The sequence below is a fragment of the Streptomyces sp. NPDC097107 genome (assembly GCF_044762405.1).
In the GTDB taxonomy this organism is placed as follows: Bacteria; Actinomycetota; Actinomycetes; order Streptomycetales; family Streptomycetaceae; genus Streptomyces; species Streptomyces thinghirensis.
The window spans coordinates 388,460-445,026 of record NZ_JBIWEF010000004.1 but is presented as its reverse complement, the minus strand read 5'-3'; the positions used below and the strand labels follow the sequence as shown (position 1 = coordinate 445,026).

At 70.6% G+C, this 56,567-nt stretch carries 50 protein-coding genes (2 of these 50 running past the window's edge); 30 read left to right on the top strand and 20 right to left on the bottom strand.

Translation table 11 applies throughout. The features are described 5' to 3' along the window. Positions 1–890: the 5' portion of a BREX system serine/threonine kinase PglW gene (pglW, locus tag ACIQ1J_RS12215; RefSeq protein ID WP_403556460.1), read on the bottom strand. It extends 3,739 nt beyond the left edge of the window; only the first 890 of its 4,629 coding nucleotides appear in the window; its start codon is at positions 888–890; its stop codon lies off the left edge, out of view. Between the two features lie 213 nt (positions 891–1,103). On the opposite strand from pglW, the gene ACIQ1J_RS12210 reads away from it, so the two are divergent. The 3 genes from ACIQ1J_RS12210 (at position 1,104) to ACIQ1J_RS12200 (ending at position 3,613) form a co-directional block, all read left to right on the top strand. Beyond that, positions 1,104–2,228, top strand: a complete 1,125-nt coding sequence (locus ACIQ1J_RS12210; RefSeq protein ID WP_403556458.1) for an AAA family ATPase — start codon at positions 1,104–1,106, stop codon at positions 2,226–2,228. Further along, positions 2,225–2,914, top strand: a complete 690-nt coding sequence (locus tag ACIQ1J_RS12205; protein WP_403556456.1) for a DUF4276 family protein — start codon at positions 2,225–2,227, stop codon at positions 2,912–2,914. Before ACIQ1J_RS12210 ends, ACIQ1J_RS12205 begins: the two co-directional genes overlap by 4 nt. Before the next feature lie 186 nt (positions 2,915–3,100). Further along, entirely contained in the window at positions 3,101–3,613 is a 513-nt protein-coding gene (locus ACIQ1J_RS12200) for a hypothetical protein (protein WP_403556454.1), read from the top strand. A gap of 157 nt (positions 3,614–3,770) precedes the next feature. Here the strand turns inward: ACIQ1J_RS12200 and ppc are convergent, their stop codons facing one another. After that, positions 3,771–6,506 carry a phosphoenolpyruvate carboxylase gene (gene ppc, locus ACIQ1J_RS12195; protein WP_403556452.1) on the bottom strand — a complete coding sequence of 912 codons (2,736 nt, stop codon included), beginning with the start codon at positions 6,504–6,506 and terminating at the stop codon, positions 3,771–3,773. A 288-nt stretch (positions 6,507–6,794) separates the two neighbouring features. Here ppc and ACIQ1J_RS12190 point away from each other — a divergent pair, with 288 nt between their 5' ends. From ACIQ1J_RS12190 to ACIQ1J_RS12180, 3 genes are all read left to right on the top strand, one after another. Then, positions 6,795–7,805 (top strand): acyl-CoA desaturase, encoded by a 1,011-nt coding sequence (locus tag ACIQ1J_RS12190; RefSeq protein ID WP_403556450.1) that lies wholly within the window; start codon positions 6,795–6,797, stop codon positions 7,803–7,805. After that, positions 7,802–8,479, top strand: a complete 678-nt coding sequence (locus tag ACIQ1J_RS12185; protein ID WP_210963414.1) for a TetR/AcrR family transcriptional regulator — start codon at positions 7,802–7,804, stop codon at positions 8,477–8,479. The genes ACIQ1J_RS12190 and ACIQ1J_RS12185 overlap by 4 nt, the downstream gene beginning before the upstream one ends. A gap of 66 nt (positions 8,480–8,545) precedes the next feature. After that, the gene (locus ACIQ1J_RS12180) at positions 8,546–9,721 is read left to right on the top strand and encodes a CaiB/BaiF CoA transferase family protein (protein ID WP_403556448.1); all 1,176 of its coding nucleotides are present in this window, start codon (positions 8,546–8,548) and stop codon (positions 9,719–9,721) included. A gap of 25 nt (positions 9,722–9,746) precedes the next feature. Here the strand turns inward: ACIQ1J_RS12180 and ACIQ1J_RS12175 are convergent, their stop codons facing one another. After that, the gene (locus ACIQ1J_RS12175) at positions 9,747–10,607 is read right to left on the bottom strand and encodes a trans-aconitate 2-methyltransferase (protein WP_403556446.1); all 861 of its coding nucleotides are present in this window, start codon (positions 10,605–10,607) and stop codon (positions 9,747–9,749) included. 129 nt (positions 10,608–10,736) lie between these two features. Here ACIQ1J_RS12175 and tamR point away from each other — a divergent pair, with 129 nt between their 5' ends. Then, the gene (tamR, locus tag ACIQ1J_RS12170) at positions 10,737–11,234 is read left to right on the top strand and encodes a MarR family transcriptional regulator TamR (RefSeq protein WP_403556444.1); all 498 of its coding nucleotides are present in this window, start codon (positions 10,737–10,739) and stop codon (positions 11,232–11,234) included. A 139-nt stretch (positions 11,235–11,373) separates the two neighbouring features. Here tamR and ACIQ1J_RS12165 read toward each other — a convergent pair whose 3' ends face one another. After that, the gene (locus tag ACIQ1J_RS12165; protein ID WP_403556442.1) at positions 11,374–12,147 is read right to left on the bottom strand and encodes a LuxR C-terminal-related transcriptional regulator; all 774 of its coding nucleotides are present in this window, start codon (positions 12,145–12,147) and stop codon (positions 11,374–11,376) included. 333 nt (positions 12,148–12,480) lie between these two features. Here ACIQ1J_RS12165 and ACIQ1J_RS12160 point away from each other — a divergent pair, with 333 nt between their 5' ends. Then, positions 12,481–12,936, top strand: a complete 456-nt coding sequence (locus tag ACIQ1J_RS12160) for a GNAT family N-acetyltransferase (protein ID WP_403556440.1) — start codon at positions 12,481–12,483, stop codon at positions 12,934–12,936. A 796-nt stretch (positions 12,937–13,732) separates the two neighbouring features. On the opposite strand, the gene ACIQ1J_RS12155 is transcribed toward ACIQ1J_RS12160, so the two are convergent. From ACIQ1J_RS12155 to galT, 4 genes are all read right to left on the bottom strand, one after another. Next, positions 13,733–14,566 carry a PIG-L family deacetylase gene (locus tag ACIQ1J_RS12155; protein ID WP_403556438.1) on the bottom strand — a complete coding sequence of 278 codons (834 nt, stop codon included), beginning with the start codon at positions 14,564–14,566 and terminating at the stop codon, positions 13,733–13,735. Positions 14,567–14,824: 258 nt separating this feature from the next. Further along, positions 14,825–15,988, bottom strand: coding sequence for a galactokinase (gene galK, locus ACIQ1J_RS12150; protein ID WP_403556436.1), 1,164 nt, complete (start codon positions 15,986–15,988; stop codon positions 14,825–14,827). Between the two features lie 27 nt (positions 15,989–16,015). After that, a complete protein-coding gene (gene galE, locus ACIQ1J_RS12145) occupies positions 16,016–16,978 on the bottom strand; it encodes a UDP-glucose 4-epimerase GalE (protein WP_403556434.1) in 963 nt (320 codons plus the stop codon). Then, on the bottom strand, positions 16,978–18,036 hold the full coding sequence (gene galT, locus ACIQ1J_RS12140) for a galactose-1-phosphate uridylyltransferase (protein ID WP_403556432.1): 1,059 nt from the start codon (positions 18,034–18,036) through the stop codon (positions 16,978–16,980). Before galT ends, galE begins: the two co-directional genes overlap by 1 nt. Positions 18,037–18,242: 206 nt before the next feature. Between galT and ACIQ1J_RS12135 the strand changes: the two genes are divergently transcribed. Together ACIQ1J_RS12135 and ACIQ1J_RS12130 are read left to right on the top strand one after the other, a co-directional pair. Then, the gene (locus ACIQ1J_RS12135) at positions 18,243–19,922 is read left to right on the top strand and encodes a sodium:solute symporter family protein (protein WP_403556430.1); all 1,680 of its coding nucleotides are present in this window, start codon (positions 18,243–18,245) and stop codon (positions 19,920–19,922) included. Positions 19,923–19,943: 21 nt separating this feature from the next. After that, the gene (locus ACIQ1J_RS12130) at positions 19,944–20,264 is read left to right on the top strand and encodes a hypothetical protein (protein ID WP_403556428.1); all 321 of its coding nucleotides are present in this window, start codon (positions 19,944–19,946) and stop codon (positions 20,262–20,264) included. A gap of 169 nt (positions 20,265–20,433) precedes the next feature. Here the strand turns inward: ACIQ1J_RS12130 and ACIQ1J_RS12125 are convergent, their stop codons facing one another. From ACIQ1J_RS12125 to ACIQ1J_RS12110, 4 genes are all read right to left on the bottom strand, one after another. Then, positions 20,434–21,108 carry a response regulator transcription factor gene (locus ACIQ1J_RS12125; RefSeq protein WP_210963401.1) on the bottom strand — a complete coding sequence of 225 codons (675 nt, stop codon included), beginning with the start codon at positions 21,106–21,108 and terminating at the stop codon, positions 20,434–20,436. 240 nt (positions 21,109–21,348) lie between these two features. Next, complete coding sequence (locus ACIQ1J_RS12120) at positions 21,349–23,286, bottom strand: PQQ-binding-like beta-propeller repeat protein (RefSeq protein WP_403556426.1); 1,938 nt, start codon at positions 23,284–23,286, stop codon at positions 21,349–21,351. Between the two features lie 115 nt (positions 23,287–23,401). Further along, a complete protein-coding gene (locus ACIQ1J_RS12115; protein WP_403556424.1) occupies positions 23,402–25,168 on the bottom strand; it encodes a PQQ-binding-like beta-propeller repeat protein in 1,767 nt (588 codons plus the stop codon). Between the two features lie 236 nt (positions 25,169–25,404). Beyond that, positions 25,405–27,219, bottom strand: coding sequence for an ABC-F family ATP-binding cassette domain-containing protein (locus tag ACIQ1J_RS12110; RefSeq protein ID WP_403556422.1), 1,815 nt, complete (start codon positions 27,217–27,219; stop codon positions 25,405–25,407). A 155-nt stretch (positions 27,220–27,374) separates the two neighbouring features. Here ACIQ1J_RS12110 and ACIQ1J_RS12105 point away from each other — a divergent pair, with 155 nt between their 5' ends. After that, on the top strand, positions 27,375–27,971 hold the full coding sequence (locus tag ACIQ1J_RS12105) for a Uma2 family endonuclease (RefSeq protein WP_403556653.1): 597 nt from the start codon (positions 27,375–27,377) through the stop codon (positions 27,969–27,971). An 11-nt stretch (positions 27,972–27,982) separates the two neighbouring features. Here ACIQ1J_RS12105 and ACIQ1J_RS12100 read toward each other — a convergent pair whose 3' ends face one another. The 5 genes from ACIQ1J_RS12100 to rsmI form a co-directional block, all read right to left on the bottom strand. Next, entirely contained in the window at positions 27,983–28,879 is an 897-nt protein-coding gene (locus ACIQ1J_RS12100) for a 4-(cytidine 5'-diphospho)-2-C-methyl-D-erythritol kinase (RefSeq protein ID WP_403556420.1), read from the bottom strand. A 7-nt stretch (positions 28,880–28,886) separates the two neighbouring features. Then, positions 28,887–29,747 carry a 16S rRNA (adenine(1518)-N(6)/adenine(1519)-N(6))-dimethyltransferase RsmA gene (gene rsmA, locus ACIQ1J_RS12095; protein WP_403556418.1) on the bottom strand — a complete coding sequence of 287 codons (861 nt, stop codon included), beginning with the start codon at positions 29,745–29,747 and terminating at the stop codon, positions 28,887–28,889. A gap of 80 nt (positions 29,748–29,827) precedes the next feature. Next, positions 29,828–31,138: a ubiquitin-like domain-containing protein gene (locus ACIQ1J_RS12090; RefSeq protein WP_403556416.1), complete on the bottom strand. Its 1,311-nt coding sequence runs from the start codon at positions 31,136–31,138 to the stop codon at positions 29,828–29,830. 100 nt (positions 31,139–31,238) lie between these two features. After that, positions 31,239–32,159, bottom strand: coding sequence for a TatD family hydrolase (locus tag ACIQ1J_RS12085; RefSeq protein WP_403556414.1), 921 nt, complete (start codon positions 32,157–32,159; stop codon positions 31,239–31,241). A 280-nt stretch (positions 32,160–32,439) separates the two neighbouring features. Beyond that, positions 32,440–33,297, bottom strand: coding sequence for a 16S rRNA (cytidine(1402)-2'-O)-methyltransferase (gene rsmI, locus ACIQ1J_RS12080; RefSeq protein WP_403556412.1), 858 nt, complete (start codon positions 33,295–33,297; stop codon positions 32,440–32,442). Positions 33,298–33,408: 111 nt separating this feature from the next. Between rsmI and ACIQ1J_RS12075 the strand changes: the two genes are divergently transcribed. The 4 genes from ACIQ1J_RS12075 to ACIQ1J_RS12060 all read left to right on the top strand — a co-directional run bounded on the left by ACIQ1J_RS12075 (position 33,409) and on the right by ACIQ1J_RS12060 (position 38,023). Further along, positions 33,409–35,154 (top strand): dolichyl-phosphate-mannose--protein mannosyltransferase, encoded by a 1,746-nt coding sequence (locus ACIQ1J_RS12075; RefSeq protein ID WP_403556410.1) that lies wholly within the window; start codon positions 33,409–33,411, stop codon positions 35,152–35,154. A 387-nt stretch (positions 35,155–35,541) separates the two neighbouring features. After that, positions 35,542–36,084, top strand: coding sequence for a DUF6932 family protein (locus ACIQ1J_RS12070; protein WP_403556408.1), 543 nt, complete (start codon positions 35,542–35,544; stop codon positions 36,082–36,084). A gap of 416 nt (positions 36,085–36,500) precedes the next feature. Further along, the gene (locus ACIQ1J_RS12065) at positions 36,501–37,067 is read left to right on the top strand and encodes a hypothetical protein (RefSeq protein WP_403556406.1); all 567 of its coding nucleotides are present in this window, start codon (positions 36,501–36,503) and stop codon (positions 37,065–37,067) included. 167 nt (positions 37,068–37,234) lie between these two features. Beyond that, entirely contained in the window at positions 37,235–38,023 is a 789-nt protein-coding gene (locus ACIQ1J_RS12060) for an NUDIX domain-containing protein (RefSeq protein WP_403556404.1), read from the top strand. Here ACIQ1J_RS12060 and ACIQ1J_RS12055 read toward each other — a convergent pair. After that, positions 38,007–39,014: an XRE family transcriptional regulator gene (locus ACIQ1J_RS12055; RefSeq protein ID WP_403556402.1), complete on the bottom strand. Its 1,008-nt coding sequence runs from the start codon at positions 39,012–39,014 to the stop codon at positions 38,007–38,009. The two genes, ACIQ1J_RS12060 and ACIQ1J_RS12055, sit on opposite strands and share 17 nt — an antisense overlap. A gap of 670 nt (positions 39,015–39,684) precedes the next feature. On the opposite strand from ACIQ1J_RS12055, the gene ACIQ1J_RS12050 reads away from it, so the two are divergent. From ACIQ1J_RS12050 to ACIQ1J_RS12015, 8 genes are all read left to right on the top strand, one after another. Further along, the gene (locus ACIQ1J_RS12050) at positions 39,685–39,954 is read left to right on the top strand and encodes a DUF6284 family protein (protein WP_403556400.1); all 270 of its coding nucleotides are present in this window, start codon (positions 39,685–39,687) and stop codon (positions 39,952–39,954) included. Beyond that, positions 39,951–40,985, top strand: coding sequence for a DUF2637 domain-containing protein (locus ACIQ1J_RS12045; RefSeq protein WP_403556398.1), 1,035 nt, complete (start codon positions 39,951–39,953; stop codon positions 40,983–40,985). The genes ACIQ1J_RS12050 and ACIQ1J_RS12045 overlap by 4 nt, the downstream gene beginning before the upstream one ends. After that, the gene (locus tag ACIQ1J_RS12040) at positions 40,982–41,632 is read left to right on the top strand and encodes a GGDEF domain-containing protein (protein WP_403556396.1); all 651 of its coding nucleotides are present in this window, start codon (positions 40,982–40,984) and stop codon (positions 41,630–41,632) included. Before ACIQ1J_RS12045 ends, ACIQ1J_RS12040 begins: the two co-directional genes overlap by 4 nt. Continuing rightward, entirely contained in the window at positions 41,629–42,846 is a 1,218-nt protein-coding gene (locus ACIQ1J_RS12035) for a DNA cytosine methyltransferase (RefSeq protein WP_403556394.1), read from the top strand. Before ACIQ1J_RS12040 ends, ACIQ1J_RS12035 begins: the two co-directional genes overlap by 4 nt. Positions 42,847–43,450: 604 nt before the next feature. After that, entirely contained in the window at positions 43,451–45,655 is a 2,205-nt protein-coding gene (locus tag ACIQ1J_RS12030) for a cell division protein FtsK (RefSeq protein ID WP_403556392.1), read from the top strand. Between the two features lie 140 nt (positions 45,656–45,795). Continuing rightward, positions 45,796–46,071 carry a hypothetical protein gene (locus ACIQ1J_RS12025; protein ID WP_403556390.1) on the top strand — a complete coding sequence of 92 codons (276 nt, stop codon included), beginning with the start codon at positions 45,796–45,798 and terminating at the stop codon, positions 46,069–46,071. Beyond that, a complete protein-coding gene (locus ACIQ1J_RS12020) occupies positions 46,068–46,262 on the top strand; it encodes a hypothetical protein (protein WP_061444264.1) in 195 nt (64 codons plus the stop codon). Before ACIQ1J_RS12025 ends, ACIQ1J_RS12020 begins: the two co-directional genes overlap by 4 nt. Before the next feature lie 11 nt (positions 46,263–46,273). Beyond that, a complete protein-coding gene (locus tag ACIQ1J_RS12015; protein WP_403556388.1) occupies positions 46,274–46,735 on the top strand; it encodes a hypothetical protein in 462 nt (153 codons plus the stop codon). Between the two features lie 4 nt (positions 46,736–46,739). Here the strand turns inward: ACIQ1J_RS12015 and ACIQ1J_RS12010 are convergent, their stop codons facing one another. Continuing rightward, positions 46,740–46,892: a hypothetical protein gene (locus ACIQ1J_RS12010; RefSeq protein WP_386622491.1), complete on the bottom strand. Its 153-nt coding sequence runs from the start codon at positions 46,890–46,892 to the stop codon at positions 46,740–46,742. Positions 46,893–47,022: 130 nt separating this feature from the next. Here ACIQ1J_RS12010 and ACIQ1J_RS12005 point away from each other — a divergent pair, with 130 nt between their 5' ends. From ACIQ1J_RS12005 to ACIQ1J_RS11975, 7 genes are all read left to right on the top strand, one after another. Continuing rightward, entirely contained in the window at positions 47,023–47,556 is a 534-nt protein-coding gene (locus tag ACIQ1J_RS12005; RefSeq protein ID WP_403556386.1) for a hypothetical protein, read from the top strand. Between the two features lie 184 nt (positions 47,557–47,740). Next, positions 47,741–48,619, top strand: coding sequence for a bifunctional DNA primase/polymerase (locus tag ACIQ1J_RS12000; RefSeq protein WP_403556384.1), 879 nt, complete (start codon positions 47,741–47,743; stop codon positions 48,617–48,619). Continuing rightward, positions 48,616–50,028 carry a phage/plasmid primase, P4 family gene (locus ACIQ1J_RS11995; protein WP_403556382.1) on the top strand — a complete coding sequence of 471 codons (1,413 nt, stop codon included), beginning with the start codon at positions 48,616–48,618 and terminating at the stop codon, positions 50,026–50,028. The genes ACIQ1J_RS12000 and ACIQ1J_RS11995 overlap by 4 nt, the downstream gene beginning before the upstream one ends. 62 nt (positions 50,029–50,090) lie before the next feature. Then, the gene (locus ACIQ1J_RS11990) at positions 50,091–50,363 is read left to right on the top strand and encodes a helix-turn-helix domain-containing protein (protein WP_403556380.1); all 273 of its coding nucleotides are present in this window, start codon (positions 50,091–50,093) and stop codon (positions 50,361–50,363) included. 79 nt (positions 50,364–50,442) lie between these two features. Continuing rightward, positions 50,443–51,690 (top strand): tyrosine-type recombinase/integrase, encoded by a 1,248-nt coding sequence (locus ACIQ1J_RS11985; RefSeq protein WP_403556378.1) that lies wholly within the window; start codon positions 50,443–50,445, stop codon positions 51,688–51,690. Positions 51,691–52,794: 1,104 nt separating this feature from the next. Further along, on the top strand, positions 52,795–54,426 hold the full coding sequence (locus ACIQ1J_RS11980; protein WP_403556376.1) for a penicillin-binding transpeptidase domain-containing protein: 1,632 nt from the start codon (positions 52,795–52,797) through the stop codon (positions 54,424–54,426). A 216-nt stretch (positions 54,427–54,642) separates the two neighbouring features. Continuing rightward, positions 54,643–56,265, top strand: coding sequence for a penicillin-binding transpeptidase domain-containing protein (locus ACIQ1J_RS11975; RefSeq protein WP_403556374.1), 1,623 nt, complete (start codon positions 54,643–54,645; stop codon positions 56,263–56,265). 30 nt (positions 56,266–56,295) lie between these two features. Here ACIQ1J_RS11975 and ACIQ1J_RS11970 read toward each other — a convergent pair whose 3' ends face one another. Next, positions 56,296–56,567 carry the 3' portion of an SsgA family sporulation/cell division regulator gene (locus tag ACIQ1J_RS11970; RefSeq protein WP_403556372.1) on the bottom strand. It continues 112 nt past the right edge of the window, so only the last 272 of its 384 coding nucleotides appear in the window; its start codon lies beyond the right edge, outside the window; it ends in the stop codon at positions 56,296–56,298.

Sequence of the window (56,567 nt, the reverse complement as noted above, 5' to 3'; positions counted from 1 at the left end):
AGCGTGCGCGGATGGTAGGCGTACAGGAGGGCGGGGCCGGCGCTGTGGCCGTTCTCGTCGAAGTTCTCCAGGGCGACCAGGCCCGGGTGCCTGAGGCCCTCCAGTGCGCGTGCCTCGCGTTCGGCGGTGTGGCTGATGGACTCGCGGGCCTGCCGGTCGGCTCCTCGTTCGCGCAGGTAGATGCGCACGCGGCGGGTCTTGCTCAGGGAGTCGTGGCGGCCGAGGTAGTCGGCCCAGTTCGGCCCGGTGTCGAAGGGGGTGCGGTCCAGCCGGTAGGTGCCGACGTGGAACTCGGCGTCGGAACGGCCGATGCCCACCTCGGCCAGGAGCTTGCCGAGCCCTCGGGAGAACTGGCGGTCTATGCCGGACTTGACGTCGCGGGCGGGGCGCTGGAGCTCGGCGAGGACGTCGTCGAGCCCGCTGTGGCCGGCCTTGCCGAAGACACCCGCCAGGTCGTTCGGCGCAAGGCGGATACGCAGTCCGGGGTCGGTGAAGAAGATCAGTTCCTGGATGTACGGGACGTGGCGCCGGGGATCGGTCCTCTGCAGGGCGTCCCTGAGCAGGCCCTTGAGCTCCTTCGCCTTCTGGTTGGCGAGGTGGCGGGGGTTGCGGTGGATACGGGTACGGCCGTCGGAGAGCGTCTGGACCCAGCTCGCTCCCGAGGAGCTGACCGTGCCCTGCCAGTTCTTCAGCTCGACCAGGAACAGGCCGGCCGGGGCGGCGACCAGCAGGTCGACCTCGCGGACATGGCCGCTGTGCGCGGTGAAGGTGAAATTCGACCAGGCCCGGTAGGGCTCGTTGTCCGGGAGCCACTCCTTGAGATACAGCAGCCCGTTGCGCTCGTGCTGGAACTGCGACTCGGTGACAGTGGTCCACCTGCCGTCTCGCATGACCGCGACGCCCCTTTCCGTATCTGGTCCGTATCTCGTCCGCGTCTCGCCGGTTTCCTGCCGATGGCCGGATTGCAGCAGGTGGTCCAGCCTATCGACCTGGTCCGACGGACCCGCACCGTGCACCGGCATCCTGTGGACAAGCGAACGCAACAGATCATCTGTTGGCGCTCTGCTCCCCCACGACCCGAAGCCCTGACCTAGGGTTGGGCCATGCCGTCGTACAAGCTCTCAGAGGTGACCGTCGAGGGGTACACCTCCATTCGATCCAGCACGCTGGAGCTGGGTGATGGCGTGACCGTCCTGGTGGGCGCCAACGGGGCGGGCAAGAGCAACGTCGTCGGCGCGCTCGAGCTGCTGGGGTGGATGGCGGACGGTGACCTGGCGCTCCAGGTGGGTATCCATGGTGGTGCCCAAGCCCTTCAGTTCGCAGGGCGCGGCACCGAGAAGGGTGTCCGGCTCAAGGTCGGCGCCCCCCCTTACCGCTATGAGGCGCATCTCGTTCCCGCAGCGAACGACAGTTTCGTCTTCGCCGAGGAGAAGGGGCATTTTCACGAGCCGGGCCCTGGTCTCCCGATGGAGGAAAGTTTCGGCCGCGGACACCGGGAATCGCTGCTGCGACAGAAGGAGGAGGAACAGCTCTCGCGTCTGGCGGGACCAGTGCGGAACATCCTCGCCGGCTGTCGGGTCTTCCACTTCCAGGACACCAGCCGTGAGGCGCCGGTGAAACAGTTCGGGTATGCGGCGGACAACGAGGCGCTGCGGCCCGATGCGGCGAACCTTGCGGCGTTCCTGTTGCGGCTGCGTGAGGGTGAACCGAAGTCCTACCGGCGCATCGTGCGGGCCATCAAATCAGTGGCTCCGTTCTTCCGGGACTTCCTGCTGAGCGAGGAGCCGGGCGGGAGGATCCGCCTGCGCTGGATGCAGGAGGGCGTCGACGCGGTGTTTCCCGCGGAAGCTCTCTCGGACGGCACCCTGCGGTACATCTGCCTGTGTGTTCTGCTTCTTCAGCCCGATCCGCCGGCCCTCTTCACACTCGACGAACCGGAACTCGGGCTACACCCGTACGCGATCGTCCAGCTGTCGGACATGCTCCGGTCGGCCGCCGTGCGCAGCCAGATCGTGATCGCCACGCAGTCCGTGACGCTTCTGAACCAGTTCTCGCTCGACGACATCGTGGTGGTGGAACGCGAGCAAGGAGCGACGGAACTGAGACGCCCGGCTCCCGAGGAGCTCCAGGGGTGGCTGGAGGACTACTCCCTCGGGGAGCTGTGGGAGAAGAACGTACTGGGCGGCAGGCCCTCACCGGAACTGCCGTTGCGGGGCCGCTCAGAATGATCATGGTGGGGGTGCTGTGCGAGGGACAGACCGAGGAGAACATGGTCAACGATTTCCTCGCTCCTGAGCTGTCGGAGTACGGCATCTGCCTGGTGCCGACCATTCTGATGACCCGGATGCCGGCGGGCGGCCCCGCGGGCAAGGGCGGGGTCAGCAAGTGGGCGAAGATCGAGAAGGACCTGCACAAGTTGCTGGCCTCCACCCACTGGGCGGCGGTCACCACTCTTCTCGACTACTACGGCCTTCCTCAGGACAGCCCAGGGATGTCTGACCGGCCGTCCGGCTCGGCCGTGGACAAGGTGACGCATGTCGAGCGGCGTCTGGCGGAACACATGGGTCATCCGCGCTTTCTTCCTCACGTCGTCCTGCACGAGACGGAGAGCTGGGTCTTCGCTGCCGCGGAGCAGCTCGGAGACTGGGCTGACGACCCGACGCTCGCCCGTGAACTCAAGCGACAGGCCGATCAAGCCGGGGGGCCCGAGAGCGTCAACGACGGGCCCGAGACCGCTCCCTCCAAGCGGATTCTCAAGCTGCACCCGCGGTATGTGAAAACACAGGACGGCCCGGTGGCGGTGATGGACCTTGGTCTGGCCGCTTTGCGAGCCGCCTGTCCCCACTTCGACGACTGGATCGCGAAGCTGCTGGCCCTCACGCCGTGCGGACTCGCTCAAGGGCCCCAGCGATAAGAGGCCCGCTGCGGCGCGGGGTGCGACACGTCTTTGGGCCCCTACGTAGGGCATGCGCCTCGATACTGGTGTCTGTGGCAGCGAGATGGGCTCTCTGCCTCCCGACCGTCGACGTTCATGGGCGATGTCTACGGGCTTGCACTGACTCGTCCTCCGCTGCGGTTGACGGACGCACAGGTATGGCCAATGATCCCGGCCATGCCTGCCTCAGCCGCCGCCGCTGCCCGCCCCCGTCAGGCCTCACGCGCCGTGCTGCGGTTCGGCCGGGTCGCGGCGATGGGGACGGTGACGGTGCTGATCCTGATCGCGGGTGTGTGGGCGTCCTGGGGTACGGCGCAGCACGTGCTGCTGACCAAGGGGCGGGAGCAGGGCACGGTCGAGGTGACGCGGTGCGGCGAAGGTTCGTGCAGTGGGCCGTACGCGCCGGTGTCGGCGGGGTCGCAGGCGCGGGGGCGGGTCGTCATAGAGGATTCGGTCGCCGTGGCGAAGGGGCGGACGTACTCGGTGGTGATGAAGCCCGGCAGTGATGACGTGGTGCGTTCGGGCCCGGCTGGAGTGCTGTACGCGTGGGTGCCGATGGGCGGGGCGCTGCTGCTGGCGTCGGTGGTGGTGGCGGGCGGACTGCGGCGGGCCCGGGCGGGATGGGTGATGGCCGGGGCGGGCGTGGCTCTGCTGACGGCGGCGTTCGTGGCGGTCTGAAGCGTCTGTACGTTCGTGGCGGTCTGAAGCGTCTGTACGTACGTGACGGTGTTGAGCGTCTGTACGTACGTGACGGTGTTGAGCGTCTGTACGTACGTGACGGTGCCCCCGTGCTCTGGGTGAGCGCGGGGGCACCGTCGTGCGTGCGGGATGCGGGTCAGCCGGTGTTGCGCAGGCCCGCGGCGACGCCGTTGACCGTGAGGAGCAGGGCCCGGGCGAGGAGCGGGTCGGCTTCCTCGCCCGCGGCGGCGGCTTCGCGCTGGCGGCCGAGGAGGGCGACCTGGAGGTAGGAGATGGGGTCCAGGTAGGCGTCGCGGATGGTGAACGTCTGCTTGAGGACCGGGTCGGCGTCCAGCAGTTCGTCCTCGCCGGTGACGCGCAGGACTTCGGCGACGGTGAGTTCGTGCTCGGCCTTGATCCGGTCGAAGACGTGCTTGAGGTCGTCCGGGACCAGGGTGTCGACGTAGTGCTGGGCGATGCGCAGGTCGGTCTTGGCGAGGGTCATCTCGACGTTGGAGATGAAGTTGCGGAAGAAGTGCCACTGCTGGTGCATCTCGTCCAGGACGGTGTCCAGGCCGGCTTCGCGCAGGGCCTTGAGGCCCGAGCCGACGCCGTACCAGCCGGGGACGATCTGCCGGGACTGGGTCCAGCCGAAGACCCACGGGATGGCGCGCAGTCCGTCGAGCGAGACGCCGGAGCCGGGGCGGCGGGAGGGCCGTGATCCCAGGTGCAGGTCGGCGAGCTGGTCGACCGGCGTGGAGGCCAGGAAGTACGTGGGCAGGTCGGGGTCCTCGACCAGCTTGCGGTACGAGGTGTGGGCGGCGTCGGAGACGACGTCCATGGCGGCGTCCCAGCGGGCGAGGGCCTCGTCGGACTGGCGCGGGGCGGTGTGCAGGGCGGAGGCCTGGAGGGTGGCCGCGACGGTCAGCTCCAGGTTCTCCCTGGCCAGGGCCGGGATGAGGTACTTGTCGGAAATGACCTCGCCCTGCTCGGTCACCTTGATCTCGCCCTCCAGGGTGCCCCAGGGCTGGGCGAGGATCGCGTCGTGGGTGGGACCGCCGCCGCGGCCGACGGTGCCGCCGCGGCCGTGGAAGAGGCGCAGGCGGACGCCGTAGCGGTGGGCGACGTCGCGCAGGCGGCGCTGGGCGCGGTGGATCTCCCACTGCGAGGTGGTGATGCCGCCGAACTTGGAGGAGTCCGAGTAGCCGAGCATGACCTCCTGGACGTCGCCGCGCAGGGCGACCAGGCGCCGGTAGGAGGGGTCGGCGAGCAGGTCCTCCAGGATGGTGTCGGCGGCCTTCAGCTCGTCTGTGGTCTCCAGGAGCGGCACGATGCCGATCTTGGCCCAGCCGGCGTGCAGGTCGATGAGACCGGCCTCGCGGGCCAGCACCGCCGCCGCGAAGACGTCGTCGGCGCCCTGGCACATGGAGATGATGTAGGACTCGATGACCTCGGGGCCGAACACCTCCAGGGCGCGCTTCACGGTCTGGAAGACGCCGAGGGTCTTCTCCCCCGCCGCGTCGACGGGCGCCGGGCTGGGCGCCAGCGGGCGCCGGGACCGCAGCTCCTTGGCGAGGAGCTTGGCGCGGTACTCGCGGGGCATGTCGGCGTAGCGCCAGGACTCCTCGCCGAGCCGGTCGAAGAGCTGGCCGAGGGCGTGGTGGTGGGCGTCGGCGTGCTCGCGGACGTCCATGGTGGCGAGCTGGAGGCCGAAGGCGGCCAGCGTGCGGATGGTGCGGGCGAGGCGGCCGTCGGCGAAGAGGCTGCCGCGGTGCTCGCGCAGGGAGGTCTGGACGAGCCGCAGGTCGTCCAGGAGCTGCGCGGTGCCGAGGTAGTCGCGGCCCTCCTCGTGGGGGGTGCCCTTGGCGAGGCGCTGCTTGGTGTTCTCCAGCTTCTGCCGGATGCAGGTCGCCTTGAGCCGGTACGGCTCCTCGGCGTTGAGCCGCTTGTAGCGGGGGCTGATCTCGGGCAGCCGCTCCAGGTCGGCCTGGAGGGACTCCAGGAGCTCCTCGGTGGCGCCGGCGTAGCGGATGGAGTTGGAGAGGAAGCCGCGCAGCTCGTCGATCATCTCCAGGGCGTCGTTGATGCCGTGCTCGTGCTGGAGGATCAGGACGTCCCAGGTCACCTGGGGGGTGACGTTGGGGTTGCCGTCGCGGTCGCCGCCGATCCAGGTGCCGAAGGTGAGCGGACGGGTGTCGTCGGGGAGCTTGACGCCGGCCCGCTCCAGCTCCGCCGTCAGGTCCTCCAGGACGTCGCCGACGGCGCCCGCGTGCAGCTCGTCCAGGTAGTAGATGGCGTTGCGGGCCTCGTCGGCGGGCTCCGGGCGGACCACGCGCAGCTCGTCGGTCTGCCACACCAGGTCGATGTTCTCGGCGAGGCGGGTGTCGAGGCGGCGCCGGTCGGACTCGATGACCGGGGTGTCCAGGAGGGCTGCGATGCGGCGCAGCTTGTTGAGGACGGAGCGGCGGGCGGCCTCGGTGGGGTGCGCGGTGAAGACGGGCCGGACGTTGAGGTTGCGGACGGTGTCGCGCAGGTGCTCGGGGTCGGCGTCCTTCAGGCGGTCGGCCGTACGGGCGAGCAGTCCGCCCTCGGCGGCGCGCTTGGCGCCCAGCTCGCGGGCGCGGTGGACCTGCTCGGTGACGTTCGCGAGATGGAAGTAGGTGGAGAAGGCGCGGACCAGCTTGGCCGCGGTCTCCAGTTCGGTGCCGCGCAGCAGCTCGGCGGCGGCCTCGCCGTCCTCTCGGGTGAGTCGGCGTACCTTCTCGACGAGTTCCAGCAGCTCGGGGCCTTCCTGCCGGACGAGGGTCTCTCCGAGGAGATCACCCAGCCGGCGGATGTCGGCGCGCAACTCGCTGCTGGTCGTCGTGGTGGTCTGGTCGTCGGCACTGCTCACAGGTGCGGCTCCTTGCAGTGTTGAAGCTCGTCTGGGAGGGAACCCGGACGCCGTCTCGCGCGGCGGGCGCCGCTTACGGGCCGGACGTCCGGGAAGAATTCAGAGCGGACCGCGCTGTCCGACCGACTCCAGGATAGGTGTCGGCCGGGACGCGCAGGCCCTCGGGCTCTTGCCGCGGGACGAGGCGCTGCCATACTTACGTCGCCGTAGGTTACGGAACCGTAGGAACCGTGCATGGTTCCCGAGACCCGGCACCGGACACAACCCTCGACCCCACAGGGGACGCGCATGACCACGAGTTCCGATGTGATCCCAGACGCTCCGAAGCCCTCCGACGGCACCGCCGCGCCCTCCGCCACGCTGGGCGGTGAGCAGAAGCGGTCCCTCGAACAGATCACGCTGCTGCTGTTCATCACCGTCCCGTTCCTCGCGCTGGCGGCGGCGGTGCCGCTCGCGTGGGGCTGGGGCGTGAGCTGGCTGGACGTGGGCCTGCTGGTCTTCTTCTACTTCCTGGGCTGCCACGGCATCACCATCGGCTTCCACCGCCACTTCACCCACGGTTCCTTCAAGGCCAAGCGGCCGCTGAAGATCGCGCTGGCGATCGCCGGCTCGATGGCCGTGGAGGGGCCGCTGGTCCGCTGGGTGGCCGACCACCGCAAGCACCACAAGTTCTCCGACGACGAGGGCGACCCGCATTCCCCGTGGCGCTACGGCGAGACGGTGCCGGCCCTGATGAAGGGACTGTGGTGGGCCCACATCGCATGGATGTTCGACGAGGAGCAGACCTCGCAGGAGAAGTACGCCCCGGACCTGATCAAGGACCCGGCGCTCCGCGCGATCTCCCGCCAGTTCATCCTGTGGACGCTGGTGTCCCTGGCCCTCCCGGCGCTGATCGGCGGGCTGGTCACGATGTCCTGGTGGGGCGCGTTCACCGGGTTCTTCTGGGGTTCACTCGTCCGGGTGGCGTTGCTGCACCACGTGACCTGGTCGATCAACTCGATCTGCCACGCGGTCGGCAAGCGCCCGTTCAAGTCGCGGGACCGTTCGGGCAACGTGTGGTGGCTGGCGATCCTGTCCTGCGGTGAGTCCTGGCACAACCTGCACCACGCCGACCCGACCTCGGCGCGGCACGGGGTGATGCGCGGGCAGCTGGACTCCTCCGCCCGGCTGATCCGCTGGTTCGAGCAGTTCGGGTGGGCGTACGACGTGCGGTGGCCGTCCCGCTCGCGTCTCGATTCCCGCCGGAACACGGACGAAGGCGGCTCCCGCCGCCGGAAGGAAACCGTCGAAGCGGCATGATGGTCGCCGTGGCGACCGACTCCAGCAGCACCCCGAGCAATGAGAAGCCGCGGCGCGCGCGTCGCACCCGGATGACCGGTGCCGAGCGCCGCCAGCAGTTGCTGGAGATCGGTCGCACCCTCTTCGCCGCGAAGGGTTTCGAGGGCACGTCGGTGGAGGAGATCGCGGCGAAGGCCGGGGTGTCCAAGCCGGTGGTGTACGAGCACTTCGGCGGCAAGGAGGGGCTGTACGCGGTGGTGGTGGACCGTGAGATGCGGCGGCTGCTGGACATGGTGACCAGCTCCCTGACCGCCGGCCACCCCCGCGAGCTGTGCGAGCAGGCGGCCTTCGCGCTCCTCGACTACATCGAGGAGTACACGGACGGCTTCCGCATCCTGGTCCGCGACTCCCCCATCCCGCAGTCCACGGGTTCCTTCGCCTCCCTCATCTCGGACATCGCCACCCAGGTGGAGGACATCCTGGGCCGCGAGTTCAAGAACCGCGGCTTCGACGCCAAGCTGGCCCCGCTGTACGCGCAGGCGCTGGTCGGCATGGTCGCGCTGACCGGGCAGTGGTGGCTGGACGTGCGCAAGCCGAAGAAGGCGGAAGTGGCGGCGCACCTGGTGAACCTGGCGTGGCACGGACTGGACGGCCTGGAGCCGAAGCCGCGGCTGATAGGGCACCGCAAGAGCTGAGCGCCGGCCGGCGGGGCGGCACGTCCTCGTCGTCCGACGCCCGTCACCGCACCGGGGAGAACACTGATGCAGCCGCTCCGCGGAGTCACCGTCGTCTCGCTCGAGCAGGCGGTCGCCGCGCCGTACGCCAGCCGCCAGCTCGCCGACCTCGGCGCCCGGGTGATCAAGGTGGAGCGCCCCGGGACGGGGGACTTCGCCCGCGCCTACGACTCCCGCGTACGCGGCCTGAGCTCGCACTTCGTATGGGTGAACCGCAACAAGGAGTCCCTCACCCTGGACTTCAAGGACCCGCGCGGCACGGACGTGCTGCACCGCCTGATCGCGAAGGCCGACGTCTTCCTGCAGAACCTGGCGCCGGGGGCGGCGGCCCGGGCCGGGCTCGGCGCCGATGAACTGCGCGCGCGGCACCCGCGCCTCATCGTCTGCGACATCTCCGGCTACGGCGCCCCCGGCCCGTACGAGGGCCGCAAGGCGTACGACCTGATGGTGCAGTCCGAGTCGGGGCTGCTGTCCGTCACGGGCTCGCCGGACGACATGGCCAAGGTGGGCATCTCGGTGTCCGACATCGCCGCCGGGATGTACGCGTACAGCTCGATCCTCGGCGCGCTGCTGGAGCGCGGGCGGACGGGCCGGGGCACGCATCTGGACGTGTCGATGCTGGAGGCCACCGCGGAGTGGATGGGCTTCCCCCTCTACTACGCCTTCGACGGGGCCGAGCCGCCACCGCGGGCGGGCGCCGCGCACGCGACGATCCACCCGTACGGGCCTTTCACGGCGGGTGACGGCAAGGTCGTCATGATGGCCGTCCAGAACGACCGCGAGTGGCGCGGTTTCTGCGCGGGCTTCCTGGACCGACCGGAGCTGGCCGAGCACCCGGACTACGCCACCAACGCGGACCGCAACGCGCACCGGGAGGCGCTGGGCGCGCTGATCGCGGCCCGTTTCGCGGAGCTGACCAGCGTCGAGGCGATCGAACGGCTCAGCGCGGTGCCGGTCGCGAGCGCCCGGGTGAACACGCTCGCCGAGGTGTGGGACCACCCCCAGCTGGCGGCGCGCGGCCGCTGGCACCAGGTGCCCACGCCGGCCGGTCCCGTACCGGCGCTCGCGCCGCCGGGCCCGACCGGGGACGCGCCCCGCATGGACGCGGTGCCGGCCCCGGGCGAGCACACCCGCGCCGTACTCGGCGAGCTGGGCCTGTCCGAGGAGGCCGTGGACGCGCTCGTCGCGGACGGGGTGGCGTGAGCGGAGACCCGACCGACCGCGCCGGTCAGCGGGTGCCCTGCTTCCGGGCGACGGCGAAGACGCGGCGGAAGGGGAACGGGGTGCCGTGCGCCCCGGCGGGGTAGGCGGCGCGCAGGACGTTCCGGTACTCCTCGACGAACGCGTCGCACGCTTCCGGGTCGTCGTCGAGCGCGGTGAGCACGGGCCGCAGCCCCGTCCCCTTCACCCAGTCCAGTACGGCGTCCTCGCCGGGCAGCAGATGGACGTACGTCGTCTCCCAGACGTCGGCGGTGCAGCCGGCGGCGGTCAGGTGGGCGAGGTAGGCCTCGGGCGTGAGGACGGCGCCGTCGTGGCGCAGGGTGCCGGCGAGGCGGTCCCGCCAGCGCCGGGAGTGGGCGAGTTCGCGCATCAGGCGGTGGCTTGGGGCGTCGAAGTTGCCGGGCACCTGGAAGGCGAGAACGCCGCCGGGGGCGAGTGCGCCGATCCAGTCGGCGAAGCGCTCGACGTGACCGGGGACCCACTGGAGGGTGGCGTTGCTGATGAGGAGGTCGTGCGGCTCGGCGGGGGTCCAGGTGCGGGCGTCGGCGGGGGCGAACTCGATGCGGCCGCCCTGCGGTGTGGGCCCGGCGTGTTCCCGGGCCCGTCCGAGCATCCGGGGTGAGTTGTCGTAGCCGGTGATGCGGGCGGTGGGCCAGCGGTCGGCGAGCAGGGCGGTGACGTTGCCGGGGCCGCAGCCCAGGTCGGCGATGCGGGGCGGTTCCCCATGGGGTCCTTCCTCGCTCGAACGGAGTGGAGAGCTTGGGGAAAGGTCCGGGACGCGGGCGAGGAGGTCGGTGAACGGGCGGGCGCGGGGCCCGGCGTGGCGCAGATACTGGGCGGGGTCCCACGTGGGCGCGGTGGCGGGCATGGAGCCTCCAGGAACTGGACCGGACCGGCTGTCCGGGCCGGGTACCCAGCGTCACGCGCAAACTATCTCGACGTCAAGACAGTCAACATCAAGAGACTTCACGTCGACACAACCACTACACTGATCGTCATGGAGGACGAGGTCGATCGGCTGGTCGCAGCATGGCGCCGGGAGCGCCCGGACCTCGACGTGGAACCGCTCGAGGTACTGAGCCGGGTCAGCAGGCTCGCCCGGCACCTGGACCGCGCACGCCGTCTGGCCTTCTCCGAACACGAACTGGAGCCCTGGGAGTTCGACGTCCTGACGGCCCTGCGCCGCGCGGGCACCCCGTACCAGCTCTCGCCGGGGCAACTCCTCACCCAGACCCTCGTCACCTCGGGCACGATGACCAACCGTATCGACCGCCTGGCCAAGAAGGGCCTGGTGGAGCGTCTGCCCGACCCCAGCGACCGGCGCGGCGTACTGGTCCGGCTCACGGACGAGGGCCGCGACCGCGCCGACCAGTCGCTCGCCGGCCTGCTGGCGCAGGAGCGCGCCATCCTGGCCGAACTCTCCCGGACCCAGCGCAGCGAACTGGCGGCGCTGCTGCGCCAGCTGACCGCCCCGTTCGACAACATCCCCGGTTGAGGGCCTCCCGGGCAGCTCGTGCCGCGGACGCGGGGGCCGGCACGCGCGTCTGCCGCGTTGCCGTCGGATGCCAGGTCTCCGCCCTGTCGCCCTCCTCCGCCTTGTAACCGCACGCACCAGCCCCCGCTCACCGGCGTGGTCAGGCGCTGTTGCTTTCCTGCGACCCGATCTGCCCGGGAGGCCCCAGGTCGGCCGGCCCCACCCCGGCCCGCCTCGCCAGTGCCACGGCGGCGAGGGTGGAGTGGACGCCCAGCTTGCCCAGCACGTTCTGCATGTGCGTCCGCACGGTGTGCGGGGACAGGTACAGCCGCTCGGCGACCGCCTTGCGCCCCAGCCCGGCCACCATGCAGCGCAGCACCTCCCGCTCCCGCGGGGTCAGCGACTCCACCAGCCGTTCGCTCTCGGTGCGGTGTTTGCGGGCGGCGGTGAGTTCGCGCAGGACGCCGGTGAGCAGTGCGGGCGGCAGATGGGTCTCGTCGCGCAGGACGCCCCGGATGACGCTGAGCAGCCGCGACAGCGAGCAGTCCTTCGCCACCCAGCCGGAGGCACCGGCCCCCAGCGCGAGGGCGGCCCGCCAGGGGTCGTCCTTCTCGGCGAGGACGACGATCCGTACACCCGGCTGCCCCGACCGCACCCCGGCGACCAGCGAGATCCCGTCCACCAGCCCGTCCTCGTTGCCGTCCCGCACGGGCACGGCCGGGCGCGCGCCGGGCACGTGACCCCCCAGATCGGCGTCGACGAGCAGCACGTCGAACCGCCGTCCCTCGGACGCGGCCCGCTCCAGGCAGCGCAGCGCGGCCGGGCCGCTGCCGGCCGCGGAGACGTCGACGTCCGGCTCGGCGGCCAGGGCGGCGGCGAGCGACTCGGCGAAGATGCGATGGTCGTCGACGACCAGGACTCGGATACGAACCACGAAACCCCCTCCCCCGAGCTCCTGGAGGAGCAGGGGATACCCATCGTCTGTCCATCCACGGAACACGGAACACGGAAGCCGGAAGCCGGAAGCCGACACCGGCACGGGTACGACGCCCGAAGCCCCGTATCCACCTGTGCACTCGGTACTCCGGGACGGGTCGCCGCAGCCGCACGGCCGCCGCCGTGCAGTAACCGCTACCCCCGCCCCGGGCGCCGTACCCGGCTGTCTCGCCCCCTGAACGGCACCGGCCCCCACCGGTGCTGCTCATCAGAGTACGGGCGGGCGCCGGGAGCGGAAGGCTATTTGCAGAACTGACAGCCCGGCACGCTTATGGTGAGCCGCATGTTTCGTCTAGTGACAGAAGTGGACAGGGAACGACGCGATCTGCTGCGCACCCGCCTGCGGGAGACGAACACGGCGGCCTCCTCGATCCTCCGTTCCCTGCGCGGAACCCCTCACGAACGCGAATTCCCGCTGCACGTCTGGGTGCTGGACGGGACCGGCGGTCTGGCGGGCGGCCTCGTCGGCCACACCTGGGCGAGCTGGCTCCACGTGACGTACCTGTGGGTGGACGACCGGCACCGGGGCGCGGGACTGGGCTCGGCCCTGCTGACGGAGGCGGAACGAACGTCCCGCGAGGAACGCGGCTGCGCGGCGTCCCGCGTGGAGACCTGGGACTTCCAGGCACCGGACTTCTACACACGGCACGGCTACGACGTGATGTGCGTGATCCCCGACTATCCACCGGGGATCACGGAGTACACGCTGGTGAAGCGGCTGGGGTGAGCCGGGCGGACCTCGCCGAGGAATCGGCGGCAGCCACCGGGGCTGCGAAGTCGACTCGCATTGCCGGCCGTTCCCTCCTGGGCCATCCTGCCGGTTGCCGTGAAGTGGGGGGCGGAGAGGGCGGAGGGGACAAAGGCCCCCACTGCTGGGCCAGTTGCCGTCCAAAGCGGTCCACCGTCTGCCGGTTGTGTTCATACCAGCCCCTCATCCAGCGGGGGGTCAGCGCCGCCACGACGGCCAGGAGGGCGGCCAGCGCAACCAGAGCGAGCACTCGGCCGGGAAAGTCGCGAGCCACCCAGGCCAGGCCGAGGCACCCGCTGCTGAGCAACGCTGTGAAGACGACCAGCCCACGGGAGCCTTGCGTCTCGTAGGCGGTCATGCTCTGCCGGGCGGAGGCCACCTCCATGGGCGTGATCCGCCTGCCCGGTACGCCCGGTGGTCCGGCGGAAGGCCATGCCTGGGGCGGCAGGGGCCCGCCGGCGCGCAGTCGGTCCAGCGTGACCTGGACTCGTCGACGGACATCCGGGGAGTCGTCGCGGAGGTAGGTCAGCCGCCACTGCCCCCGGGTGACGATGTCCCTCTCGTGGAGCCTGTAGCCCAGCTCGAAGGCGATCGCCTCGATCCTGTCACTCTGCAGTATGTCGAGCCCCCGAAGCGTGAACTCTGCGGTGCCTCACCCATCGAAGTGCTCGAGTATTTGCTCGTCCTTAAAAGGGGCTCGCTTCTCCTGCCGTGCGGCACGCCCCTGGGACCTCCAATTCTGACCTCCGCGACCAAGCCCTGGCGGGCAGGCGGATCAGCGCAGGCCGGCGAAAAGGTCGCTCTCGGGCACGGGCGCGTCGGTGGTGTCCTTGACGCGTACGAACGTCTCCATGCCCATGAACTCGCCGAACCTCTCCTTGCCCATCCTGAGGAAGAAGATGTTCTCGCCCTGACTGGCGTGCGCGGCCAGCGCGTCGAACTTCTGGCCGCTGAACGCCGTGGTGTCCACCCACGTGGTGATCTCGTCGTCGGGGAGGCCGATCTCGGCCATCGCGGCGGCCTCGGCGGGGTCCGGCTCCGGCATGTCCGGATGGAACTCGCGCATGATCTCACCGAACCGCTGCATCCCTGAGCGGGGCATCGTCGTCCAGTACACCTTCGGTGTCAGCGAGGTCGTCTCGAGCGCCGCCATCGTGATGCGGTGGGCCTGGATGTGGTCGGGGTGGCCGTAGAAGCCGTTCTCGTCGTAGGTGACGACCACATCGGGGCGGTAGTGCCGCATGAGTTCCGCGAGTCGGGCGGCGCCTTCCTCCACGGGGGTCCGCCAGAAGGACCCGGGGGCGTCGTTGCTCGGCCAGCCCATCATTCCGGAGTCGGGGTAGTCCAGCGTCTCCAGATCGCTGACCTTCAGGGCCTCACAGCTCGCCTCGAGTTCTTGACGGCGCATCAAGGCGACGGCCGCCGGATCGTGCCCCGGTTCGCCCGGCTTGACACCCCCCGGTCCGTCACCGCATCCGCCGTCGGTACACGTCACGAGAACCGTGCGGATGCCTTCCGCCGCGTACCGGGCGAGGACCCCGCCGGTCCCGGTGGCCTCGTCGTCGGGGTGTGCGTGCACTGCCATCAGCGTCAAGGGCCGGTCAGTCATGAAACAGTCCTCCTGCGGAGCTACGTCTTGGTCCGGGCGCGCGGCGGCGTACCGCGGCCCAGAGACCCGGATTCCGGCAGGCGGACAAGTTCGCGTCCTCCATGTTTCCGCCGATGCGGCGCCGGCGCCTCGGCTGATGCAACAGTGCCGACCGGCCCGGCTGTTCCCCGAGCGGCCGGTGGCCTTCCGGGCGCCGGCGTTCCGAGCCGAGACCGGCTCCCCTGAGGGCGTGTGTGAGGCCGTCTCTCTGCCCCCGCCTCACCCCACCCGCCGAGCCCCCGCCGCAGGCACCGCCTCGAACACGCGTGGGGCCGTGAAGGCCGACGCCGCGAAGGCCTCCTCCACCGCCTTGGTGATGGCGTCGACGTCGGACTCCTCCGCCAGGACGATCGCCGCGCCGCCGAAGCCGCCGCCGGTCATGCGGGCGCCGAGGGCGCCGGAGGCGAGGGCCGTGTCGACGACCAGGTCGAGTTCCGGGCAGGAGATGCGGAAATCGTCGCGCAGGGAGGCGTGGCCCTCGATCAGGACGGGGCCGATGGCGCGGGTGTCGCCGGATTCGAGGAGGGACACGACGCGTTCGACGCGCTCGTCCTCCGTGACGACGTGCCGGACGAGGCGGAGCACGTCCTCGTCGTCGGCCAGGCGCTCCAGGGCGGAGTCGAGCTCCGCGTACGGCACGTCCCGCAGCGCGTCGACGCCCAGCAGTGCGGCGCCCTTCTCGCAGCCCGCGCGGCGCTTGCCGTACTCGCCCTCGCTGTGGGAGTGCTTGACCTGCGTGTCGACGACGAGGAGGCGCAGGCCCTCGGCCGCGAGGTCGAAGGGGATCTGGCGCTGGGAGAGGTCGCGGGTGTCGAGGAAGAGGGCGTGGCCCGCTTCGCAGCAGGCGGATGCCGTCTGGTCCATGATGCCGACCGGGGCGCCCACGTAGACGTTCTCCGCGCGCTGGCACAGGCGGGCCAGTTGCCAGCCGCGCAGGCCGAGGGAGTAGAGGTCGTTCAGGGCGAGGGCGACCACCACCTCGAGGGCCGCCGAGGAGGAGAGGCCCGCGCCCGACGGGACCGTCGAGGCCAGGTGGATGTCGGCACCGGTCAGCTCGTGGCCGGCCTCGCGCAGCGCCCAGACGACGCCCGAGGGGTACGCGGTCCAGGACTTGTCCGACTCGGGGGTGAGGTCCGCGACGCGCAGCACTACCGGGTCGGCCGCGATGTCCGCCGAGTGCAGGCGCAGGATGCCGTCGTCGCGCCGGGAGACCGCCGCGACCGCGGTGTGCGGCAGGGCGAACGGCATGACGAAGCCGTCGTTGTAGTCGGTGTGCTCGCCGATGAGGTTCACCCGGCCCGGCGCCGCCCACACTCCCTCGGGGTCCGCCCCGTACAGCTCCCGGAACCGCTCACCGACAGCCCCTGCGACAGCCTCGCTCATGCCCTGATCCCTCGCCCTTCCTACGGTCTACTTCGCGCGCCGCTGCGCGAACTCCCACGCGTCCGCCACGATCCCCGCGAGGTCCGCGCGCGACGGGTTCCAGCCCAGTTTCTCGCGGGCCGTGCCGGCCGACGCCACCAGGACCGCCGGGTCGCCGCCCCGCCGGGGGGCCAGGACCTCGGGGATCGGGTGGCCCGTCACCCGCCGGACGGTCTCGACGACCTCGCGGACGGAGAAGCCGTTGCCGTTGCCCAGGTTGCAGATGAGGTGCTCGCCGGGGGCGGCCGCGGCCAGGGCCAGCAGGTGGGCCTCGGCCAGGTCGGCGACGTGGATGTAGTCGCGGACGCAGGTGCCGTCCGGCGTCGGGTAGTCGTCGCCGAAGACGGAGATCGCGTCGCGCCTGCCCTGGGCCACCTGGAGGACCAGGGGGATCAGGTGGGACTCGGGGTCGTGGCGCTCGCCGTACTCCCCGTACGCGCCCGCGACGTTGAAGTAGCGCAGGGAGACCGCGCCCAGGCCGTGGGCCGCCGCCTCGCCGGTGATCATGTGGTCCACGGCCAGCTTCGAGGCGCCGTAGGGGTTCGTGGGCTTCGTCGGCGCGGACTCGACGATCGGGACCTGGTCCGGCTCGCCGTACGTGGCGGCCGTGGAGGAGAAGACGAGACGGCGGACGCCCGCCGTGCGCATCGCCTCCAGCAGGGCCATGGTGCCGCCGACGTTGTTGTCCCAGTACTTCTCGGGCTTCACGACCGACTCGCCGACCTGGGAGAAGGCGGCGAAGTGGAGTACACCGTCGAACGACGCGTCCAGCCACTTGGCGGCGTCGCGGATGTCGCCCTCGACGAACGAGGCGCCCGCGGGCACGCCCTCCCGGAAGCCCGTCGAGAGGTCGTCGAGGACGACGACCTCGTGGCCGGCCTCCAGCAGGTGCTGGGCGACCACGCTGCCGACGTAGCCCGCCCCGCCCGTCACCAGGTACTTCCCGCTCATCAACTCGCTACCTCTCGCAGTCGCTGGGCCGCGCGCTCCGGGGGCACGTCGTTGATGAACACGTTCATGCCGGACTCGGAGCCCGCGAGGAACTTCAGCTTGCCGGATGTACGGCGGATGGTGAAAAGCTCGAGGTGCAGCGCGAAGTCGTCCCGCACCACGCCCTCGAAGTCCTCCAGCTGCCCGAAGGGGGCCTGGTGCCAGGCCGCGATGTACGGCGTCGGAGGCTCACCGATCCCGAAGATCCGGTCGAAGCGCCTCAAGAGTTCCAGATACAGCTGGGGGAACTCTGTGCGCGCCGCCTCGTCGAGTCCGAGCAGGTCGGGCACCCGCCGCTTGGGGTAGAGGTGCACCTCGTACGGCCAGTGCGCGGCGTACGGCACGAAGGCCGCCCAGTGTTCACCCTCCAGGACGACCCGCTCGCCGGCCAGTTCCTCCTCCAGGACGGCGTCGAACAGGTTCTCCCCGCCCGTCGCCTCCTTGTGCGCGGCCACCTGGCGCAGCATCAGGGCGGTGCGGGGCGTGGTGAAGGGGTAGGCGTAGACCTGCCCGTGCGGGTGACCCAGCGTCACTCCGATCTCGGCGCCCCGGTTCTCGAAGCAGAAGACCTGTTCGACGGAGGGCAGATGGGACAGCTCCGAGGTGCGGTCGGTCCAGGCGTCGAGCACGAGCCGGGCCTGCTCCTCGCCCAGGTCGGCGAAGGAGGCGTTGTGGTCGGAGGTGAAGCAGACGACCTCGCAGCGGCCGGAGTCGCCGGCCAGCGAGGGGAAGCGGTTCTCGAAGACCACCACGTCGTACGACGAGTCCGGGATCTCGCTCAGCCGCTCACCCGCGGAAGGGCACAGGGGGCACTCGTCGGCCGGCGGGTGGTAGATCCGGCCCTGGCGGTGTGAGGCCACGGCGACCGAGTCGCCGAGCAGCGGGTCGCGGCGGACCTCGGAGGTGGTGACGGTCCGCTCCAGCGGACGGCGGTCGACGGCGTCCCGCACGGTGTCGTCGCGCAGGTCGTAGTAGACGAGCTCGCGACCGTCGGCCAGCCGGGTCGAGGTCTTCTTCACTGCCGGACTCCTCTACACCTGCATCCGCACCCAATCACTCAACATAAACAAACATAACACATCACAACCAACCAGCAACCAAACAGCGACCCCGCCGACTCGTCGATCATCACAATCAAACAAAGAACGTCACCAGAAGTGTTCAATAACTGAACGCGGAGGCGTAAGTTCCGCTCGGATCAGTTCGCGCAACGAAGCGAGTTCGTATGCATACCCCCACACATCTAGCCGCGGAGCTTCGACTCCCCACCAACTGGCTCGACTACTCGATCCTCGGGATCTACTTCGTCGTCGTGCTCGGCATCGGCTTCGCCGCCCGCCGTTCGGTCAAGACCAGCCTGGACTTCTTCCTGTCCGGCCGCTCACTGCCCGCCTGGGTGACCGGCCTCGCCTTCGTCGCGGCCAACCTGGGCGCCACCGAGATCCTCGGCATGGCCGCCAACAGCGCCCAGTACGGCGTCTACACGACCCACTGGTACTGGATCGGCGCCATCCCGGCGATGGTCTTCCTCGGCCTGGTGATGATGCCGTTCTACTACGGCTCGAAGGTCCGCTCGGTGCCGGAGTTCCTGCTCCTGCGTTTCGACAGGGCCTCGCACCTGCTGAGTTCGATGCTGTTCGCCGTCGCCGCCATCCTGATCGCCGGGGTGAACCTCTACGCCCTCGCGATCGTCGTCGAGGCACTGCTGGGCTGGCCGCAGTGGGTGGCCATCGTGGTCGCCGGCTTCTTCGTCCTGGCCTACATCACGCTCGGCGGTCTGTCCTCGGCGATCTACAACGAGGTCCTCCAGTTCTTCGTGATCCTGGCCGGCCTCATCCCGATCACCATCCTGGGCCTGAAGAAGGTCGGCGGCTGGGACGGCCTGTCCGACTCCCTCACCCAGTCCCGCGGCGGCGACTTCATGACCGCGTGGGGCGGCACGGGCATCGGCAGCGACAACCCCCTCGGCGCCAACTGGCTGACCATCGTCCTCGGTCTCGGCTTCGTGCTCTCCTTCGGCTACTGGACGACGAACTTCGCCGAGGTGCAGCGCGCCCTGTCCGCGAAGAACCTCTCGGCGGCCCAGCGCACACCGCTGATCGCCGCGTTCCCGAAGATCTTCATCGTCTTCGTGGTGATGATCCCGGGCCTGGTCGCCGCCGTCCTCGTCCCGAAGATCGGCACGCCCGGCTCGGACCTCCAGTACAACGACGCGATCCCGTACCTGATGCAGCAGTTGCTGCCCAACGGCGTCCTCGGCATCGCGGTCACCGGCCTGCTGGCCGCCTTCATGGCGGGCATGGCGGCGAACATCTCCTCCTTCAACACGGTCTTCACCAACGACGTCTGGGCGAGGTACGTGGTGAAGGGCCGCGAGGACGGCTACTACGTGCGGTTCGGCCGCCTGATCACCGTGATCGGCGTCCTCGCCTCGATCGGCACGGCCTTCCTGGCGTCGTCGTTCTCGAACATCATGAGCTACCTCCAGACGCTCTTCTCCTTCTTCAACGTGCCGATGTTCGTGGTCTTCATCATCGGCATGTTCTGGAAGCGCGCGTCCATGAAGTCCGGCTTCTGGGGTCTGATCGCGGGCACCACCGCGGCGATGGTGAACTACTTCGTCATCTACAAGCAGGGCATCGTCGACATCCCCTCCGACCAGGGCGCCAACTTCGTCTCCGCGATCGCGGGCTTCGTGGCCGGTGCGGTCGTCATGGTCGTCGTGTCCCTGTTCACCGCGCCGAAGCCCGCCGCCGAGCTCCAGGGCCTGGTCTACGGCACCACCTCCCCCGGCATGTCCGAGGCGCCCGCCAAGGGCGACGACGCGTGGTACCGCAAGCCGGCTCTCCTGGGCTGGGGCGCGGTCGTACTGGCCGCCGCCTGCTACATCCCGTTCTCGTTCTGATCGCGGGAGGATAGAGAGAGCATGTCTGATTCCAACTCCTACTCCGACAAGAACGTCCAGGACGAGGTCTCCGAGCTGGAGACCAAGTCCGTCACGGCCGCGCGGCTGTTCGACATCCGGCGGATCATCGGCGGGCTGTTCGTGGTCTACGGCGTCATCGTGACGATCGCGGGCCTCGTGGCGTCCGACGACGAGATCGACAAGGCGCAGGGGGTGAACATCAACCTGTGGACCGGGCTGGGGATGCTGGTGCTGGGGTTGTTCTTCCTGGCGTGGCTGAAGATGAGGCCCACGGCGCCGCCCACGCCGCCGATCTCTGCCGAGGAGGCACCGGAGAAGTAGCGCGGGACGCGTGCCGGGTGCCCTGCGTTCGGGGGCGCCCGGTGTCGGTGCGGGACGGGGATGGGTGTCGCGGGCCGGCGCCGGCCGGGTGCCGCTGCGCCCACCCGTGCCGCCCCCGGGGGCGCCGCCCGGGCCGTTCAGGCGCTGGGGGAGGCACGACTGACCGCGGCTACGCGCCTGATGCGCCCGCTCGGTCCAGTAGGCCCGTGCGGGCGGCCAGTGCGGCTGCCTCCAGTCTCGATCCCACACCCAGCTTCATCAGGACCCGCTGGACGTGCGTACGCGCCGTGGACGGGGCGATGCCCATGCCCGCCGCGATCAGCCTGGTGTCCTCGCCGTCGGCGACCCGGACCAGGACCTCCACCTCCCTCGGGGTGAGCATCTGCAACAGCCGCTGCCCCTCGTCGTCGGGCTGGGCCGCCGGATTCAGCAGCTCACCGAACGCCCCCTGCAACAGCGACGGCGCCACCGCCGCCTCCCCGGCCCGCGCCTTCATGATCGCCCGCTCGACGCCCTCTATCCGCTCGTCGTGCCGGACGTACCCCGACGCCCCGGCCGCGAACGCCGCCGCGATCCCGCGAGGGCTCGGCACCGGCCCCAGTACCAGCACCGCCACCTGCGGACGCTCCCGCTTGATCCGCAGCACCGGATCGAAGATGCCCGGCTCGGCCGGTGTCGCCGTCCCCAGCAGACACACCTCCGGCGCCCGGCTGATCACCAGCTCCGCCGCACCCGCGGCCGGCGCCGCCGCGGCGAGCACCCGGTGCCCGCGCAGCTTCAGCGCCGAAGCCAGCGCCTCGGCGAGCAATCGGTGGTCGTCGACCACCATGAGCCGTACTCCCATAGAGCAACCCCCCAGTCCCCCGGCACGGCCGGCGAGGACCCCGGGCTCCCCCGTCCGCGGCCCCGGCCCCCACCCCGCCCTTCATGTCCCGGAAGCTACACGCTGGCTCGACGTCTCGCTGCCCCTACCGGCGAGAACCGCCCCGGATCGCCGAAATCCCCCGCAACACGGCCCCGCCCCTGAGCAGGGACGGGGCCGCGACGGGGGCCGTGGAGCCGGCCGGCGGTGCGCCGAGCGGCGTCAGCCGCCGGTGCCGAACCCGATCGCCAGGTACTCCTTCTCATCCGCGCTGGACGGCTCGCTGGCGTACACCTGCGACATGTACAGGTGCCCCTGCGAGTAGAGGATCTCGGAGTACTCCGGCAGCATGCTCGACTCGACGTCCCGCACCGCCTCCGTCGCCGGGTTCTCCAGCAGCGTGGTCTGCTTGAACGACCCGCCGTCGATGCTCACGATCCGGCCGCCCTTGTCGTACGGCGGGCGCTTGTAGGCGATCACGTTGCCGCCGTCCATGCGCAGCGGGGTGATCGTGTAGCCGTCGCCGGCGTCGGCGCGCTGACCGGTCTGCTTGCCGGTGGCCAGGTCGAAGGCGACGACCTCGTTGGTCCGGCTGTACGACTCGCCGCTGCCCTCGTGTTCCTCGGTCGGGATGTAGAGCCGGTCGTTGCCGACCGCGAGCCCCGAGCAGTGCTCGATCTTGGTGATGGTGTCGCAGCGGGCCGCGAACTGCTCGCCCGGCGCGGAGATGCGGGTGAGCAGCTTGCCGGTCTTGTTGTCGATCGAGAAGAAGTCCGAGATGCCGCTGCCGTCGCCGGCGGAGTCGCCGACGTCGGCGGCCACGACCAGCGGGTTCGTCGACACGATGCCCGCGTACTCGATGCCCTTGGCCATCTTGTACTCGGAGACCACCTTCCCGCTCTTCGGGTCGATGGTCTGGATGTTCAGCTGTCGTGCGTCGTACGAACCGCACTTGCGCACCGCGACCAGCTTCTCGCCGCCGCCGTAGCCGGCGTCGTAGCAGGTGTCGGTGGTCTTCGGGGACCACAGGAGGTCGCCCTTGGCGATGTCCCAGGCGACGCCGCCGTCGGTGCTGCCGGCCGCGACGGTGTCACCGCTGATCGTGACGTTGTCGAAGGACATCGGCTGGTCACCGGCGGTCTTCGTCCACAGCTTCCTGCCCGCGTCCAGGTCGATGACCGCGACCTGGGTGCAGCCGTGCGAGGGATCCGCCTTGGTGGGCATGGCGGGCTGGTGGACGACGACCGTCTTGTTGTCGTCGGTGACGTGCCGGCTGGCCGTGCAGACCGGGCCGGCCAGCTTGATCGTCCACTTCTCGCTGCCCTTGGCGGGGTCGTAGCCGACGATCTCGGCGATGCCGCTCTTGGCGTACACCTTGCCGGTGAGCCACGAGCCGGAGACGACGACGCTGCTGTCCTCCTTGCTCACCGCGGGCGCGGGAACCTGGAAGAGCACCTTGGAGGCGGGGTCGGAAGGCACCTTCTCCTCGCCGCCCAAGGACTTGCCGCCCTCACCGCCCTTCTCGTCCGTGCCGCCCTTGCCACCGGTGCCCCCGCTGGAGCTCGCGGTGTCGTCCTTGCCCCCGTCGTCGGTGGAGCCGGCGTACCAGACACCGCCGCCGATGATCAGGGCGATGGCGACGACGGCCGCCACGATGATCGCCATCTGCGCGTTGATCTTCCGCCCGCCGCCCGGCCCGCCGGCCTGGGCCTGCATCGGCACGGTCGCCTGCGGATAGCCGTAGCCGGGCTGTCCGGGGTAACCGGGCTGGCCGGGCTGGCCGTAGGGCGGCGTCGGCTGCCCGTACGGGCCGGGCTGCTGGCCGGGCTGCTGACCCGGCTGCTGACCGGGGTAGCCGTACCCGGGCCGGGGCGGCGGCGGAGTCTGCGGATACCCGTACCCCGGCTGCGGCGAACCCGTCGGCGGGGTGGGCGGAGCCGCGGGCGCCTGCGGCGGCGTCTGCGGGTAGCCGTAGCCCGGCTCCGGGGTCTTGCCGAGGTTCGGCCCACCGCCCGACGGCGGGGTGGGCGGCTGTGGCGGCGGGCCCTGCGGCGGGCCCTGCGGCGGGCCCTGCGGCGGGCCCTGCGGCGGGCCCTGCGGCGGGCCGAAGCCTCCCCCCTGCGGGGGCTGGTTGGGCGGCGGGGGCGGCGGCTGGGTCATGACGTGAGTACCTCGGGGAGCGGAGACGACGGGGACGGCCGGGATGGCCGTGCGATCCGGCCTGGGCGGCCGGATCGCACGGGCCGGGCTGATCGCACGGGCCGGACGGAGAAGGTCACTTGCCGAAGGCGAGCATCAACTTCTCCTTCGACTCGTCGTTGCCGGTCAGACGGGTGGTGGAGATGTAGAAGCGCCCGTCGACCCAGTCGATGTCCTTGGAGTAGAAGCTGTTCTCGATGTCCGCGACACCCTGCGGGTTCTGCAGCAGCTCGACCGGCTTGTGGCTGCTGGTGCCGGTCGCGATCGACACGACCTGGCCACCGGCGTCGTAGGACGGCTGCACGTACGCGATGAGCTGGTCGCCCTCGACCCGCAGCGGCATCATCGACTCGTCCGCGGGGGACTTCGCGCGCCACTTCTCCTTGCCGGTGGTGAGGTTGATCGCGACGATCTCGTTGGCGCCGCTGGCCGCCTCGGTCGGCAGGTAGAGCGTGCCCGCGGCGACGGCGACGCCCGCGCAGCCCTGGAGGTCGCGGTCGAGGATGGCCCAGCCGCACTCGGGGGCGAAGTCCTCGTCGACGCCGACCTGTTCGAGGACCTTGCCCTTGGAGGTGAAGGTGGAGATGTTCCAGACCTTCTTGTCCTCGTGGGTGGCGTGGACGACGAGCGGGTCGACGGAGTAGGCGCGCTCGACCCGCCAGCCCTTCTCGTACTTGTAGGTCCACAGGACCTTGCCGGTCTTCGGGTCGAGGCCCTGGACCTCGTCGTGAGCGTTGTTGCCGCCGGCGCCGCAGGAGGCGACCTGGATGATCGTCTTCGGGCCGCTCGCGAAGCCGGCGGGGAAGCAGGCGTCGCCGTACCGCTTCTTGTCGTACAGCTTCCTGCCGCTGCGGACGTCGTAGGCGGTGCCGGACTGGGAGCGGCCGACCATCAGGATGTCGCCGCTGACGTTGAGTTCGACGGAGAGGGTGGTGTCGAAGAGTTCGCCGTCCTCGACCTCCTCCTTCCAGCCCTTCTCACCGGTGGCGAGGTCGATCTCCTGCATCTGGTTGCACTTGGCGCGGTCGCTGGAGCCGCTCATGTAGGCGACGACGATCTTGTCGCCGGCCGTCTTCTCCGGAGTGACCGCGCAGATCTTCTCCGGGAAGGTGACCGGGTCCCAGCTGGGCTTGCCGTCGCCGACGTCGTAGGCGAAGACCTGCTTGTACGCCGCCTTCACCGCGGTCTCGCCGGTGATCCACATGCCGGGGGCGTCGGCGCCGGAACCGGGGGCGTCGGGCGCCTCCTTGTACCAGAGCACCTTGGACTCACCGGCCTGGCGGCCCTCGTTGAGGTCCTCGGGGTCCTCGCCGCCGTCGCCCCTGCCGTCACCGGGGTTGACCGGGGCGCCGCCGGAGCCGGAGGGCTTGGGGTCGTCGCTCTTGCCGGCGACGGGCTTCTTGTCCTTGTCGTCGCCGCTGTTCGCGGTGACCGCCCACACGCTGCTGCCGATGACGAGCAGGGCCGCGACGGCTGCGCCGACGGCCAGGGCGGGCTTGCCCTTGAAGGGGTTGCGGGACCCCGGGCCGCCGGGCGGCGGGGTGCCGGGCGCGCCCGGGAACTGCGGCTGCGGATAGCCGTAGCCGGGCTGCCGGCCGTACGGACCCGGCTGCTGTGGCTGGGCGTACGGGCCGGAGTTGTACGGGCCCGGCTGTCCGTAGGGACCCGGCTGACCCGGTTGTCCCGGCTGCTGCGGGTAGCCGTACCCCGGCTGCGGCTGCTGCGGCGGACCGGGCGGCGGGCCCTGCGGGGGCGGCGGGGTCGGTGCCCCGAAGCCTCCCGGCGGTGGATCCTGCGGTGCTCCGAAGCCACCCTGCGGCGGCTGGTTGGGCGGCTGGCTCATCAGCGCGTTCCCCCTTATTACTCACTGATTTCTAGCCACGCCCCGAGGTACGCGCCGGCCCCGGAGTCGTTTGACGGCAGTCATTCAGACAGTTCTCGGACGGCCTTTCTATCACCCGGCCAGGAGGGCACACCGGGCCGTGCCCGCCCCTGTTCCCAAGGGAGGACCGGCTCGTGATGCCACTGTTACGGGCCTTCACGCCCTCTTCACGCCGTACGCGCCCCCCGCGCGCGGGGCTAGGCGTCCTCCGCCAGTTCCAGCCAGCGCATTTCCAGCTCCTCGCGCTGACCGGCCAGTTCGCGCAGCTCGGTGTCCAGTTCGGCCACCTTCGCGAAGTCGGTGGCGTTCTCGGCGATCCGCGCGTGCAGCTTGGTCTCCTTCTCGGAGACCTTGTCCAGCTGCCGTTCGATCTTCTGGAGTTCCTTCTTGGCGGCGCGCACGTCGGCGGCGCTCTTCTCGGGCGCCCCCGCGGCCGGCTTCGCGGCTGCCGCGAGTACGGTGGCCGCGGCCGCCTCCTCCATGCGCCGGCGACGCTCCAGGTACTCGTCGATGCCGCGCGGCAGCATCCTGAGCGCGCCGTCGCCGAGCAGGGCGAAGACCCGGTCGGTGGTGCGCTCCACGAAGAACCGGTCGTGGGAGATGACGATCATCGAGCCGGGCCAGCCGTCGAGGACGTCCTCCAGCTGGGTCAGGGTCTCGATGTCGAGATCGTTGGTGGGCTCGTCGAGGAAGAGGACGTTGGGCTCGTCCATGAGGAGCCGGAGCAGCTGGAGGCGGCGCCGCTCACCGCCGGACAGATCGCCGACCGGCGTCCACTGCTTCTCCTTGCCGAAGCCGAACGTCTCGCACAGCTGCCCGGCGGTCATCTCCCGGCCCTTGCCGAGGTCGACGCGCTCGCGGACGCGCTGCACGGCCTCCAGCACCCGCCAGGTCGGGTCGAGTTCGGCGACCTCCTGGGACAGGTACGCCAGCTTGACGGTCCTGCCGACCCGGACGTGCCCGCCCGCGGGCTGCTGCTCCCCGTCGCTGTACGCGGCGTTCGCGAGGTCCCGCAGCAGGGAGGTCTTGCCGGCGCCGTTGACGCCGACGAGGCCGATGCGGTCGCCGGGGCCGAGCTGCCAGGTGACGTGCTTGAGCAGCACCTTGGGACCGGCCTGGACGGTGACGTCCTCCAGGTCGAACACGGTCTTGCCGAGCCGCGACGACGCGAACTTCATCAGCTCGCTGCTGTCCCGGGGCGGCGGCACGTCCGCGATCAGCTCGTTGGCGGCCTCGACGCGGAAGCGGGGCTTGGAGGTGCGGGCGGGGGCGCCGCGCCGGAGCCAGGCCAGCTCCTTGCGGACGAGGTTCTGCCGCTTGGTCTCCTCGGTGGCGGCGATGCGCTCGCGCTCGGCGCGGGCGAAGACGTAGTCGGAGTAGCCGCCCTCGTACTCGAAGACGTCGCCGCGCTGCACGTCCCACATGCGGGTGCAGACCTGGTCGAGGAACCACCGGTCGTGGGTGACGCAGACGAGTGCGGAGCGGCGCTCGCGCAGGTGCCCCGCCAGCCAGGCGATGCCCTCGACGTCGAGGTGGTTGGTGGGCTCGTCCAGGACGACGAGGTCCTGTTCGTCGATGAGCAGCTTGGCGAGCGCGATACGGCGCCGCTCGCCGCCGGAGAGCGGCCCGATGACGGTGTCCAGGCCCTGCGGGAAGCCCGGCATGTCCAGCCCGCCGAACAGCCCGGTCAGCACGTCCCTGATCTTGGCGTTGCCGGCCCACTCGTGGTCGGCGAGGTCGCCGATGACCTCGTGCCGGACGGTGGCCTCGGGGTCGAGGGAGTCGTGCTGCGTGAGCACGCCCAGCCGCAGCCCGCCGGAGTGGGTGACGCGGCCGGTGTCGGGCTCCTCCAGCTTGGCGAGCATCCGGATCATGGTCGTCTTGCCGTCGCCGTTGCGGCCGACGACACCGATGCGGTCCCCTTCGGAGACGCCGAGGGACACGCCGTCGAGGAGGGCACGGGTGCCGTACACCTTGGTGGCGTTCTCGACATTGACCAGGTTGACGGCCATTTCTCTCCTGACTGGGGGACGATCAGCCTTCAAGCGTAGGCCCTCCGGGGGGTGGGGTGACGCGGACGGGGGTGGTCACACTTTGTGATGCCGTATGTCGGACCACCCGGCTACGGTGGGGAACAGGCAGCAGGATCCCGCCCATGGGAGGAACCATGACCGCCGAGTCCGCAGAGCACCGCCGTCATCACTGGCCGGTGCCGCCCGTGGACGGTTACACCGTGGACGACCTGTTCACCCTGCCGGATCTCCCGCCGCACACCGAGTTGATCGACGGGAGCCTGGTTTTCGTGAGTGCCCAGCGGGACTTCCACAGTGTTGTCATCGATCTGCTGGTGAGCGAGTTGCGCCGCACCGCCCCCCGGGAACTGCGGGTCCGCCGTGAGATGACCGTCGTTATCGACCGCCGCAACGGCCCGGAGCCGGACGTCTCGGTCGTCCACGCGGAAGCCGTGCAGAGTCGGGAGCAGACGTACTACAAAGTCGCCGATGTTCTGCTCGCCGTCGAAGTGGTGTCGCCGGACTCCGAGGCGCGCGACCGCGACTACAAGCCTCACAAGTACGCGGCGGCGGGCATCCCCCATTACTGGCTCGTCGACATGACGGGCCAGGACCAGCACCCGGTCGTCCAGGTCTACGAACGCGGCGAGGCCACCGGCACCTATGCCCTGACCGGCATCTACCACGACCGGGTCAAGGTCAACGTGCCCTACGACATCGACGTCGACCTGACCGCGGTCAACGAGTTGTAACGCGCACCGCGTCAAGCCACCGCCGCCCCCGCCACCGCCCCCACCGCCGTACGCACCTCACGGCACGTCCCCGACGCCCGCAGCACCCCGGCGATGTCGGAAGCCGACCGCGCGTCGGTGGCGAGGAAGGCCGTCGTCGGTCCCGAGCCCGAGACCAGGGCCGCCAGCGCACCCGCCGCCCGCCCCGCGGCGAGGGTGTCGGACAGCTCGGGGAAGAGGGAGAGCGCGGCCGGCTGGAGGTCGTTGGTGACGGCGACGGCGAGCGCGGTGGCGTCGCCCTTGGCGAGGGCGTCGAGCACGGGCTGGGCCGCGACCGGCTCGGGAATGTCGAGGTCCTCCCCCAGCCGGTCGAACTCGCGGAAGACGGCCGGGGTGGACAGCCCGCGCGAGGCCATCGCGAAGACCCAGTGGAAGTCGCCGCCGACCTCCAGCTCCGTCAGCTTCTCGCCCCGCCCGGTGCCGAGGGCGGCCCCGCCGACCAGGCTGAACGGCACGTCGCTGCCCAGCTCGGCGCAGATCGCGAGCAGCTCGCCGCGCGAGGCGCCGGTGCCCCACAGGGCGTCGCAGGCGACCAGCGCGCCGGCGCCGTCCGCGCTGCCGCCCGCCATGCCGCCGGCCACGGGGATGTCCTTGGCGATGTGCAGGTGGACGTCGGGCTCGCGGCCGTAGCGCTCGGCGAGGGCGAGAGCCGCGCGGGCCGCGAGGTTGGTCCGGTCGCGGGGGACCTGGTCGGCGTCCGGGCCCTCGCAGGTGACGCGGAGTCCGCCGGCGGCCGGGGTCGCGGTGATCTCGTCGTACAGGGAGACGGCGAGGAAGACGTTGGCCAGGTCGTGGAAGCCGTCGGGGCGGGCGGCGCCGACCGCGAGCTGGACGTTGACCTTGGCGGGGACGCGGACCGTCACGCTCACTTGCTCGTCACTCCTTGTGTTCGGCGATACGCGCGAACTCTTCCACGGTCAGCGCCTCTCCGCGCGCCTGCGGCGACACGCCCGCGGCGACGAGGGCGGTCTCGGCGGCCGCCGCCGAACCGGCCCACCCCGCGAGGGCGGCCCGCAGGGTCTTGCGGCGCTGGGCGAAGGCGGCGTCGACGACGGCGAAGACCTCGCGCCTGGAGGCGGTGGTCTTCAGCGGCTCGGTCCGCCGGACGAGTGACACGAGCCCGCTGTCGACGTTCGGCGCGGGCCAGAAGACGTTGCGGCCGATGGAGCCCGCCCGGCGGACCTCGGCGTACCAGTTGGCCTTCACGGAGGGCACGCCGTACACCTTGTTGCCGGGTGCGGCGGCGAGCCGGTCGGCGACCTCGGCCTGGACCATGACGAGGGTGCGCTCGATGGTGGGGAAGGTGTCGAGCATGTGCAGGAGGACGGGCACGGCCACGTTGTACGGCAGGTTGGCGACCAGCGCGGTCGGGGCGGGGCCCGGCAGCTCGGTCACGTGCATCGCGTCGGAGTGGACCAGGGCGAAACGGTCGGCGCGCTCGGGCATGCGGGCGGCGACGGTGGCGGGGAGGGCACCGGCGAGTACGTCGTCGATCTCGACGGCGGTGACCCGGTCGGCGGCCTCCAGCAGGGCCAGGGTGAGCGAGCCGAGACCCGGTCCCACCTCGACCACCACGTCGTCGGGGCGTACCTCGGCGGTGCGGACGATACGGCGGACCGTGTTCGCGTCGATCACGAAGTTCTGGCCGCGCTGCTTGGTGGGGCGTACGCCGAGCGCTGCCGCGAGTTCGCGGACGTCGGCGGGACCCAGGAGGGCGTCGGGGGTGGGGCTGCTCACCCCGCAAGGGTAGCCGGGGGCGGCAGCGGGGCCGTCCGGACCGGGAAGGGGCGGGCTCGCGTGGTCCGGGGCGTCGCCGGTCAGCCCTTCAGTCGTGCCCCGCAGTGCGGCCAGGAGTCGGCGCCGCTGCGTACGTAGAGCTTCTTCGCGCGGTGCGTCTGTTCCGATGCCGGCGCGTCCTGGGGGCGGCCCTCGCCGCCGAGGCGCTGCCAGGTCTGGGTGTCGAACTGGTAGAGGCCCCCGTACGTCCCCGAGGGGTCGACGGCGTCCGGGCGGCCGCCCGACTCGCACGCGGCCAGGCCCTGCCAGTTCAGGTGGTCGGCGCCCCGCACGGACGTCGGCCGGGCGCGGGTGCCGACCCGCACGATCTGCGGGCTGGGTTCGCGCACCACCTCGGTGTGCAGCCGGCGCGGCTTCTCGCGGACGCCGTTGACGGTGCGCAGCGCGTACGTGGTGCGGCGCAGACCGGGCCGGCCCGCCTGCTCGACGACCTCGGTGCCCCGGTAGAGGGCGGCGTCCTCGGCGCGCCGCACGTCGAACGGGATCGGGTCCTCGTGGACCTCCTGGGAGTCGGTGATCCGCAGCACCGTGACGGTCTGCCCGTCGCGGGGGAAGTTGGTCGCCGGGACGGAGGTGGTGTCCTGGCCGCGCAGGGTGACCCCGGCCTCCTCGACGGCCTCGCGCACGGTCGCGGCGTTGGTGCGCACGGTGCGGGCCCGGCCGTCCGCCATGACCGTCACCACCCGCTCGGTCCGTACGTTCAGGGCGAGGCCCTCGCGTCCGATGTGCCGGGAGCCCCCGGTGGACAGGTACGCGCCCTCCGTCCGTACGCCGAGCTGCCTCAGCGCCCCCGCCACCGTCTCCGCGGTCGTCCACACCTGGCGCCGGTGGCCGTCGAGGGTGAGCAGGACGGGCCGTCCGTAGCGGACGGAGACCTCCTCGCCGCTGGTGAGCGGGGTGCCGGGCGCGGGCACGACCACGTCGTGGGCGCCCACCTCGACGCCTTCCCGGGCGAGCAGTTCGGTCACGTCGTCGGCGAAGGTGTGCAGCGTGCGCGGGGTGCCGTCGACGGTCAGCTCGACCGCCTTGTCCTTGGCGACGAAGGCGGTGGTGCCGCCCGCGAGGAACGCCACGACCAGCGCTCGCGGCAGCAGCCGGCGCAGCGGGCCGTCCGCGCGTCCGGCGCACCGCTCCCGTCGCCGGCGCGCGGCCCGGCCGTCGCCCGGCACGGGAGCGGGGGTCCGGGGAGTGCCCTGCCGGGGCAGCGCGGGCCCGGTCGGCTCGTGGGCGGGCCGGTAGGTGTCGCCGTACGCCAGGGTGGGTGCGCTGTGCACGTCGTACGGTGCGTGCGTCTCGGGGGTCGCGAAGGTTTCGAACTGCGTTGTGCTCACGCCGACACGCTCCAGGGGTCCGGATCGGGCCCCCAGAACCTAGCGGAGCGCTCGTCACTCTCCAAAACGACGCGACTACGCAGCGTGGCGCGGCTCCCGCTCAGTACCCGAAGGCGCGGGCCGTGTTCGCGGCCAGGGCCGTCGCCAGCGTGTCCTCGTCGACCCCCCGCACGTCGGCCATGGCACGCACCGTGACCGGCACCAGGTAGGGCGCGTTGGGCCTGCCCCGGTAGGGCACCGGCGTCAGGAACGGCGCGTCGGTCTCCACGAGGACCAGCTCGGGCGGGGCGACCGCGAGCGCGTCGCGCAGGTTCTGGGCGTTCTTGAAGGTGACGTTGCCGGCGAAGGACATGTAGTACCCGGCACTCGCGCAGATCTCGGCCATCTCCGCGTCGCCGGAGTAGCAGTGGAAGACGGTGCGCTCGGGGGCGCCCTCCTCCTTGAGGACGCGCAGGACGTCGGCGTGGGCGTCGCGGTCGTGGATGACCAGGGCCTTGCCGTGCCGTTTGGCGATCTCGATGTGGGCGCGGAAGGACCGCTCCTGGGCCGCCTTGCCCTCGGGGCCGGTGCGGAAGTAGTCGAGGCCCGTCTCGCCGACGCCCTTGACCTGCGGGAGCGCGGCCAGCCGGTCGATCTCGGCGAGGGCGTCGTCGAGCGCCGCGTCCCCGCCGGGCTCGCGCGCCCCCTGCCTCGACCAGCCTCCCCCAGCCCCAGGGGGCTGGGAGGTGCCCCCAGGGTCCCCGTGCACGATGCGCGGCGCCTCGTTGGGGTGCAGGGCGACGGTGGCGTGGACGGCGTCGTGCGCCGCCGCCGTGTCGGCCGCCCAGCGGGAGCCGGCGAGGTCGCAGCCGACCTGGACGACCGTGGTGACGCCGACCGACGCGGCCCTGGCGAGAGCCTCCTCCACCGTGCCCGACTGCATGTCGAGGTGGGTGTGCGAGTCGGCGACCGGCACCCGGAGGGGCTCGGGAAGCGGGGGCGCGTCGTTCTTGTCGGACCGGCCGGAGGCGTTCGAAGGCATGCCTCCGATCCTACGAAAGGTCCCCCGGGCCCGGAACGGCCGTCAGCTCGCCCCGTGGTGGAGGTGCAGGGCGTTCAGGAGGCCGGCCAGGTGCCAGTGCCGTCGCTCGGCGGTGAGCCCCGGCGCCCCGGGGCCCCGCACCTCGGGCATCTCGGGCACCTCGGGCATCGACGGGGGGGGCCGGCCGGCGGCACCCGGTGGAGGCCGTGCGAGGCGCCGCGCGCCGAGGCGACCCGCCCCGGCCGCGTGATCCGTACGAGGTGGGTCGAGCGCGGCCGGATCAAGACCGTCGGGCCCCGGCGTTCTTCGCCGCCACCACCGCGTCGAACACCGTCCGCTTGGGCAGGCCCACCTGTGCGGCCACCGCGGCGATCGCCTCCTTGCGCCGCTCACCCGCCTCCTCGCGCACCCGCACCCGGCGCACCAGTTCCTCCGCGCCGACCTCCTCGGCCCCCTGTTCCGGCGCGCCCTCGACGACGACGGTGATCTCACCGCGCACCCCCTCGGCGGCCCACGCGGCCAGCTCGCCGAGGCCGCCGCGCCTGACCTCCTCGTAGGTCTTGGTCAGCTCCCGGCAGACGGCGGCCCGCCGGTCGGCGCCGAAGACCTCGGCCATGGCGGCGAGGGTGTCGTCGACGCGGTGCGGGGACTCGAAGTAGACGAGGGTGCGACGCTCCCCGGCCACCTCGCGCAGCCGGGTCAGCCGCTCGCCGGCCTTGCGCGGCAGGAAGCCCTCGAAGCAGAACCGGTCGACCGGCAGTCCCGACAGGGCGAGCGCGGTGAGCACGGCGGACGGGCCGGGCACGGCGGTGACCCGCACGTCCCGCTCGACGGCGGCGGCGACCAGCCGGTAGCCGGGGTCGGACACGGACGGCATCCCGGCGTCGGTCACGAGCAGCACGCGCGCGCCGCCCGCCAGCTCCTCGACCAGCTCGGGCGTACGGGCGGACTCGTTGCCCTCGAAGTACGACACGACACGCCCCCGGGGCGTGACGCCGAGCGCCTGGGTGAGCCGGCGCAGCCGCCGGGTGTCCTCGGCGGCGACGACGTCCGCGCCGGCCAGTTCCTCGGCGAGCCGCGGCGGGGCGTCCCGGACGTCGCCGATGGGGGTGCCCGCGAGTACAAGGGTTCCAGTCACTCCCCCATCCTCCCAGGGACGGCTGGACGTCCTGCCGCCAGGACGCATCCGGACCAGCGCGGTGAGGGCCATGCGCGGGACGCGCACAGTACGGTTCCCTACGATGGCGCGGTGACCAGTACCGCGTCCTCCACGGACACCCGGCAGGACCAGGCCCCGCACGACCGGCGGCCCCCCTGGCAGCAGCGGCTGCGCCGCTTCGGCTACACGGTGGGGCCCGCGGCCGGCGACGTCCGCGACCGGCTGGTGCCGGCGTACACGAGCCCCGGTCCTCGCCTGTGGGCCTTCCTGGGCCTGGCCAAGGCGCCGGCCGACCGGATCGTGCGCTGGTCGGGATGGGGCGGGCCGCTGCTGGTGGCGCTGCTGGCGGGCGTGCTGCGGTTCTGGAACCTGGGCAGCCCGAAGGCGGTGATATTCGACGAGACGTACTACGCCAAGGACGCCTGGTCGCTGATCCACCGCGGTTTCGAGGTCAACTGGGACAAGAACGCCAACGACCTGATCCTGAACTCGGGCGGTGACGTCCCGATCCCGACGGACGCGGCGTACGTCGTGCATCCGCCGGTCGGCAAGTACGTCATCGGCCTGGGCGAACTGCTGTTCGGGTTCGACCCGTTCGGCTGGCGGTTCATGACGGCCTTGCTCGGCACGCTGTCGGTGCTGCTGCTGTGCCGGATCGGCAGGCGGCTGTTCCGCTCGACCTTCCTCGGGTGCCTGGCGGGCGCGCTGATGGCGGTGGACGGGCTGCACTTCGTGATGAGCCGCACCGCGCTGCTGGACAGCGTGCTGATGTTCTTCGTGCTGGCGGCCTTCGGCTGCCTGGTCGCCGACCGCGACCGGGCCCGCGGGAAACTCGCCGCCGCGCTGCCGGTGGACGACGACGGCCTGGTCCGCCCGGACGCGCACATCGCCGAGACGTTCCGGCTCGGGTGGCGCCCCTGGCGGCTGGCGGCGGGGCTGATGCTCGGCCTGGCCGCGGCCACCAAGTGGAACGGCCTGTACATCATGGCGGCCTTCTGCGTGATGGCCGTGCTCTGGGACGTCGGCACCCGCCGGGTCGCGGGCGCCCACCGGCCGCACCTGGCGGTGCTGAAGTACGACCTGGGCTGGGCGTTCCTGTCGACGGTGCCGGTCGCGCTCGCCACGTACGTCCTGTCCTGGCTGGGCTGGATCCTCTCCCCCGCCGACGGCAGCGGCGGCTACTACCGCGACTGGGCGGCGACCGACGGCAGGAACAGCTCCTGGTCCTGGCTCCTCCCGGACTGGTGGCGCAGCCTGTGGCACTACGAGACGCAGGTGCTGGAGTTCCACACCAACCTCACCTCGCCGCACACCTACCAGTCGAACCCCTGGAGCTGGATCGTCCTCGGCCGTCCGGTCTCGTACTTCTACGAGTCGCCCGCGGCCGGTGCGGACGGCTGCCCGGCCGACGCGGGCGAGAAGTGCGCCCGCGAGGTCCTGGCGCTCGGCACCCCGCTGCTGTGGTGGGTGGGCTGCTTCGCCCTGCTGTACGTCCTGTGGCGCTGGGTCTTCCGCCGCGACTGGCGCGCGGGCGCCATCGCCTGCGGCATCGCGGCCGGCTATCTGCCCTGGTTCCTGTACCAGGAGCGGACGATCTTCCTCTTCTACGCCGTCGTCTTCCTGCCGTTCCTGTGCCTGGCGGTGGCGATGCTGCTGGGGGCGATCGTGGGCCGACCCGGCTGCGGCGACGCCCGGCGGGTCGCGGGGGCGACGGGCGCGGGCGTACTGGTGCTGCTGATCGCGTGGAACTTCATCTACTTCTGGCCCATCTACACGGGGACCGCGATCCCGATGGAGGACTGGCGGGCGCGGATGTGGCTGGACACGTGGGTCTAGCTGGGCAGATCCGTCGTGGGGACGCGGTGGCATACCGTGCCCCCATGGTTGATGTGGGTCGTTGGCGGTCGTCGCTGGTCCCCCTCGTACGGCCCGGAGACGGCCCCAGCGCTGGCCTCAGCAGACTTACGGTCTGAGCAAGCAGCACGCACTGATGGGCGCTTCCTGCTTCTTAGCCACCCGGCACCCCACAAGTGCCTCGCTGACCAAGCCTCCGAGGCTCCGTGGCTCGCCTAATCCTGCTGCCACCGCGGCAGACAGCCGACGACTCCCTATCCACGGACAGCGCCCAACACCATCTGTAGTGAAGTGGGTACAAGTCTGCCCTCACGGGGCATGCACCAGTAGGATCAGCGGGCCGATCATCGGGGAGGGGGATCTGGCGCTTTGCACTGTTTGCCCGAGCTTGATCCAGCGACCGGCATGTTGCCGCCTGGCCGTTACGCGGCCACTCTGGACCAGTTGTACACAACGCTCGTCGAGTCCACAGGGTCTGCCACACGGCAGGGGATCTGGGAAGAATGGGAGCAACATCGCCTCACCGTTGAAACGCTGGCGGGAGGGGTCAGCCGCATGTGGATCGGGGGAAGTTTCGTCAGCGACAAGTCCGACCCTGGCGACATTGACGTGACATACCTAATCGACGCCCGCACGTTCGACGCGCTCGATCGTGAGACTCTCACTGACCTGGCGGACCTCACGATGGCAGACTGGTGCAGGGAACAGAACATGCGCGTCGACGCTCTCATCCTTCGGCTGCCTGGCCGACTGCCTGTTTCACAGATGGCTCCAGGCCTCCTGCAAGCTGAGGCGGGCACGTCGTTCCGAGACATCGGTCTACGCGATGAAGTGCTGCAGTGCGTCAAGCCCGAGTTCGTCCACTCCGTCCCGGGCGAACAGCGACGAGGATACGTGGAGGTGCTGCTGTGACTCCTCACGTACCTAAGCCTGACCCCACGGACAGGGACGCCGTCCGAACTTGGCTGCGGCAGGTCCGCAACGCACGGGTCCATGGCGCTCGGGAGGCACCCAAAACCCCGGAAGAGTTCGCCGCCCTCCAGCGCGCACGCATGTTGCAGTCCGTCGGAGCCACCGTGATGGAGTCAGATAGGCGTCGCCTCGATGTCGCATTGACAGGTGCACCGACCGCCAAACATACGGTCCCGGTGTCTACGCTTGGAGCGTTTCTCACTAATCTTCAAGATGCAGTTACAGCGGTAGCTCAAGCCGTCGCGGGCCGCGCAACTCGATTTGCTTCGGTCCCACGCGACATCCGAGAGGCAACAGTCCTGAGTGCAGCCGCCACATTCCCGTCATCATTCGGCGTAGCGATGTATGGACCGTCGATGGACTCCGGGCAGGAAACCCTTTTCGGAGACGCTACAGAAGAGCTTCCCACCCTCCTTGATGACGCAGTTGAGAAGGTCTTGAATATCGTTGACCTGTCCGAGGAATCCAGTTCCTCTGACGAACTGCTGGCTGAACAACTGGCACCACTCGGCCAACGCTCAACGGGACACATTCGCAGGCTAACTGTGGGTCTCACAGAAGCAGGTGTGGGCGTGCGCGTGTCCTGGCACACCCACGACGGAACAGTGAGGCAAAGCGAATGGAGCCCTGCTGGCGTCAGACGAGTACGCTTCCTGTGCGAGCACAGCGACTTCACCGAGGAAGAAACAATCACCGTGGTCGGCTGGCTCGGAACGGCTAGCTCATTTCACGGGAAAGTTGAAATCCGAAAAGATGGCGGCGAAATCATCCGAGCTAGCACGGATGATGAGCTAACTGCACAGCTCGATAGGTATTTCAACAAGCGAGTTGAGGCAGACATCGAGGTAACTAAGGTGCAATTCGCGGGCGGCCGAGTCCGAAAGAACTATTCGGTTATCGACCTGCGCACCACGCAGGACTGAAGGGGTCAGGATCGGACAGCCCGACCCCTTTGATCCGCCATAGACACAAACGGCCAGCCTCACAGGCCACTCTCCCCGCCTCGTCCTACACACAGGTGAGGGTGAGGCAAACGCCTGCACTCCGGTAAGCTGGTACGCACCAGATTAGAACGGAGAGTGCTCCGCGGATGGGACCGAAGACGACCAAGGTCTACGAAATGCTTCGCGCGCGCCTCGCGTCAGGTGAGTATGCAGCCGGCGACAAGCTCCCTTCAGAACGCACACTCGTGGAAGACCTCGGCATCGGCCGAACGGCACTACGGCAGGTTCTCGCCCGTCTCGTCTCCGAAGGACAGTTGGAGGTGCGAGGGCGGAGTTCATACCGGGTGCCGGGCGCTGTGAGCGTTCAGCGTCCGGAAGGGCTGGAGCCTTGGCGTATCCACGGCGAGCGCGACGTGTACGACAACCGGTGGGTCAGACTCCAACTCTGGGACGTGGAGCCGCCGGGGGTGGAGCGGTTTGAGCATCACGTCGTGAGGCTTCACCACGTGGCCATTACAGCCGTCATCGATGATCAGGACCGCGTACTGATGATGTGGCGCTACCGCTTCGTGCCGCAGCAATTCGGCTGGGAGCTCCCCGGCGGCATCGTCGACGAGGGGGAAGACCCTGCGGACACGGCGCTGCGGGAGACGGTCGAAGAGACGGGATGGCGGCCCAAGTCGGTGGAACACGTGGTGAGCTATCAGCCCATGGTGGGCATGGTCGACTCGCCACACGAAATCTTCGTAGCGCACGGCGCCGAGAAGGTCGGCGAGCCGACCGACCTGGAAGAGGCTGGCCACATCGAGTGGGTGCCGCTAGCGGACATCCCAGGACTCATGGCGCGCGGTGAGCTGCTTGGTTCAGGCACCCTCGTTGCCCTGCTGCACATCCTCGCGGCACGGCACACGCAGGGACTCACAACCGCGCACTGAGCAGGTCGACGCGACGACGCTGCCGGACCGAGCCGGTACGGCCCGCCAACAAACGGGCCTGCCGCAAGTGCGTCCCAGCGTCGTCGTACTCGGCTCGCGTGAGGTGAGCCTGCGCCAGGTCGGCGTGAAGGCCAGCGCGGGCACGCACGAACGTCGGGTCCATGACCTCAAGCGCACCGTAAAGGCTGGTGACTGCCGACTCCTCCCCCAGGAGAGCGAGCACGTTGCCTTGCCACCGGGCGAGATGGGCGCCGTTAAGGAAGATGCTCAACATGTCCGGGTCCCGGTCCTCGGGGCCCGGCGGAATGACGGCCATGGCCGCTTCCAGCGCACGCCGGCTGTCGTCCGGCATCTCGGCATGCGCGCACATCTCGGCTTCCGCGGCGTAGAGCCACGCCCGCAGCCGAGCGGACCCGGACGGGCCGACGGTGCGCTGTGCGTCGCGCACAAGGTCGACGGCAAGCGCCGGCCGCCCCGCCTCGCAGAGCACGTACGCCTGCTCGCCCATGGCGTGAGCCAGGTACATCGGCTCTTCAGCGTCGCGGGCCGCCCGCTTGGCGAGTTCGTAGTGCCGCCATGCTCGCTCAACCGCTCCCGAGTCGATGGCCTGCCACGCCGCGAGAGTCGACGCGCCTGCGAGAGCGAGCGCCACAGGTCGGCGTGTGCTGGGCAGTACCGCGAAGTTGAGTGCGTCTTCGAGGGCGGAGAGGTGGCCGGTCATCTGGTCCACCAGGGCCGCGGCGCCCCTCTGACGGTCCATGGTGCGCAGTAGCTCGGTCTGATCGTTGAACGCTTTCACCATGGACTCACCGACACTGCTCGCTGAGTCGATCCGGCTCAGCAGGTCGTCGTAACCGTCCGCGGTTGGCGGCGCCGGTACCGGGTCGGTATCCCGCAGCTCCCCGTCCGTGACACCGAGAAGCTGCCGCAGGACGCGTGCGTACCGGTCCGAGATGGTGCGCTTGCCGTTCTCCCACTCGGAGACGTACACCCGCAGACTCGCGGTCGATGCAACGTCAGTGAGGCTCCGTCGGGCGTACTGCTCGATCTCACGGATCAGTCGTTCCTGCGACCATCCGCGCGCCGTCCGCGCGTTGCGAAGTCCTGTACTCACGGGCGACCTCCCCACGTTGGTTCCGCTCGCATCACCTTGCCAGCATGGCGCACGTCTCCGCAGGTCAACAGCCCTTAACAGGCCGGATGTTAAGCCCTGTTGGCTACCGCCGACCCTGCCGCAAGAGGTCTTCTGGAGACGCACCGCGACGGGATGACCTTCACCCGAAACAGCGAACCACCTTGACTCTGGTGCGCACCAGATGCACTCTACTGGTGCGCACCAGATTGCGGGCAGGTCCTGAGTTCGCGATGCGTGAGACGAACGCCCGGAGGGCTCCGTGAAGCGGGCTCGAAGGAAGCGCCGGCTCTTTGAGAACTGCATAGGTGGGCCCCGTCTCCCCGAGTCGAAAAGACGGACCGCGCGGCCACGCCGCGCATCGATCCCTCCGCAGCTTCTTTGCTGCGGCCGGTTGCCTCCGCTGCACGTCGCGCACGTGCAGCGCTGAGGGGAGCCGGATCTACCGACTTCAACGGCGCGAGCCCCCGGTGCGCCAACACCGGGGGCTCTGTTCGGGCCGTTCCTCGCTGGAAGGAACCACGACCCAATGAACCACATCGTCACTGTTCAGGACGCTGTTACCGCGTTCGCCGACTTCTTGGAGCCGACGAACGCGGAGCTGGACGCGATCGAGCAGGAGATGCCCGTGATCCTCGCGGACATCGACCTGTTGGACGCGCAGATCACGACGCTTGACCGGGCCCCCTCCGAAGTTGACGAGCGGCGCATCCGCCGAGCCCGCCGCCGGGCGCTGGCCGCCCGTGTCGTCCAGATCAACCAGACGGCTGCCGCAAGTCTCCCGGGCGGTGCGGCATGACAGCTCAGCCCGTTGAGCGTGCGGTGGTGCCGCCGCTGACGCGTCCGGAGATGGGCCTGGCCGGGGTCGGTGCCGCTGCGGCTGCCGGTGTCGGCGCGCTCGGCCTGATCTCTTCCTTCGACGCCGTGTCGGCCGCTGCCGCCCGTTGGGGGTTCGGCGAGCCGTGGATGCTGCCGGTCGGTATCGACGTGGCCATTCCGGTGTTCACGCTGGCCAACCTGCTGCTGATCCGGATGGATATGGCGTTGGCGTGGGTGCGGTTCGTGCCCTGGGTGCTCACGCTGATCACGTGCGGGCTGAACGTTGCCGCCGGCCACTCGCTGTGGGCGAAGGTGGCGCACGGCACGATGCCGCTGCTGTGGGTGGTGTTTTCCGAAATCGGCGCGCACATCTACGCCGTGCGGATTGGCGCCGCGACCGGCCGACGGATGGAGAAGGTGCGGTTCTCGCGCTGGCTGCTCGCCCCGCTGTCGACGTTCGCGCTGTGGCGGCGGATGACGCTGTGGGAGGTCACCTCCTACGCGGATGCGCTCGCCCGTGAGCGGGAGCGGCTGCTGGCCCGCGCGGACCTGCGCGAGCGCTACGGCCGCGCCTGGCGGCGCCGCACCCCGCGCCGCGAACGCGTCCTGCTCAGGCTGGGTGAGCTGAACCCGGCCGACGCGGTAGCCGACATCGTCCCCGCCGCCGAGCCCGCGCCGGAACCGGCCGTGGAAGAGGCCACCCCTCCGGCTCCGAAGGCGCCGCGGAAGCGCCCCAGCAAGGGACGGGGCAAGCCTGCGCCGCGTTCGGTGGCGGACCTGCTGACCGATGCCCGCACGGTCACTGCGGACTGGCCGGATGCCGGGATCAATGCGGAGGCGCTGCGCAAGGCGCTGCGGTGCGGTGCGGGTCCGGCCCGGCAGGTGCGTGACGTGCTGCTCGCCGAACGAGCCGACGGCCGCGCCCTGCGCCCCGTCGACACCCCCGAAACCGAGACCGACGCGGGCACGGACGCTGAGGCGTCCAGCGACGGCCAGGAGGTGGCGGCATGAACATGCTGGCCACGGTCCTGCTGTCCGCGCTGCCGCTCGCTACCGGGTGGGCGGTTCACGTGCGGTGGCTGCTCGGTTGCCTGAGCACGGCCCGCCGTGACCCGCTCACCGGGTTACGCACCCGCGACGGCTTCACCCGCCGCGCCACGGCCCTGCTGAAGGACCCGCGCGCAGTCGTCGTCCTCGCCGACGTCGACAAGTTCAAGCACATCAACGACACCTACGGGCACGCCGCCGGAGACGCCCTGCTGAAGGCGACCGCCGACCGGCTCGCCCACCACGTCGGCCGCACCGGGGTGGTGGGGCGGCTGGGGGGCGATGAGTTCGCCGCCCTCCTCCTCGACGACCACGGCACCGCCGGCGACCTGCTCGCCGTGCTGCACGGCGTGCTCGCCCGCCCCATAGAGGGCCAGGACCCGGCCGTGCACACCACCGTCTCGCTCGGCTGGGTCCGCGCCGCGGACTTCCCCGCCGACAACCTGTCCGCCCTGCTGCGGCGGGCGGATGAGGCGATGTACGCCGCCAAGCAGGCACGCGCCGGAATGCGCCGGGCCGGGCTGGGTCGGCTGTTCGCCACCCTCGCCGGCCGCCGCGCCGGCCGTACCGGTGCCCGCACGGACGCCCCGGCCGTGGGGGTGGCGGCATGAGCCTGCGGATCGGCTCGGTGTGCACCGGCTACGGCGGTCTGGACATCGCCGTACAGGCCGTGCTGGGCGGTGAGCTGGCGTGGGTGGCGGACAACGACCCGGGCGCCTGCCGCATCCTGGCCCATCACCACCCGCGCGTGCCCAACCTCCAGGACATCACCGCCGTGGACTGGCACGGCGTCGCCCCGGTCGACGTGCTGACCGGCGGCTACCCGTGCCAGCCATTCAGCACGGCGGGCAAGCGGAAGGGAACCAAGGATGAGCGGCACATCTGGCCGTACATCGCCCGCGCCCTTGGCGTTCTTCGACCCCGATTCGGGGTCTTTGAGAACGTCGCAGGGCACCTTTCTCTCGGATTCGACACCGTGCTCGCTGACCTTGCCGCCCTCGGGTTCGATGCGGAGTGGGTGTGTGTCCGCGCGTCCGACGTCGGCGCCGCTCACCGCCGCAACCGGCTCTTCCTGCTCACCTGGCCTGCCGACGCCACGGGCGAGGGACGCCAAGGGGCGGGGCTACCCGGACGGTCTCCCGGCCAGGGTCTCGCTGCTGCCGACGCCCTCGACGTCGGAGGCGACCGGGACCGGGCACGCGGCGCGGGGCGGGATGAACCTGCGGCACGTCGTCTCACTCCTGCCGACGCCGTTGGTCGGGGACTCCAAGGGTTCCCGCCAGGCGACATCGGCGAATCCTCGCAGCAGCTCACCGACGCTGACGGACCTGACGTTCAGTGGAGCACTGCTGCCGACCCCGCGCGCATCGGCGAACGAGAACCGTCAGACGAAACGCTCGCCGTCACAGGAAGCGGGTCGGCACGGCAAGAGCCTGGCCGCCGAGGTGGGCTCCCTGCTGCCGACGCCGAGGGCGACGGACGGGAGCAAGGGCGGCCCGAACCAGCGCGGCAGCAAGGGGGACCTGACACTGCCCTCGGCAGCACACCGGATTGGGGCGCCTACGCCCCCGCCATCCAACGGTGGGAAACGGTCATCGGCCGCCCCGCCCCCGGACCAACTGACCCTCTGGGACGGCTGAACCCGCCCTTCGTGGAATGGCTCATGGCCCTGCCCACCGGGCACGTCACGGCCGTGCCCGGCCTGTCGCGCACCGCGCAGCTCAAGGCGCTCGGCAACGGCGTCGTCTGGCCGCAGGCCGCCGCCGCCCTGCGCGTCCTGCTCAGCAGGGCCGAACCCGAGACGTGGGGGAGGGCCGCGGCATGAAGTCTCAGCCCATCGTCGGCGCCGCCGTCTTCACCGCGGTCATGGAGGCGGCCGGCTACCGCTGCCAGTGCCACGGCGAGTGCGGCAACCCCCACGCCAAGGGCGAGGGCCGGTGCCCGCACGAGCACGACCACTACACCAGCAAACACGGGCGCCTGGTCCGGCTGATGGCCGCACCGGTCGACCCCCTCGCCACCGACGTTTCGCCGCCGCCCGACTCCCGGCGAGCGAGCTGCGCGCGTGGTGCCCCGACTGCCACACGGCCGCCGCCCGACTCGCCCGCAAGCGACAGCCCGCGGCCACCACCGATCAGTGCGGACTGTTCGACCTATAGACCGTGTCAAGCGACGCGGACTGTCATTTCGGTCGTCACTTCGGCCCCTCGTCACACGGAACAACGCTCCACCGAAAGCCCACGGAACCGGACAAACAGACCCCCTACCGGGCCTGATCACCTGCGAAATGACACCCACGGTGACATGCGTCCGGCCTAGCGTCGCCAGAACAGACAAGTCCAGAGTCATGGCACGGGCCCGGCCTTCCACCTCCTACAGCGTCGGCCAGGCCCGTGCTCCCTCACGCCCGTAAGCGGAAGGAACCTTCAGTGAAGCACCCCGACGACGACAACGAACTCTTCAACCGGCTGGAAGCCGAGATGGCCGCCGACTCCGGCGGCGACGTGGTCGACCTCGACAAGGCACGCTCGGCCCGTGCCGAGTCGGCCGACCGGTCGCCCGACTCCCGCGACGGGCGGTCGGGCGGCGGGTCGGGCGACCCGTCGGCGCCCGTGATGGTCGACCGGTCGGCGCCGACCGCGACCGGTCCCGGCTACCTTGGTCGGCTGGCCGGGGCGCGGCGCCGGGCGGTCGTCCCGGTGTGGCTGCGGTCGACCGCCGAACTCAGGACGGCCGCCGGGTGGGTGGCCCGCCACTACGCCCACGCCGCCGGGTATCACGCGCTGCGCGCCCCGGTCTACGCCGCCCGCCTCGCCCTCCAGGCACCGACGGGTGCGGCGAAATTCGTGGGCGGCACGATGCGGTGGGTGGCCGACCGCGAGGGCGAGCCGGTCCGCCTGGCCGCGGTGCGCCGCGAGGACGCGGGCGAGTACCTGAAGCTGTCGCGGCAGCGCGACGGCAGGGTCCGACTGCGCACCCTCGTCGCGGTGCTCGCCATGTTCACCGGCCTGGCCACCGCGCTCGCCATCTACGTGCTCGCCCCGGGATGGCTTCAGGCCGTGTCAGTGAGCGCGCTGGTGATGGCGCTCGGGTCGGCCGGCCGCAAGGCGGACGCCCCGCTCATCCACCGGGCCGTGGAACTGCCCAAGGCGGCCAAGCTCACCAGTGACATCGTGCTGCGCGCCCTCGGGGCCCTCGGGATTCCGGCGATCAATCAGGCGCAGGCCAAGGGGCGGGACGGGTTCGAGTTCACCGCCCCGATCACCCGCGACGGTCCGGGCTGGCGGGCGGAGGGCAACCTCCCCTTCGGCGTCACCGTGACCGACATCATCGAGCGCCGCGAACGCCTCGCCTCCGGCCTGCGCCGCCCGCTCGGCTGCGTGTGGCCCGAAGCGGTGGCCGACGAACACACCGGACGCCTGGTGCTGTGGGTCGGTGACCAGGACCTGACCAAGGCGAAAAAGCCGCAGTGGCCGCTGGCCAAGGCCGGGGCGGTGGACCTGTTCAAGCCCGTCGCCTACGGCACCGACCAACGCGGACGCTGGATCGACGTCACCCTGATGTACATCGCCGGGGTGATCGGCGCCATCCCCCGCATGGGCAAGACCTTCCTCCTGCGGCTGCTGCTGCTCATCGCCGCCCTCGACCCGCGCGCTGAACTGCACACCTACGACATGAAGGGCACCGGCGACCTCGACCCGGTCGGCAACGCCGTCTCCCACCGGCACGCCGCCGGCGACGACGACGAAGCCATCGCCTACGCGCTCGCCGACTGGCGGGCACTGCGCGAGGAACTGCGCCGCCGCACCAAGGTGATCCGCTCCCTGCCCCGGGACATCTGCCCCGAGTCCAAGGTGACCAGCCAGCTCGCCGACAAGCGCTCGCTCGGATTGCACCCGATCGTGGTCGGGGTGGATGAGTGCCAGGTGCTGTTCGAGCACCCCGAGCACGGCAAGGAGTTCGAGGAGATCGCCACCGACCTGGTCAAGCGCGGCCCGGCGACCGGGATCGTGATGCTGCTGGCCACCCAGCGCCCCGATGCCAAGTCCCTGCCCACCGGGATCAGCGCGAACGCGTCCGCCCGCTGGTGCCTGAAGGTCATGGGCCAGACCGAGAACGACATGGTCCTCGGCACGTCCGCCTACAAGCGGGGGGTGCGGGCGACCATGTTCGCCTGGGGTGACAAGGGCATTCACTACTTCGTCGGCGAGGGCTCCGACGCCCGTATCGTCGCCTCCGTCTACGTCGACGCCCCCGGCGCCGAGACCATCGCCGTCCGCGCCCGCAAGGCACGCGAGACGGCCGGACTGCTGTCCGGCCACGCACTCGGGGAGGCACCGGAGACGGTCACGGGCCCGGCCTACGACCTGCTCGCCGACATCCTCGCCGTCATCCCGGCCGCCGAGACCAAGGTGTGGTCCGAGACCGTCGTCGCCCGCCTCGCCGAGCTGCGCGAAGACGTCTACGGCGGATGGGACCCCGAAGGGCTGTCCGCGGCCCTGAAGCCGTACGGCGTCTCCACCATCCAGGTCGGCCGCCGGGTCAAGGGCAAGGTCGTCAACCGACGCGGTATCGACCGCTCCCACATCACCACCACGATTGCGGAGCGTGACGGAAGGCGGGACGCGGGCTGACCGTTCGGGGCCGCTAGCGCTAGTGGCACACCCCGCTAACGTTAGCGGCCCCGCTAGCACCCAAAACCCGGTCTGATCAGGTCGCTAGCGGATAGCGGCCCACCTGCGGAAACCCCGGAAACCGCCCTGGAGGGCCCTTCATGACCCCCATCCTCCTTGCTATCGCCTGCCTGCTCGCCGTCACGCTTGGTTACAGCGGCCTATGTGCTGCCTCGCCGTTCGGCGACTGCCGCAAGTGCCACGGCATGGGCCACGAACTCACCACCGACCGCAAGGGCAAGCCCAAGCGCGGCAAGGACTGCCGCCGCTGCAAGGCCACCGGCAAACGCATCCGCGTCGGCCGCTGGCTCTACAACCGCTGGGCCCGCATCTACCGCGCCGGCACCGACACCCCCCGCCCGAAAGGCATCCGATGATCCTCAACATCTCCGCCGTGCTGCTGTTCGGCGCAGCGTCCGCCCTGGCCGTCAAGACCAAGTCCGCCGGGGGCGGCGCCGCCCTGGTGCTCTTCCTGTTCGGGTTCTTCGCCGCCGGAACCGGTGCCTACGAGCCCATCCACAACCTCGTGCAGGCATCCGCCGACGCCATCGCCGAACTCGGCAACTAGGGAGAGCCGCCATGAACCAACCCATCCGCCGCCCGGCCGCATACGACGCGGCGGGCGTGGAAGTCCACCGGCCCGTGCCCCTCGCGCCCGCGCCCACGGCGCCGCTCGCTCCCGTGCAGCCGGGTGGCGTCCCGTCGGTTGCGAGCGTCGTCCTCCCGGACGGCCGCGTCGTCACCGGCTACGCCATCACCCCCGCCCAGCCCGAGCCGATAGCCACCAAGCCGGGCGTTTCCCGCGCGGCCGTGAACATCGCCCTGGGAGGCGTCGGCTTCCTCGCGGTCTGTGGCGGGCTGTTCCTGCTGACCGCGTTCATCACCGCCCTGACCGCCCTGGTCACCCAGCTCGTCATCCTCGCCGCCGTCCTCTTCGGCGGCTGGGTCACCGTGCAGGTGTTCAGCGCACGCGGTCACCGGGGCGGGACCACGGTCAACATCCGCAAGGCCACCTTCAAGCGCAACCACTTCCACGGCTGAGCGTTCAGCCGTCACCGCGACCGGCCTTGCGCAGGATGTGCCGGGCTATCAACTGGCCGCCGATCGAGGTCAGCGTGACCGTCAGCGCGAACGACAGCGAGTCGTCCCACGACTTGCCCCGCACCCAGTGCCAGAACACGGCCGCAAGCCCGGCCACAGCAAGCACATAAGCCAGGAACACCAGCCACCGCGTCCCCCGGCGCTGGCGCCACGAAAGCGCTGCCTCATCACCTGACCGCTGACGATCCGTCATTCCACCCAGCTACCCCATGAGGGGAAGGACCCACGTGTTCGAGATCCGCGTCATCACCGACCCGGCAGACGCCGACCGCGTCACCGCCGCACTGTCCGCCACCTTCGACACCGGCCCGGCCCGCCAGTACCCCACGCGCGATGGCCAGCGCACCCGCATCTACGTCACCGCCGACCACCGCGCCGCCCCCGAGCCCCTCCCGGCCCCGGAAGCGGCGTACGCCCTGGCCCCGAGCATCCTCAGCGAGATGCGGTGGGTGACGAACACCCTCGCCACCGCGGAGTGCTTCACCGCGCTGGAACGGGACTACTACCTGCGCAAGGCCGCCCTGCTCGACCGCATCGCGCTCATGGACGAGCCGGCCCCGCCGTTCGGTGACGCCACCGAGGCGGCTGAAGCGGCGGCAGTGTTCCTGCTCGACACCGACCGCGATCACCTCGCCGGCCACATCGTGGAACGGGCGGACAGGGACCCGCGCGGCTACCTCCGCCAGCAGTACGCCCTGCACGCCGACTGCGTCTGCGACGACTTCGGCGAGGGGCCCTGCTACCTGCACCCGGAGCACTAGATACGCCCGGGGCGGGGTGCCGTCTCGCCAAAGCCTGCACCCCGCCCCGGTTCCTCCCTGTCCCTCCAAGGAACCAGGAGACCCCCAGCATGACCCATCCCTCCACCCTCCGGCGAGTACGCGGCCACCGGCCGCGACCCTTCGCCCCGACCTCCCGCACCGCCTCCGCACGGGAGGTGGCGGCATGAGCGAGACGCCCTACCCCCTGCACACCGCGCTGAGCCTCGCCGCGTCCGGCGTCCCGGTGCTGCCCCTGCGCCGTGGGAAGGTGCCGTTCGGCAACTGCCGCTCCTGCGCGGGCAACGCGTGCGGCGGACGGCCGAACATGAAGACCCCGGGCCCGTGCCGCTGCCCCGACGTCTGCCACGCGTGGGCCGCCGCCACCACCGACCCGGCCCTCATCGTCTCGCCCGAGTGGGCTGCCGCATGGCGGCAGGCCGTGTGCGTCGGCTACCACCCCGGCCGCGCCGGGCTGACCGTGGTCGACCTCGACAACGCGGACGCCATCGCATGGGCCCGCACCGCCCTGCCCGCCACCCGGACCGTGCCGACGACACGCGGGCAGCACTGGATCTACCGCGGCGCCATGGCCTCGCACAACGCGGTCCGGCCCGGCATCGATATCAAGTCGACCATGTCCTACGCCCGCTGGCTCGGTCCCGGCACCGGCACCATGACCACCCTGCCGGACGCTGTCCGCGCCCTGGCGGTGAAGGAAGAGGCCACTCCCGCCCCCGGCGAGGTGGCCTCTTCCGTTCCTTGCGGCGCCACCTGGGACCGGAGCGTCGCCGCAGGGTGCCGCCACACCGACCGCTACGTCCGCGCCGGTCTGGAACGCGGACTGGCCCTGATCACCGCCCGCACCGACAGCGGCGCCGGCTCGCAGGCGTTCGGGGTAGCCCGGTTCCTGGCAGCCCAGCACACCCGCTGCCCCGGACCCTGCGGCCTGGACGCCATCGCAGAGCAGATCGTGGCGGCGGCCGTCGCGGTCGGCGTCCCCGAGCCCTACGCACAGCGCGCCGTCGCCAACGGCTTCACCACCGGCAAGGAGCACGCCGCATGAGCCCCGCGGAAGAACTCCCCCCGCCCTCCCACCCAATGGCCGTCGCCCGCCGCGTCCTGCCCGACTGGCAGGACACCGACGGACGCCTGCTGTGCCGCCGCTGGCGCGGATCCTGGATGCGCTGGACCGGCACCGCCTGGCGAGAGCTGGACGAACAGCAGCTACGCGCCACCCTCTACAAACGCCTCGAACACGCCGTCTTCGTCAGCGGCACGGACAAGCAAGGAGCGCCGGAACTCCACGACTGGGCACCGACCAAGCAGAAGATCAGCAACCTGCTCGACGCACTCGGAGCGGTCGTGCTGCTGCCCACCGAGGTGGACGCCCCCGTCTGGATCGACGGCACCGACCACGGCGAGCCCGAGGCGAGCCCCATCGTGGCGTGCACGAACGGCCTACTCCGCATCCGGGACCGGGCGCTGCTGCCGCACGGGCCCGGATTCTTCAACCTCGTCTCCGTCCCCTTCCCCTACGACCCGGACGCCACCGCGCCCACCTGGGAACAGTTCCTGGCGCAGGTCTGGCCGGACAACCCCGAGGCCATCGCCGCCCTACAGGAATGGTTCGGCTACGTCCTGTCCGGTCGCACCGACCAACAGAAGATCCTGCTCATGGTCGGCCCCTCCCGCTCCGGCAAAGGCACCATCGCCCGCGTACTGAAGATGCTGGTCGGCAAAGAGAACCTGGCCGGCCCCACCCTCGCCGGACTCGGCACCAACTTCGGACTGTCCACCCTGGTCGGCAAACCCCTCGCCGTCATCTCCGACGCCCGGCTGTCCGGCAACGACAACAGCCAGGTCGTGGAACGGCTGCTCACCATCTCCGGTGAGGACACGATCGACATCGACCGCAAGTACCGACAGATCTGGACGGGCAAGCTGCCCACCCGGCTGATGATCCTGTCCAACGAGCTGCCCTACTTCGGCGACTCCTCCGGAGTCATCGCCCGCCGCTTCATCGTCCTCAACATGACCATGTCGTGGCTGGGCAAGGAAGACCCCACCCTCACCGACCGGCTCGCCGCCGAGATGCCCGGCATCATCAACTGGGCCCTCGACGGACTCGCCCGCCTGGAAACCACCGGCCGGATCACGGAACCCTCCTCCAGCCGCGAAGCGGTCACCACCATGCAGGACACCGCCTCGCCCACCTCCGCGTTCCTCCGCGAACGCTGCACCACCGGGCCGACGTGCAGCGTCCCCGTGGACACCCTGTGGGCCGTCTGGCGCGAGTGGGCCGAAGACAACGGCGTGAAGGCCGTCGGCACCAAGCAGATGTTCGGCCGCAACCTGCTCTCCGTCGTCCCCCAGCTCAGCCGGACCCGGCCCCGGGACGCCTACGGCCGCCAGGTCGCCACCTACAACGGCATCACGCTCAAGCAGTCCCAACCACATCAGCCTGAGTCGTGACTCATCGCGACTCAAACCCCCGCCGAGACGCGCTGAGTCGCGATGAGTCACGACTCAGCGCAATGTTCTCTCCACTCATGGAGGACACCTTGAGCGCGACCACGACCCCCCAGAGCGACCCTCGCACGACGCTACGAGGTGGCCTCCCTGATCGGTACCTCACCCCCGACGACATCGCCGCGATGTTCGAGGTGCCCGTAGAGACCGTCTACCAGTGGCGCAAGAAGCGCACCGGCCCGCCCGGCTTCCGCATCGGCAAGCACCTGCGCTACGACCCCGCCGACATCCGCGCCTACGTCACCGATCGCAAGAACGTTGACCGCGACGCTGCCTGACCAAACGCCACAAAAACAGCAGGGAGTGCCGCACCCTCGCGGCGCTCCCTGCTGCATGTAGAGAAGGGAACGCCACCGCATGGCGGGCCACATCCAAGACCGCTGGTACAAGATCGAAACCGCCGCCGACGGCAAGACCGTGCGTATCAAGACCGACCGTCACGGCACCGGCCTCCGCTACCGGGCCCGGTACGTCGGCCCCGACGGCACTGAGAAGTCCAAGAGCTTCCGTGACGGACAGAAACGGCTCGCCGACCAGTGGCTGACGCAGATCGAGGCTGACATGACGCGCGGTCAGTACGTCGACCCGCGCGCCTCACGGACCACGTTTCGGCAGTACGCGGAACGGTGGGTCAAGACCCACACCGGGGAGGTCAACAGCCGTGAGGCTGCGGAGCGCCGCCTGAGGCTGCACGCCTATCCCCACATCGGCACGCGCCCACTCGGTTCGTTCAAGCCCGAGCACATCCGCACCTGGATTGCCGCACTGGAGGCAACCGTGCCGGCGGAGTCGCACCGCCGCATCATCGTGGGCACAGTCTCTGCAGCGCTGAGCGCGGCAGTCGAGGATGGACTACTGAGCAAGAACCCCTGCCGGGCCCGCACGGTGCAGCTCCCGAAACCCGGCAAGCCGCGCGTCATCCCGTGGACGGCCGCGCAGGTCTTCGGCGTACGGGCCGCCCTTCCCCGGCGCTTCCAGGCCGCCGTAGATACCGGGGCAGGCTGCGGACTGCGCCAAGGCGAGATCTTCGGCCTGGCTGTTGATGAACTCGACTTCGAAGGCGGGTGGCTGGCCGTAAGCCACCAGCTCAAGCGCATCCGGGGCAAGTACGTCTTCGCGCTGCCGAAGGGCGGCAAGGTCCGAGACGTGCCGCTCCCCGCGGCCGTGGCAACCGTCCTACGGGACCACGCGAAGGAGTTCGAACCGGTCTACGTGACGCTCCCGTGGCGCACGCCGGACGGCCCACTCGTGACGAAGCGTCTCGTCTTCAGCGGAGTCGAGGGGCGGCACGTGCGCGTGAGCAACTTCAACGATCACCACTGGAAACCCGCCCTGGCCGCCGCTGGCGTCATCCCGGCCGCTGAAGCGGGCGCACGGTACGCGTCGGCACGCGAGCACGGCATGCACGCTCTCAGGCACTTCTACGCGTCCGTTCTCCTGGACGCGGGTGAGAGCATCCGGGCCCTGAGTTCGTACCTCGGTCACAGTGACCCAGGGTTCACCCTGCGCACATACACGCACCTCATGCCGAGCAGTGAGGGGCGCACGCGGAAGGCTGTCGACGGCCTCTACTCGGAGCCGTGGATAGCGGCAGTCGAGTCATAGGACTCCGCACCGCGTAGGCATTCGGCATCGCCCTCACACACCCTGTTCACACCGGGTAGGGGCGAACACCCTCATATGTGGCGAGGGAGTTCGCCCCTCTTTCAGGTTCGACTCGGGGACGGTGATACGGAAGGCGATGGAGACGCGGCCCCGAGGAATCCGTTATCAACAACGAGCAAGGGAGGAGCGTCGGCGGGCGGTGGCGCCTTGATTCCGTCCAGAGCACGAGCAATCTCGTCATACATGCGCACTGCCTCTGCCATGCCGTCCCCACTCGGGGGGTGCGCTCGCCAGTCCAGCACGCGCATGTAGTCGGCGAGTTGAGGGCCGGTAAGGGTCACCCTTGAGAGATTTCCCGTCGCCTTACTCACCTTTGCCCCTTTCACCCCATCTCGCCCTTGGCGTCCGTTGTCGCCACCTCTCGTCCGCTTGGAGGTTTCCTCCCAGAGATCACGAGTGCACTCCACGTAAAAGACCTCGATGCCGGCAGCCTTACGCAGCCGCTCTTGGTGCCGCTCCGGCGACTTCGTCGTAGCCGAGCCGCACCCAGCCAGCAGCACTGCGGCGATGGCTGTTAAGCAGCCCAGCACCAGTCCGCGCCCACGCATCACGCCCCCAAAGATCGACTCACGACAGAATCGCCAAGCAACGGGCTCCACGGCAGGGCGCACACGTAGCCAGTCGGCGCGTTTGGGGGCGCAGCGTCGCCTACCTGAAGCAACGCCGTGCGCCCCTTCCCGCAGGCCGCCGGATGCATGATCACGGCCCCCGGACGGCCCAACTAGCACGAGACGGCACCCACCAGGAGGAAAGTCCCTGTTCAGAGACCCGCAGGGCCTGAACAACGAGACTTCATCTACTTCTGGCCCATCTACACAGGGACGGCGATCCCGATGGAGGACTGGCGGTCACGTATGTGGCTCGATACCTGGGTCTGAGTCCGGGCCCGAAGACGCCGTATCTCCATTCGGCCAACAAACGGAAACATCCGTCCCGCCGGTCACGCGCTGCACATAGAGTGCAACCCACAACTGCTTCTGAACGTGTTCAAGAGGGCGGGCGGAAGTTCTGAACGGGGATCCGGGAACGGGGAGGGGACTGCCGATGGGCAGGGGGGTGAAGGTCGCCGTCATAGGCGGCGTGTTCGCCGTGATGGTCGGCGGGGCCGGGTACGGCACCTACAACGTCGTGTCGGCGCTGGACGGCGGCGGGGGCTCGGGAGCCGCGGGGACGGCGAAGAAGAGCGGGCCGCCGAGCGGTGACGAGGTCGGGGAGACGACGGAGAAGTTCTTCACGGCCTGGGAGAAGGGGGACGCGACCACGGCGGCGTCGTTCACGAACAACGCCACGGTCGCCGGGACGCTGCTCACCGCTTACGGCGAGGCGGCGCACATCACGGACGTCGAGATCACGCCCGGCACGGCGACCGCCACCGCCGTGCCGTTCACCGTGAAGGCGAAGGTGTCGTACGAGGGCGCGACCAAGCCGCTGACGTACAAGAGCGAGCTGACGGTGGTGCGCGGGGAGACCAGCGGACGCGCACTGGTCGACTGGGAGCCGTCCGTCGTCCATCCGCAGCTGAAGGACGGCGACACCCTGGTCACCGAGGAGTCGTCGACGCCGCAGATCCAGGCGGTCGGCCGCGACGGCACCGTGCTCACGAAGGAGAAGTACCCCTCCCTCGGCCCGGTCCTGGACACGCTGCGCCAGAAGTACGGCGACCAGGCGGGCGGCACCCCCGGTGTCGAGCTGATGATCCGGCACGCGGCCGCCGGGGCCGCCGACACGTCGCTCCTGACGCTGGCCGAGGGCGAGCCCGGCAAGCTGGAGACGACGCTCGGCGCGAGCGTGCAGGCGGCGGCGGAGAAGGCGGTGAAGCGGTACGGAGAGTCCTCCGTGGTGGCCGTCAAGCCCAGTACCGGCGAGGTGCTGGCCGTGGCGAACAACCGCGCGGACGGCTTCAACGCGGCCTTCCAGGGTGCGGTCGCCCCCGGCTCCACCATGAAGATCATCACCGCGGCGATGCTCATCGACAACGGCGTGACCTCCATGAACGGCCCGGCGCCCTGCCCGGACACGGCGACCTGGCAGAGCCAGACCTTCAAGAACCTCACCGGCATGAAGGCCGACGAGGGCGCCACCCTCGCCAACACCTTCATGCGGTCCTGCAACACCGGCTTCATCAAGCTCATCGACGAGGAGCCGCTCACGGACGCCTCGCTCACGGCGGAGGCCGGGGAGCGCTTCGGGCTCGGGCGGAACGACTGGCAGACCGGCATCACCTCCTTCGACGGCAAGATCCCCGCCGTGAGCGGCCCGGACCGCGCCGCGGGCGCCATCGGCCAGGGCCAGGTCCAGATGAACCCGCTGAACGTGGCGTCCGTGACGGCGACCGCCATCACCGGCGAGTTCCGCCAGCCCTACCTGGTCCCGCCCGACCTGGACGACCGGCAGCTCGCGACCGCCAAGGGCCTGCCGCAGAGCACGGCCGCCCAGCTCAAGCAGATGATGCGGCTCACCGCCACGCAGGGCACCGGCGCCGCGGCCATGTCCGGGCTCGGCGGCGACATCGGCGCCAAGACCGGGTCGGCCGAGGTCGACGGGGAGTCCACGTCCGACAGTTGGTTCACCGGCTTCCGGAACGACGTCGCGGCGGCGGCCATGGTCGAGGAGGGCGGCCACGGCGGCGACGCGGCCGGCCCGATCGTGGCGGACGTGCTGCGGGCGGGGGGATAGGCTCTGCCGCCCGATTACCGTCGTCCGCCCGCCGGGCAGGCGGGAATTCGGCGACAGAGCCCATGACGGGCCGGACGCGACGGGTGCCCCTACTGTGGTCGCCGTCGTTGGAAGCACGAGGCAACGAGGGACCCCGGGAATCCGGGCGCCGCGGAGGAACGGGACACAGTGGGCAGCAGAAGGGCCGCGGGCGAGCGGCGAAGGACGAAACCCGCCGTGATCGGCAGCGTGGCCGCGGTGGTCGTGGCCGGTGCCGGATTCGGTGCCTACGCGATGTACGGCGGCGGGGCCGGCACCGAGGACGGCGCCCGGACCACGTCCGCGGCCGGGGAGGAGATGAAGTCGGGCCCCCTCACGGCGGCCGAGGTCACCTCGGCGGCCCAGCGGTTCCTGACCGCCTGGCAGCGGGGCGACGTCGCCGGGGCGGCCGCCGCGACCGACGACGCCGAGGCCGCGAAGGCCCTGCTCACCGGCTACGCCAAGGACGCCCGGGTCAAGGACGTCACACTCACCGCGGGCGCCCCGGCCGGGGCGAAGGTCCCGTTCGCCGTGAAGGCCGCCGTCGCGTACGAGAAGACGACGAAGCCACTGGCGTACGACAGCGCCCTGACCGTCGTCCGCCGGGCCGGCGACGGCGAGCCGCGCGTCGACTGGCACGCCGCCGTCGTCCATCCGGAACTGAAGGACGGCGACAAGCTGGTCACCGGGGAGGCCGGGGCCCCGCCGGTCGAGGCGCTGGACCGGGACGGCGCGGAGATCACCACCGCGAAGTACCCGTCGCTCGGCACCGTCCTGGACGGCCTGCGCGAGAAGTACGGCGAGAAGGCCGGCGGTACTCCGGGCATCGAGCTGCGCGTGGTCCGCGGCAAGGAGTCGAAGGCGGCGAAGGCCTCCGACAAGACGCTGCTGGAGCTGAGCGAGGGCACGCCCGGCACCGTGAAGACGACCCTGGACCCCGCCCTCCAGGCCGCCGCCGAGAAGCAGGTGGCCGGCAAGGCGCGGGCGTCGGTGGTCCTGCTGCGAGCCTCCACGGGCGAGGTCCTCGCGGTCGCCAACGGCGGACACGGCTTCAACACCGCTTTCCAGGGCTCGCTGGCTCCCGGCTCCACGATGAAGGTCATCACCGCCTCGATGCTGATCGAGAAGAACCTGGCGTCGACGGACAAGAAGCACCCGTGCCCGAAGTACTTCAGCTACGGCGGCTGGAAGTTCCAGAACGACGACAAGTTCGAGATCAAGGACGGCACCTTCAAGGCGAGTTTCGCCCGCTCCTGCAACACCGCCTTCATCAGCCAGGCCCCGGAGCTGGCCAACGACGACCTGACCAAGCAGGCGAAGGAGGTGTTCGGCCTGTCGATGAACAACTGGTCGGTCGGCGTGCCCACCTTCGACGGCTCGGTGCCGGTGCAGAGCGCGGCTCCGATGGCCGCCTCCCTCATCGGGCAGGGCGGGGTGCGGATGAACCCGCTGAACATGGCCTCCGTGTCGGCGACCGTGAAGTCGGGCAGCTTCCACCAGCCGTACCTGGTCGCCCCGTCGGTCGACGGGCGGGGGCTCGCCACGGCCTCCCGCACGATGTCGTCGTCGACGCTGGCGCAGCTGCGCGAGCTGATGTCCTACACGGCGACGGCGGGCACCGCCGCGGAGGCGATGGCCGGGGTCGGCGGTGACGCGGGCGCGAAGACCGGCTCGGCGGAGGTCGACGGCCAGGAGAAGCCCAACGGCTGGTTCACCGCGTACAAGGGCGACGTGGCCGCGGCGGGCGTGGTCCAGCAGGGCGGCCACGGCAGCGAGTCGGCGGGACCGATCGTCGCGGCGCTGCTGAAGAACGCCGGCTGAGCACCGGCGCGAGCACGCGCGGCCGGTGGCTCAGTGGGCCACCGGCTGGGCCACCGCCGTGTAGGTCCGGCGCAGGAACCTGATGAGCGCCTTGGTCTCGAACTGGACCACGGAGCAGCCCTGCGGGGTGTGGAACTCGACGACCGCCTGCACCCGCCCGCACGGCCACACCCGCACCTCGCCGCTTCCGGCGGGGGCGCGCAGGCCCTGTTCCAGCAGCGCCCGGTCGAAGGTCCACTCTCGGAAGCCGGTGCCCGGACCGCGGCCCCGCGCGGGCAGTCCGACGCACACCGACCGCGGGT

What these genes read in the sequence shown, in the direction of transcription:
- ACIQ1J_RS12125 (WP_210963401.1), bottom strand. Translation starts at nt 21,108, where the DNA reads ATGGGAGTACGGCTCATGGTGGTCGACGACCACCGATTGCTCGCCGAG.
- ACIQ1J_RS11985 (WP_403556378.1), top strand. Translation starts at nt 50,443, where the DNA reads ATGGCGGGCCACATCCAAGACCGCTGGTACAAGATCGAAACCGCCGCC.
- ACIQ1J_RS12155 (WP_403556438.1), bottom strand. Translation starts at nt 14,566, where the DNA reads ATGACTGACCGGCCCTTGACGCTGATGGCAGTGCACGCACACCCCGAC.
- ACIQ1J_RS12060 (WP_403556404.1), top strand. Translation starts at nt 37,235, where the DNA reads ATGGGACCGAAGACGACCAAGGTCTACGAAATGCTTCGCGCGCGCCTC.
- ACIQ1J_RS12135 (WP_403556430.1), top strand. Translation starts at nt 18,243, where the DNA reads ATGCATACCCCCACACATCTAGCCGCGGAGCTTCGACTCCCCACCAAC.
- ACIQ1J_RS12025 (WP_403556390.1), top strand. Translation starts at nt 45,796, where the DNA reads ATGACCCCCATCCTCCTTGCTATCGCCTGCCTGCTCGCCGTCACGCTT.
- ACIQ1J_RS11990 (WP_403556380.1), top strand. Translation starts at nt 50,091, where the DNA reads ATGTTCTCTCCACTCATGGAGGACACCTTGAGCGCGACCACGACCCCC.
- ACIQ1J_RS12015 (WP_403556388.1), top strand. Translation starts at nt 46,274, where the DNA reads ATGAACCAACCCATCCGCCGCCCGGCCGCATACGACGCGGCGGGCGTG.
- ACIQ1J_RS12175 (WP_403556446.1), bottom strand. Translation starts at nt 10,607, where the DNA reads ATGCCCGCCACCGCGCCCACGTGGGACCCCGCCCAGTATCTGCGCCAC.
- ACIQ1J_RS12105 (WP_403556653.1), top strand. Translation starts at nt 27,375, where the DNA reads ATGACCGCCGAGTCCGCAGAGCACCGCCGTCATCACTGGCCGGTGCCG.
- ACIQ1J_RS12180 (WP_403556448.1), top strand. Translation starts at nt 8,546, where the DNA reads ATGCAGCCGCTCCGCGGAGTCACCGTCGTCTCGCTCGAGCAGGCGGTC.
- ACIQ1J_RS12000 (WP_403556384.1), top strand. Translation starts at nt 47,741, where the DNA reads ATGAGCGAGACGCCCTACCCCCTGCACACCGCGCTGAGCCTCGCCGCG.
- galK (WP_403556436.1), bottom strand. Translation starts at nt 15,988, where the DNA reads ATGAGCGAGGCTGTCGCAGGGGCTGTCGGTGAGCGGTTCCGGGAGCTG.
- ACIQ1J_RS12040 (WP_403556396.1), top strand. Translation starts at nt 40,982, where the DNA reads ATGAACATGCTGGCCACGGTCCTGCTGTCCGCGCTGCCGCTCGCTACC.
- ACIQ1J_RS12115 (WP_403556424.1), bottom strand. Translation starts at nt 25,168, where the DNA reads ATGAGCCAGCCGCCCAACCAGCCGCCGCAGGGTGGCTTCGGAGCACCG.
- ACIQ1J_RS12035 (WP_403556394.1), top strand. Translation starts at nt 41,629, where the DNA reads ATGAGCCTGCGGATCGGCTCGGTGTGCACCGGCTACGGCGGTCTGGAC.
- ACIQ1J_RS12205 (WP_403556456.1), top strand. Translation starts at nt 2,225, where the DNA reads ATGATCATGGTGGGGGTGCTGTGCGAGGGACAGACCGAGGAGAACATG.
- ACIQ1J_RS12085 (WP_403556414.1), bottom strand. Translation starts at nt 32,159, where the DNA reads ATGCCTTCGAACGCCTCCGGCCGGTCCGACAAGAACGACGCGCCCCCG.
- ACIQ1J_RS11980 (WP_403556376.1), top strand. Translation starts at nt 52,795, where the DNA reads ATGGGCAGGGGGGTGAAGGTCGCCGTCATAGGCGGCGTGTTCGCCGTG.
- ACIQ1J_RS12110 (WP_403556422.1), bottom strand. Translation starts at nt 27,219, where the DNA reads ATGGCCGTCAACCTGGTCAATGTCGAGAACGCCACCAAGGTGTACGGC.
- ACIQ1J_RS12190 (WP_403556450.1), top strand. Translation starts at nt 6,795, where the DNA reads ATGACCACGAGTTCCGATGTGATCCCAGACGCTCCGAAGCCCTCCGAC.
- tamR (WP_403556444.1), top strand. Translation starts at nt 10,737, where the DNA reads ATGGAGGACGAGGTCGATCGGCTGGTCGCAGCATGGCGCCGGGAGCGC.
- ACIQ1J_RS11995 (WP_403556382.1), top strand. Translation starts at nt 48,616, where the DNA reads ATGAGCCCCGCGGAAGAACTCCCCCCGCCCTCCCACCCAATGGCCGTC.
- ACIQ1J_RS12160 (WP_403556440.1), top strand. Translation starts at nt 12,481, where the DNA reads ATGGTGAGCCGCATGTTTCGTCTAGTGACAGAAGTGGACAGGGAACGA.
- galE (WP_403556434.1), bottom strand. Translation starts at nt 16,978, where the DNA reads ATGAGCGGGAAGTACCTGGTGACGGGCGGGGCGGGCTACGTCGGCAGC.
- ACIQ1J_RS12065 (WP_403556406.1), top strand. Translation starts at nt 36,501, where the DNA reads ATGGACTCCGGGCAGGAAACCCTTTTCGGAGACGCTACAGAAGAGCTT.
- ACIQ1J_RS12185 (WP_210963414.1), top strand. Translation starts at nt 7,802, where the DNA reads ATGATGGTCGCCGTGGCGACCGACTCCAGCAGCACCCCGAGCAATGAG.
- ACIQ1J_RS12050 (WP_403556400.1), top strand. Translation starts at nt 39,685, where the DNA reads ATGAACCACATCGTCACTGTTCAGGACGCTGTTACCGCGTTCGCCGAC.
- ACIQ1J_RS12045 (WP_403556398.1), top strand. Translation starts at nt 39,951, where the DNA reads ATGACAGCTCAGCCCGTTGAGCGTGCGGTGGTGCCGCCGCTGACGCGT.
- ACIQ1J_RS12020 (WP_061444264.1), top strand. Translation starts at nt 46,068, where the DNA reads ATGATCCTCAACATCTCCGCCGTGCTGCTGTTCGGCGCAGCGTCCGCC.
- ACIQ1J_RS12210 (WP_403556458.1), top strand. Translation starts at nt 1,104, where the DNA reads ATGCCGTCGTACAAGCTCTCAGAGGTGACCGTCGAGGGGTACACCTCC.
- ACIQ1J_RS12200 (WP_403556454.1), top strand. Translation starts at nt 3,101, where the DNA reads ATGATCCCGGCCATGCCTGCCTCAGCCGCCGCCGCTGCCCGCCCCCGT.
- ACIQ1J_RS12120 (WP_403556426.1), bottom strand. Translation starts at nt 23,286, where the DNA reads ATGACCCAGCCGCCGCCCCCGCCGCCCAACCAGCCCCCGCAGGGGGGA.
- ACIQ1J_RS12130 (WP_403556428.1), top strand. Translation starts at nt 19,944, where the DNA reads ATGTCTGATTCCAACTCCTACTCCGACAAGAACGTCCAGGACGAGGTC.